Raw genomic sequence first — 56779 nt, forward strand, 5'->3', positions numbered from 1 at the left:
AGTCGGCGGTCAGTTCGGCGGGCGTGGTCTGCGGCTCGGAGTCGGGGAAGGACAGGAAGACCAGCAGCGCGTCCAAGGCACGGGTGGGGCGCGTGTAGGCGGCGTTCCAGGTGTCGACGCCCTCCGAGTGGTGTGCCTCGGTTCGCTTGAGGGCGCACGGGTCCGCGCGGGGTTCGGCGAGCGCGGGACCGGGCAGCAACGAGGTCGCGGCCAGTGCCGACATGGAGGTGAACACTGCCGCGCTGCTGCGCCAACGCGGCGCCCCGTCACGGGTGAAGACCCGCAGGGCCTCACGGGTGAGCTCCTTCAGGGGGAGCGGACGCGGCACATCGACCTCCGGATGCGGATTTCGGGACACCGCACCCAGCCTGGGTCAGTTCGTAATACTTTGCCCTGTTTGTCTACACCGGAAGGGTGATGGGCCATGGGGAGACGACACCCCGAACACTCACGGAACGTCACAGGCGATCGGAGGGGGAAGGATCCCGTCCAGATGCAGGCAGAAACGATCTGTCAGAACGGGTGGTTGTTCCGGGACACTGGACAGTGGCTGCGACTCCCCGGGGCCAGCCTCTATGATCGGCACACTTTCCTGCACGGACCCGGCTTGTGCGGCCACCCATCACCGGCCGACCACCCGAGAGACCCATACGAAGATCGAGTGCACTGCGGGAGTGAGCGGTGAGCGGAACGTCCGAAGGGCCGGCGCCCGCGGCGGATCTCGTCCGGCCGGCTGTCACAGAGCGTCACATCGACCCATCTCCCCGTATGCCGGCCGGGTTGCCTGCCGGCACCTCCGTGTCCCCCGGGTCACCTCCCGGCACTTCCGTCTCACCGGAGTCACCTCCAGGCACTTCAGCCCCCGGCGTGACATCCCCCGACGGAGCGTCACCCCGCGCCCTCCAGGCCGCGTTCACCACCGCGCCCCTCGCGATGGCCGTGGTCGACCGCGACGGTCTGGTCGTCACCGCGAACGAGTCGCTGGGCGCACTGCTCGGCAGCGACTCCGCCGTCCTCGCCGGGCAGATCGCCTCCGACCTGGTGGACCTGACGTCCGACGCCCGCGTCTGGCACGCGTACCGCGAGGTGCTGCGCGGCCGGCAGGCCAAACTGCGCTGCACACGCCGGCTCAAGCACCCCGAGGGCCACTCCCTCTGGGTCCAGGTGACGGTCGCGCCGCTGCCCGCCCAGGAGCGGACGGTGCTGCTCTCCGTCTCCGACATCAGTGCCCGGCACGAACTCCAGGCGCGGCTGCGGCACTTGCAGATGCACGACGCGGTGACCCGGCTGCCCAACCGCACGCTGTTCTTCGAGCGCCTGACGGCCGCGCTGGAGGCGGAGGCGTACGAGGAGGGCGGCACCGGCCGGATCGGGCTCTGCTATCTGGACCTGGACGGGTTCAAGGCGGTCAACGACACTCTCGGACACCGGGTCGGCGACCGGCTCCTCGCGGCCGTCGCGGAACGCCTCACCCGGTGCGCCGAAGAGGCGGGCTACGCGCGGGCGAGCACCCCGCTGGTGGCGAGACTGGGCGGTGACGAGTTCGCGCTGCTGGTCGAGGACTCCACGGGCACCGAGCAGTTGGCCGACCTCGCCGAGTCCGTCCTCACGTCACTTCAGGCGCCCTTCGACCTCTCCAGCCAGCGGGTCTCCGTCTCGGCGTCCATCGGCGTCGTCGAACGCCGGGCCGCCGGGACCTCCGCGACCATGCTGATGCAGGCCGCGGACACGACGCTGTACTGGGCGAAGGCGGACGGCAAGGGCCGCTGGACCCTCTTCGACCCGGAGCGCAACGCCCACCGGATGACCCGCCAGGCCCTCTCCTCCACCCTGCGCGCGGCCGTCGAGCGCGGTGAATTCACCCTGGAGTACCAGCCGTTGGTGGGTATGGAGGACGGCGGCGTACGCGGAGTCGAGGCGCTCGTGCGCTGGAACCACCCCCAGTTCGGAATGCTCACGCCGAATCGGTTCATCGGACTGGCCGAGGAGGACGGCTCGATCGTGCAGCTCGGCCGCTGGGTTCTGGCCACCGCGTGCCACCAGGCCCGCCGCTGGCAGTTGGCCCACCCCGACGCCGTACCGATCTTCGTCAGTGTGAATGTGGCGGTCCGTCAGGTATGGGACTCCGACCTGGTCGCGGACGTGGCGGAGATCCTGGCGGAGACCGGACTCCCGCCGCACCTGCTCCAGTTGGAGCTCACCGAGTCCGCGGTGATGGGCTCGGCTGGCCGTCCCCTCCAGGCTCTGCAGGCCCTCAGCGACATGGGCGTACGCATCGCCATCGACGACTTCGGCACCGGGTACTCCAACCTGGCGTACCTCAGCAGGCTCCCGGTGTCGGTGCTCAAGCTGGACGGCGCCTTCGTGCGGGGCTTCCAGTACGAGAACCGCGACGGCACCGACGTCCACCCCAACCCCGCCGACGAGGTCATCGTCGAGGCGCTCATCCAACTCGCCCACCGGCTGGGCCTGACGGTCACCGCCGAGTGCGTGGAGACCGCCTCGCAGGCCTCCCGCCTGCGCGGCATCGGCTGCGACACCGGGCAGGGGTGGCTGTACTCACGGCCGGTGGCCGCGGACCGCATCTCCATGCTGCTGGAGGCGGCCACCTGCGGGCAGGTCTGAGCGCGCCCGGTCACCGGCGGGGTTTTCAGGCCCGCGGCAACCCGTAGGCGTCCGCGATCAGTTCGTAGGAGCGCAGGCGCAACTCGCCGCTGTGGGCGTGCGACGTGAGCATCAACTCGTCGGCGCCCGTGCGCTTCTGGAGGTCGTCGAGGCCGGAGCGGACCTCGTCCGCGGTGCCGTGGATGACGTTGGAGTTCCAGGAGTCGATGAACTCGCGCTCCATGGGGCTGAATTCGTACGCCTCCGCCTCTTCCGGTGTCGGGACCAGGCCGGGGCGGCCGGTGCGCAGGCGGACCATGTTCAGGGCGGCGGCCAGCACCTGGCGGCGGGCCTCCCGCTCGTCGTCGGTGGCGAGGGCGGAGACACCGATCAGGGCGTACGGGGCGTCCAGGACGGCGCTCGGCCGGAAGAACTGCCGGTAGAGGTCCAGGGCCGGGATCGTGTTCTGCGCCGAGAAGTGGTGCGCGAAGGCGAAGGGGAGGCCGAGGGAGCCGGCCAGGCGGGCGCTGAAGCCGGAGGAGCCGAGGAGCCAGACCGGCGGGCGGTGCGGGGACTGCACTCCGCCGGGGGAGGTCGACTGGATCGGGCCCGGGACGGCGTGGATGCGGGCGTAGCGGTGGCCGGAGGGGAAGTCGTCGTCCAGGAAGCGGGTCAGCTCCGCGAGCTGTTCGGGGAAGTCGTCGGCGCCTTCGTTGAGACGGTCGGTGCGGCGGAGGGCCGCGGCGGTGGCGCCGTCGGTGCCGGGGGCCCGGCCGAGGCCCAGGTCCACTCGGCCCGGGGCCATCGCCTCCAGGGTGCCGAACTGTTCCGCGATGACCAGGGGGGCGTGGTTGGGGAGCATGACGCCGCCCGAGCCGAGGCGGATGCGGGTCGTGTGGGCTGCCAGGTGGGCGAGGATCACCGCGGGGGACGACGAGGCGACGCCCGGCATGGAGTGGTGTTCGGCCACCCAGTAGCGGTGGTAGCCGCGGGATTCCGCGAGGCGGGAGATCTCGACGCTGGTGCGTAGGGCCTCGGTCGCTGTGCGGCCCGCGCCGACTGTGACCAGGTCCAGTACGGAGAGGGGGACCGGGGCGGTGCCCTGTGCCGTGCCGCGGATCTCGTCCGTCTCGTTCACCGGGGGTGCCTCCTGTGTTGGTGCGTCACGCTGTACGCAGCGTGCCAACAGGAGGGTGTCTCCGTTTATTCCCCGGCGGGGGCGGACACGGCTGTTCTCGCCCCCTCCGCCCCTGCCCGTCCCTTGTTCCCGGGGCTCCGCCCCAGACCCCGCTCCTCAAACGCCGGAGGGGCTGTTTTTATCGAAGCGGGGGTCCGGGGGCGGCGGGGGCGGCGGGGGCGGACAAGCCCCTACGCCTGGACCAGCGGCTCCCTGGTGAAGAGTGCCCCCAGTTCTGGGGCGTTCACGCGGCGGTCCGTGAGGCGTAGCGCTTCCCAGACGGTGACCTGGTTGGCGGTGAGGACCGGCTTGCCGAGTTCCTTTTCCAGGGCCGGGATGAAGGACGCGGTGTGGAGGGCCGTGTCGGGGAGGAGGACCGCCTCGGCGTCCGGGTGATCGCCGGCCCGGGCGAGCTCGAGGACCTCGGCCTCACCCCACGTACCGGCCTCCGCGGCGGTGACGACCCCGGAGGCCCGCACCGCGACGACGTCCACCCCGGCGTCCTTGAGGAACGCGGCGAAGAGCGCGCTCACGTCATCCGGGTACGTCGCCGCGATGGCGACCCGCCCGACCCCCAGCTCCCGCACCGCGTGCGCGAAGGCGAAGGACGTGGAGGAGGCCGGCAGCCCCGCCGCCACGGCAAGGGCGCGGACCTGCTCGTGGGCGCCCTCCCAGCCGTACACGAAACTGCCGCTGGTGCAGGCCCACAGCACCGCCTCGGCACCCGAGAGCCGCAGCTCCTCGACGCCCGCCGCGAGCCGCCCCGCGGAGCCCATCTCCAGGAGCGCGTCCACACGGTGGGCGTCCTCACCGATGTCCGTGTGGACCAGGGACAGGCGGATGTCGCTGCCGAGCAGCTGTTCCATGCGCGGGTAGTCGTCCTCGGCCGAGTGGCCCGGGTAGAGGAATCCCAGTGCGGTCATGCCCAACCTTCCTGCTGCGTCCGTTCCGGCAGTACCGGGCCCCGACGAGCCGACTCCGCGAGGAGCGCCTGACAGGGGCCCACCGCACGGGTACCCAGATGCCGCAGGGCTGCCCACATCGTCACTTGGTTGGCCGAGATCACCGGAATGCGCAGTTCGGCCTCGAGCTGGGGGATGACGTCGTACGTCGGAAGATTGGTGCAGCTGATGAAGAGCGCGTCGGCGCCGCCCCGGACGCTGTCGCGGGCCATGTCCACCACCGCGCGGTAGGGGACCTTCCAGATGTGGCTGGTCAGGCCCATGTGGGCGCGCCCGGTGACGGTGATGCCCGCTTCCGCGAGGTACTCCTCCAGGGACCGGGTGACCGAGACCGTGTAGGGGGTGACGAGCGCGATACGGCCGGCGCCCAGCTCCGCGAGCGCTTCGAGCAGGGCGCCCGAGGTCGTGAGGGAGGGGACCTCGCCCGCCCGGGTCATCACCTCGCACATCGCCCGCTCGCCCGCCACTCCCCCGACGAAACTGCCCGAGGTGCAGGCGTACGAGATGATCTCGGGCGCGACCGCGTTCAGGGCGCGTACCGCCTCGCCGAGCGTCTCGTGCTCGGAGACCAGCCTGGCCAGGTCGAGGCTGACCTCGACGGGCACGAACGGGGTGCGGGTGAGGTGCAGGGAGACGTCGTCCGGGACCCAGCGCCACAGCTCCCGGTCGAGGGCGAAGTCGAAGGGGGCGACCACCCCGATGCCGCGTTGCGGACGAGGTCCGCCGAGAAGGGAGGCGTCCATGGCAGGCACCGGCCTCACGAAGGGGAACGGGTGAGCAACGGACCGTATCCGGGTCCGTGTTGACGAAGGTGGGTTCGGGTGCGAGCGTGGGCAATCCGCGCATCTCAGACGGCTACGGACCACACTTCACCTCTTCAGAGAAGCGGACCCGTATTGCGAAACGGTTTCCTGGCGATGCCCGGTACGACTCTGCTTGTCCTCGACGCCGAACCGCTCCCCCGTCTGGGCAGCCTCACCGGGCGGGTGCGGATCGAACACGCCGACGCGTCCACGCTGGCCGAGCGGCTGCCGCGCGCCGATGTGCTGCTCGTCTGGGACTTCACCTCGCACGCCGTGCGCGACGCCTGGCCCGGCGCGGGTCCGCGGCCGCGCTGGGTGCACACGGCGAGTGCGGGCGTGGACCATCTGATGTGCCCCGAACTCGCCCAGTCCGACGCGGTGGTGACGAACGCGCGCGGCGTCTTCGACCAGCCGATCGCGGAGTACGTCGCCGCGCTGGTCCTCGCGATGGCCAAGGACCTGCCGAGGACCTGGGACCTGCAACGGCGGCGGGAGTGGCGGCACCGGGAGTCGCAGCGGGTGGCGGGCACCCGCGCCTGCGTGGTCGGTTCGGGGCCGATCGGGCGGGCGATCGTCAAGTCCCTCAAGGGACTTGGCATCACGACGGCCCTGGTGGGACGCACCCCGCGCACCGGTGTCCACGGCCCCGAGGAACTGGACCGGCTGATGGCGCGCGCCGACTGGGTGGTGTCCGCGGCGCCGCTCACCGAGGCCACGCACGGCATGTTCGACGCGCGGCGCTTCGGGATGATGCAGCCGTCGGCGCGCTTCATCAACATCGGACGCGGGCAGCTCGTCGTCGAGGACGCGCTCGTCGAGGCGCTGTCCAAGCGGTGGATCGCCGGGGCCGCGCTGGATGTCTTCCAGCACGAACCGCTCGGCTCCGAAAGCCCGTTGTGGGAGGTCCCCGGGCTGATCGTGTCGCCGCACATGAGCGGGGACACCATCGGCTGGCGCGACGAACTCGGCAGGCAGTTCGTGGAGTTGTACGAGCGCTGGGAGGCGGGGAAGCCGCTGCCGAACGTCGTCGACAAACAGCGCGGGTACGTGCCCGGTCACTGAACTCCCGTCACCCACCATGTTGAACTCCCTTTGGAGGGCCGATGCCGGAACTCACCGAGCTGACCGCAGTGCAACTCCTGGACGGCTACCGCAAGGGCGGGTTCAGCCCCGTGGACGCGACCCGCGCGGCCCTCGACCGGGCCGAACGCGTCCAGCCCGCGGTGAACGCGTTCGTACGGCTCGACACGGACGAAGCCCTGGCACAGGCAGGTGAGTCGGCGGAGCGCTGGCGGCGCGGTGAGCCCGCGGGCCTGCTCGACGGTGTGCCGGTCACCGTCAAGGACATCATCCTGCTGCGCGGCGGCCCGACTCTGCGCGGCTCCAGGAACATTGATCCGCAGGGGAGTTGGGACGAGGACGCGCCGTCCGTCGCCCGGCTCCGCGAGCACGGCGCCGTGTTCCTCGGCAAGACGACGACACCCGAGTTCGGCTGGAAGGGCGTCACGGACTCCCCGCTCTCGGGTGTGACCCGCAATCCGTACGACGTCTCGCGCACCGCGGGCGGCTCAAGCGGCGGCAGCGCGGCAGCCGTGGCGCTCGGCGCGGGCCCGCTGTCCCTGGGCACCGACGGGGGCGGCAGTGTCCGTATCCCGGCCGCCTTCTGCGGGATCTTCGCGCTGAAGCCGACGTACGGGAGGGTGCCGCTGTATCCGGCGAGCGCCTTCGGGACGCTGGCGCATGTGGGGCCGATGACCCGGGACGCCGCCGACGCCGCGCTGATGATGGACGTGATCTGCGGGCCCGACGCGCGTGACTGGTCGGCGCTCGGGCCGGTGAACGGCTCCTTCACGGACACGCTGGAGGACGGGGTGCGCGGCCTGCGGGTCGCGTACTCGCCCACGCTCGGCGGGCAGGTCGCGGTCGGGCCGGCCGTCGCGGCGGCGGTCCGGCAGGCGGTGGAGAGGCTGGCGGGGCTCGGCGCCTACGTGTCCGAGGCCGACCCCGACTTCACCGATCCGGTGGACGCCTTCCACACGCTGTGGTTCTCCGGCGCGGCCCGCGTGACCCAGCACTTCGGGCCCCACCAGCGGGAGTTGCTCGACCCCGGACTCCGTGAGATCCGCGATCTCGGCGCCCGCCACAACGCGCTGGAGTACCTCGCCGCGGTGGACGCCCGCATGGAGCTGGGCCGGCGGATGGGCCTCTTCCACGAGTCGTACGACGTCCTGGTCACGCCGACGCTTCCGCTGACCGCGTTCGAGGCGGGCGCGGAGGTACCGAAGGGCTCGGGCCACCGTCGCTGGACGGGCTGGACCCCCTTCACCTACCCCTTCAACCTGACCCAGCAGCCCGCGGCGACGGTCCCGGTCGGCGTGGACGGCGACGGGCTCCCGGTGGGCCTCCAGATCGTGGCCGCCCGCCACCGGGACGACCTCGTCCTGCGGACGGCCCACGCGCTGTTCACGGCGGGCGCGGCCGGAGTGCCCGCGCCCCGGCTGCCCTAGAGCCTGCGGAAGCTGAGCGTCTCCCCCAGCGCGCCCGAGCGCCACAGGTCGTTGCAGGCCTCGGCCATCGCGTCGAGGCCCTCGGTCACCTGGCCCCACACAATGCCCGGCACCCAGCCGACGTCTCCGTTGAGGAGCAGGTTGTTGCGCTCGTAGAAGAGGGCGAGGTCGACGACGGTGGTGCCGGGGCGTACGTCGGCTTCGTAGCCGTACGACTTGGTGCCCAACTCCGTGCCCGCGAAGGCGAAATAGCAAAGGTCGCCGGGTATGGGAGTGACTGTCGGGTTCTCCAGGGGTGGTTCCGTGCGCGCGAAGGGCGGGAACAGGGCGTAGATCTCGTTGCGCGCGTACTTGGCGTGGTAGACGTCACCGCTCAGCGGGAGAGCGTCCCAGACCGCCGCGCAGGTGATCGGCGCACGGTCGTCGAGCAGTTTCGCGGTGCAGTGCACTCCCCGCTTGACCAGGGAGATCTCGATGTGACGGGCGGTATCACGGTCGGTGTCGCGGTCGGTCATGCGTTCCATGGTCCCGCCGCGGTCAAGGGGGCGTCGGGGGCGCAAGGGCCGTACGGGGCTCAAATCGATCCGCATGGCTCGCATCGCCTCGGGTAGCAGCGCCGCCATGGCTCCACCACTTGCGAATGACACGAAGGACGCGAAGGACGACGAGAAACGATGGCCGAGCCGGCGGACGCTGCTCGTCGGCGCATCGGCGCTCGGTACCGCCGGAGCACTGGGCGCTACGGGCTGCAGCAGGGTCGCCACGGCCTCCGGCACGGACGGCGGTGACCTGCTGGACCGGCTCAGGGCGCAGGGCGTCGTACGGCTGGGTATCGCCGGTGAGATCCCGTTCGGCTACATCGACACGGACGGTGAGCTGACCGGTGAGGCTCCGGAGCTCGCGAAGGTCATCTTCAAGCGGCTGGGAGTGGATCGCGTCCAGCCGGTTCCGATCGAGTTCGGCTCGCTCATCCCCGGGCTCCAGTCGCAGACCTTCGACGTGGTGTCCGCCGGGATGTACATCAACCCCGAGCGCTGTGCGCAGGTGATCTTCTCCGACCCGGACTACCAGATGCTCGACGCGTTCATCGTGCGCAAGGGCAATCCGAAGAACCTGCACAACTACAGGGACGTCGTCGAGGCCAGGGCCAAGTTCGCGACCGGGACCGGCTACGCCGAGATCCAGTACGCGGTGGAGGCCGGGTACGAGGAGAGCGACATCCTGATCGTGCAGGACCAGGTGGCCGGGCTGAACGCGGTCGAGGCCGGGCGCGCCGACGTCTTCGCGGGGACCGCGCTGACCACGCGTGAAGTGGTGAAGAAGTCCTCCAAGGCCGAGAGCACCGAGGCGTTCGCCCCGCTGGTGGGCGGCAAGCCGCACGTCGACGGCGGCGGCTTCGCGTTCCGGCCGGCCGAGACGAACCTGCGGGACGCCTTCAACGTGGAGCTGCGGAAGCTGAAGGACACCGGCGAGCTGTTCCGCATCCTTCGGCCCTTCGGTTTCACCAAGGCCGAGATGACCGGCATGACCGCGAAGGAGCTCTGCGGCGGATGACCTCAGGACTCTGGGAACTGGTACTCGAGGGAATCTGGGTCACCGTCCAACTGCTGTTCTTCAGCGCCCTGCTGGCCGGTGCCGTCTCCTTCGTCGTGGGCATCGCGCGCGCCCACCGGCTGTGGGTCGTCCGCTTCCTCGCGGGCTTCTACACCGAGGTGTTCCGCGGCACCTCCGCGCTGATCATGATCTTCTGGGTGTACTTCGTGCTGCCGCTCGCCTTCGGCTGGCAGCTGGTGCCGATGTGGGCGGGCACGCTCGCGCTGGGACTGACGTACGGCGCGTACGGCAGCGAGATCGTGCGCGGCGCCCTGAACGCGGTCGACCCGGCGCAGCGCGAGGGCGGTATCGCGCTCAGTTTCACGCCCTGGCAGCGGCTGCGGCTGATCCTGCTGCCGCAGGCGATACCCGAGATGATCCCCTCCTTCTGCAACCTGCTGATCGAGCTGCTCAAGGGCACCGCCCTGGTCTCGGTCATGGGGATGGGCGACCTGGCGTTCAGCGGCAACCTGGTGCGGCTGGCGTTGCAGGAGAGCGCGGAGATCTACACGTACGTCCTGCTGATCTATTTCGTGATCGCCTTCCTCCTCACGCGGCTCATGCGCGGTCTGGAGAAACGGCTGAAGGCCGGGGTCGGAAAGGCACCGGAGCGTGGTGTGTCCCGGCGTGAGCCGCGCCGGGCGGAGACCACCGGAGTCGGCGGAGGTGCCGTATGACCTGGGACTGGAGCGCTGTCGGCGACTTCATGCCGCACTTCTGGGACGGGCTGCTGGTCACCCTCCAGGCGACGGCCCTCGGCTCGGTGATCTCCTTCGCGCTCGGGCTCGTGTGGGCGCTGCTGATGCGGACGCCGAGCATGGAGGTCCCCCCGCGCGAGCGAAGCCGGGCGTGGGGGATGGTGCGCCGGCCGGTCGGTGTCGTCACGGAGTTCATCCGGAACACCCCGCTGCTGGTGCAGTTGTTCTTCCTCTTCTACGTACTGCCCGAGTGGGGCATCACGTTCTCCGCGCTGACCACCGGTGTGGTCGCGATCGGGCTGCACTACTCGACGTACACGATGCAGGTCTACCGGGCCGGTATCGAGGCGGTGCCGGCCGGCCAGTGGGAGGCGGCCACGGCGCTCAGCCTGCCCCGGACGCGCACCTGGACCGCGGTGATCCTGCCGCAGGCCATCCGGCGGGTGGTGCCGGCGCTGGGCAACTACGTCATCTCGATGCTCAAGGACACCCCGCTGCTGATGGCGATCACCGTGCTGGACATGCTCGGTGAGGCGCGGCTCTTCTCGCAGCAGCACTTCCAGTTCACCGAGCCCCTGACGGTCATCGGGGTGGCCTTCATCCTCATCTCCTATCCGGCCTCCCTCCTCCTGCGAGCATTGGAGCGACGTCTTGTCCGCTGACGCTGTGGCAATTCCCGAAAATCCCGAGATCCCCGCGAACCCCACGATCCTCGAGATCCCCACGACGACGGAGAACCCCGAGAGGCTCGACGACCGCGTGGTGCCCGAGAAGCCCGAGAACCTCACGGAGTCGCTTCCCACGGAGCTGATCCGCTTCGAGAAGGTGACCAAGCGTTTCGGGGACAACACCGTCCTCGACGGGCTCGACTTCTCCGTCCGGACGGGCAGGCACGTCACCCTGATCGGGCCCTCGGGATCCGGCAAGACGACGATCCTGCGGATGCTGATGACGCTGGCCCAGCCCGACGAGGGCACGATCACGGTGGCCGGGGAGCGGCTCTTCCCGGCCGGGGAGAAGGAGATCCGCGAGGTCCGCAAGAAGATCGGGATGGTCTTCCAGCAGTTCAACCTGTTCCCGAACATGAAGGTGCTCAGGAACATCATGGAGGCGCCCGTCACCGTCCTCGGCATGTCCAGGGACGAGGCCGAGGCGCGTGCCCGCGAACTGCTCGACCTGGTCGGTCTCGCCGACAAGTGCGACGCCTATCCGAGCCAGTTGTCCGGCGGCCAGCAGCAGCGGGTCGCGATCGCCCGGGCGCTGGCGATGCGGCCGCAGGTGCTGCTCCTGGACGAGGTGACCTCCGCGCTCGACCCCGAACTGGTCGCGGGCGTCCTCGACGTCCTCAGCGACATCGCCCACACCACGGACATCACGATGCTCTGTGTGACCCACGAGATGAATTTCGCCCGGGACATCTCGGACCAGGTGCTGATGTTCGATTCCGGCCGCGTGATCGAGTCCGGCTCACCGGAGAAGATCTTCACCGATCCCAGCCAGGAAAGGACCCGGGAATTCCTCAGCGCGGTCCTGTGATTGCGGGGAGTGAGCACGGCGCACTCGGGAAGGCCTGAGGTCCGGATCGTGGGGCATGCCTTGCGCGCCATGAGCTTGGCATATGCCGGTGTGGCGCGTTCTTGCCGAGGGGCACGGGACGCGCCACCGATCTCATCAACGGAACCGCACAGCAGGCACGTTGACGGCTATCGTGGTGAAAGCTCAGCTGTCCGAAAAACGGCCCAGAAGCCAGGGGGAGACCGTGGCGCTGAAGCACGAGCCGACCGCGCCGTACCACTCGCCCCAGGACGCACTCCGCGTGCTGGAGACGGTGTCACAGCACTCCTCCGGCGTCCTCGACGCCGAGATCGGCCGCCGTACCGGACTCGACACGGACCGCCTGGCCACGCTGCTGCGGATGCTGCGCCGCGAGGGGTACGTGGAGCAGGGCGCCGACGGTGCGTACGTCAGCGGCGCCGCCCTGCGCCGTCTCACCTCCGCCGGTGAGCGCGACCAGGCGCTGCGGGAGAAGGTCCAGCAGACCATCGACCGGCTGCGCGACACGGTCGGCGCCGCGATCTACCTCAGCCGGTACGTCGACGGTGAGATCCACATCTCCCAGTACGCCGACGGCCCGGCGACCCCCGCGGTCAACGAATGGGTCGACTTCCGTTCCTCCGCGCACGCCACCGCGATCGGCAAGAGCCTGCTCGGCCAGCTCGACCACGACGGCCGCCGCGACCATCTCTCCCGCCACAGGATGGCCCGCCTCACCTCGCGCACCATCACGAACGAACGGCTGCTGCTGTCCCGGCTCGGCGCCCAGCCGCCGACGGTCCCGGTCCTGGACCTCCAGGAGTACGCGATCGGCACGGTCTGCGCGGCGGTCCCGATCACGGCCGGCTCCCTGGTCGGCTGCCTCGCCCTGTCCCTCCCCGTCGAGCACGCGCACCGGCTGCGCCGAGCGGCGGACTCGCTGAACCGCGGGGCGGCTCCCGTGCTCCTTTCCATGGCCCTGTAGGGCGGCGTACAGCGGTCGGAGCGTGGTCGGGAGCACCCGCGCGGACCAGGTAGTATTTCTTTTGTCGCAGCCCGCCGAGTGCGGGAGGCGAGAGTCATGCGCCGCTAGCTCAGTTGGTTAGAGCAGCTGACTCTTAATCAGCGGGTCCGGGGTTCGAGTCCCTGGCGGCGCACAACTGATGAAGGCCCTCCACGATGTGGGGGGCCTTTCACGCATGTACGGCACCCGCCGGGTTCACACGGGTGGCGGGCTCAGCCCGCCGTGACGAACTCCGTGAGCGCCCGGGTGAGCAGCCCCGGGTCCCGCGCCCCGCACAGTTCGCGCGCCGAGTGCATCGACAGTCCCGGTACGCCCACGTCGACGGTGGCGACGCCGAGGCGGGCCGCGGTGATCGGGCCGATCGAGGTCCCGCACGGAATGGCGTTGTTGGAGACGAAGGGCTGCCACGGCACTCCGGCCCGTTCACAGGCGGCGGCGAACGCGGCGACTCCGGTGCCGTCGGTGGCGTACCGCTGGTTGACGTTGACCTTGATGACGGGGCCGCCGTTGGGAAGGGGCCGGTGGTCGGGGTCGTGGCGCTCGGCGTAGTTGGGGTGGACGGCGTGCGACATGTCGGAGGAGACGCAGAAGGCGCCCGCGAGGGCCCGGTTCCCGTCCTCGGCGCTGCCGCCGCGGGCCGCTACACCACGGCTCAGCACCCGTTCCAGGAGCGGCCCCTGGGCGCCGGACTCCGAGCCGCTGCCGACCTCCTCGTGGTCGAAGGCGGCGAGTACGGGAATGTGCGCGGGCGGCCGGGAGGTGGCGGCGGTGACCAGGGCGGTGACACCCGCGTGCACGGAGATCAGGTTGTCCAGGCGCGGGGAGACGACGAACTCCTCGTCCGCGCCGAGGTATCCGGGCGGCTGAATGTCGTGCAGCATCAGGTCCCAGCCGAGGACCTCGGAGCCGTCGGCGTCGGCCTCCGCGGCCACCCGGCCGAGCAGGGCGCCCGGTTCGCCTGCGCCGAGTCCCCACAGGGGGGTCATGTGGCGCTGCGGGTCCAGGGCGACGCCCTCGTTGACGGTCCGGTCCAGGTGGATGGCGAGCTGTGCCACCCGCAGCAGCGGCTTGTCGACGCGGACCAGCCGGGTCGACCCGTCGCGCAGCGCCAGCCGCCCCGAGACGCCGAGGTCGCGGTCGAGCCAGGTGTTGAGCGGTACCCCGCCGTAGATCTCGACGGCGACCTGCCGCCAGCCCGCCGAGCCGGTGTCGGGCGAGGGCTTGACCCGCAGGTTCGGCGAGTCGGTGTGCGCGCCGATGATCCGGAACGGCGTGTGGGCGGGGGCGCCGCGCGGGACGTACCAGGCGATCAGCGCGCCACCCCGTACGACATAGCGGCCGCCCTCGGCACCGGTCCAGTCGTCCGTCTCGCGCAGCTCCTCGAAGCCCGCCTTCTCCAGCCGCTGGGCGGCACTCGCCACCGCGTGGTACGGCGAGGGACTGGCCCTGACGAAGGTGAGCAGGTCGTCGCTGTGACGGCGGTCGTACTCGGGCTCGTGCGCGGGGTCATGCGTGGGGGACATGGGTGCCTTTCGGGTGGTGTTGAGGGTGATCACTACAGGCAGGCACATGACAACCGCCTATGCGGAAGCGCCCGGCGCCGACGCGGTTGTCCGGTGCATCCTCCCCCCGTTCGCCCATGGGGATTCCTCCGGGTGCGCGGGAGTCGGCCGGCCGCACGGACAGGCCGGTGGGCACTGGTCCGCTGGGGGGTGTCGTTCGGATCGGCCCGGATCAGGCCGCGGCGTCCGGTGCGGTGCGTCGCAAGGCGGAGCGTCATCCGCGTACCGGGCGTACTCAGTGAAGCGACAACGCGGCGAGGTGCCGTGCCAGGCGTCGCGGACCCGGGCCGATCCGGACGACACCCCCTAGCCCCGGAGATAGGCCAGTACCGCCAGTACCCGGCGGTGGGTGTGCTGGGCGGGGGGCAGGTCCAGCTTTCCCAGGATGTTGCCGATGTGCTTGCCCACGGCGGCCTCGGTGACGACCAGTTCGCGGGCGATCGCGCTGTTGGACCTCCCCTCGGCGACCAGGCCGAGGACCTCGCGCTCGCGCGGAGTGAGCGCCTGAAGCGGATCGCGCCGGCGGCGCAGCAACTGCCGTACGACCTCGGGGTCCACGACCGTGCCGCCCTCGGCGACCCGCCGCACCGCCTGGGCGAACTGTTCGACCTGGCCGACGCGGTCCTTGAGGAGATAGCCGACGCCGGTGCCGTCCCCGGTGTCGAGGAGTTCGGCGGCGTACGCGCGCTGGACGTACTGGCTGAGGACGAGCACGGGAAGCCGTGGGTTCGCCTCGCGCAGCGCGAGGGCCGCGCGCAGGCCCTCGTCCTGGAAGCCGGGTGGCATGCGTACGTCGGTGATGACGAGGTCGGGGTGGTGCGCGGAGGCGGCGTCGCGCAGGGCGTCCGCGTCACCGACCGCCGCGAGGACCTCGTGCCCGAACCGGTTCAGCAGTCCCACGAGCCCCTCGCGCAGCAGCACACTGTCCTCGGCGAGCACGACTCTCAGCAAGGGATCTCCATGGTCAGGACGGTCGGCCCACCGGGCGGGCTGTCGAGGGCCAGTGTTCCATCGAGCACGGCGAGGCGGTCGGCGAGTCCGGTGAGCCCGGAGCCGGATCCGGGCTCGGCTCCCCCGCGTCCGTCGTCCCGCACCTCGATCCTCAACCGGCCTTCCCGGTAACGCCCTTGTATCCGGGCCCGCCCCGCCCCGCTGTGCCTGCCCACGTTGGTGAGCGCCTCCCGCACGGCGAAGTACGCGGCGGACTCCACGGGTTCGGCGAACCTCGGCAGCTCCACGTCCACCTCCACGGGCACGGCGGAACGGTCGGCGGCGTCGGCGATCGCGTCCCCGAGGCCGTAGTCGGCGAGCACCTGCGGATGGATACCGTTGATCAACTCCCTCAGCTCGACCAGGACTTGGTCCGCCTCGGCGTGGGCCTCCGCGAGTTGTTCCGCCAACGCGGGCGGCGCGTCGAGCCGGGCAAGACCCAGCCTCATGCCCAGCGCCACCAGCCGCTGCTGCGCCCCGTCATGCAGATCCCGCTCGATCCGCCGCCGCTCGGCATCGAACGCCGCCACCAGGCGGGCCCGCGACCTCGTCACGTCGGCGAGCCGCTGCTCGGCCGGGCGCGGCGCGAGGAGCAGCCGGGTGAGGGCGGCGCGGGCACGGGCGTACCGCACGAGCGGCCGGCGGAGCAGGAGGACGAGGACGATCCCGCCGGCCGCGCACAGGAACGCCTGCCCGTACGTGTCGACCACCCACAGCTTGGCGGTCCGGGTCTCGCCGCCGGTGAGCGCGAGTTGCAGCGGCGTCCCGATCAGGGCGCCTGGGATCCCGAGGGCGCAGGTCAGCACCACCGCGTCCAGCGGCCACAGCACGACGGCGAGCAGGACGGCGTACGCCAGTTCGCGCCAGGTCGCCTGCTCGGTGAACCGGAGCCTGGCCCAGGCGGCGAGGCCGGGTTCCTCCGGCGTGCGGTGCGGCGCGGGTACCGGCGCCGGGTCGAGGAGCCGCAGCCGCCACCGCTCCAGCATCCCGACGGGTACGCCGGTCAGCGCGAGCAGGGCCAGCAGCGGCAGCCCGACGAGTACGGGGGTCAGCACGGCCCCGGCGATGCCGAGCAGCAGCATCCCGACGAGCAGCGGGGCGCCGGCCAGGACGCCGCCGACGAGGTACCGCACCGAACGGATCATGGGCTCACGGTAGGCGGCGCCGGACGCCCGGGACCATACGCGCAGCGGGTGCACCGGGGGTGGGGCGGGCCCTACCTCGTCAGCAACTCCTCGCGCCCGCGCGCCCGGTACTCGGCGACCAGCTCCTCGATCTCCGGCTCCGCCAGCGGCCGGTACGCGGACTCCCCCGGCGGCCGCCACCACACCGGGTCAGCACATCTGAAGCCCTCGCGCCGCAGCCCCACCCGGTGGACCTTGTTCGTCGCCGTGACGGGCATCCGCTCCACGATCCGGACGAAGCGGGGGGCCATCTTGGTCCCCAGGTCGGGCTGGGACAGCAGGAACTCACCGAAGGCGAGCGGATCGAACCCGGCTCCCTCACGGAGTGCGACGGCCGCCATGACCTGGTCGCCCGCGACCGCGTCCGGCACGGCGTAGACGGCCACGGCGGCGGCGCCCTCGTAGCGGGCGAGGATGTTCTCGATGACGGCGGCGGCGAGGTTCTCGCTGTCGACGCGCAGCCGGTCGTCGGTGCGGCCCGCGAAGTACAGGTATCCGTCGGCGTCGCGGTAGAAGAGGTCGCCTGTCCAGTACCAGCCGTCGCGCTGCCGGGCGGCATCCGCGTCCGGGTTGCGCCAGTACCCCTCGAAGGGGTTGGCGCCCCGGTTCACCAACTCCCCTATCGCGTCGGCTCCGTTGAGGAGTCGTCCGTCCCCGGCGAAGACGGCGGCCGGGCACTCGTGCCGTGTCACCGGGTCGACCACGGCCAGGTCGTCGCCGGGCGCCGCCCGTCCGATCGCCCCGGCCGGGGTCCCGGACGTGCGCTGGATCGCCGCGCCGCCCTCCGAGGAACCGTACCCCTCCACGAGCCGCACCCCGAAGCGCCGTTCGAAGGCGGCCGCGTCGACGGCGCCCGCCTCGGTCCCGAAGCCCGTCCGCAGCGGATTGTCGCGGTCGTCGGGGCGGGCCGGGGTCGCCAGGATGTACTGCACGGCGCGTCCCACGTAGGTGAAGTACGTCGCCCGGCAGGCCCGTACGTCCGCGAGGAATCCGGAGGCCGAGAAGCGCCGCCGCAGCGCCACCCCCGCGCCCGCCGCCAGCGCGGGCGCCCAGTCGGCGACCACCGCGTTGCCGTGGAACATCGGCATGCAGATGTAGTGCGTGTCCTCCCGGCGCACCCCGAAGTGGTCCACCAGCGACTGGCCCGCGGCGGCCAGCCTGCCCTGGGTGCAGATCGCGGCCTTGGGGGCGCCGGTCGAGCCGGAGGTGAAGTAGAGGAGCAGCCGGTGCTCCGGGGTCGCCGTCGAGGCGTCGGGCTTCGTGCCCCCGTAGGGCGTGAGGAGGTCGGCGTAGGCGTCCGTGTCGGTCACCAGCACGCGTACGCCCGGGAGCCGGAGGCCGTCGAGCAGGGGCAGGTGGGCCCGCTCGGTGATCAGGACGCGGCACTCGGTGTGCAGGATGTCGCGGGCCAGTTCGGGGCCGCGCCGGGTCGGGTTGATGCCGGCGACGGCGGCACCGGCGAGTGCGGCGGCGCTCAGCCACATGGGGTACTCGGGGGTGTTGTCGAGCAGCACGCCGAGGTGCGGCGGGTCGGTCTTCGGCGGCAGCAGGTCGGCGAGCAGTGCCGCCCGGGCCGCGGCGCCCGCCGCCACCCGGTGATGGCTCAGGACCTGACCCTCGAACCACAGCCCCGGCCGGTGGTCGTTCCACCGTTCCTGTACGAGCTCCGCGACGGTACGCCTAGTGGATCCCATGAGGGCGCACCATAATTGACGTACCGTCAGATGGGGAGACTCGCGGGTGCGGAGTCTCGCGGCGGCCGGACAGGTCTCAGGGCATGCCCGCGAAGGGATCCTCGGAGACGGCCGTGTGGAAGGTGACCATGAAGCCGACGCAGACGGCGGCGACCACTCCGAGGAGGACCAGGACGCCGACCGTGCCCGCGGCGGCCTTGACCGGGCTCGGCGCGTGGGCGGTGGCCTTCTCGGGGCGCTCGGCCGCGTAGTGCACGGTGACGAGATCGCCCTCCACGACCGTCGAGGGGCCGTTGCTCTCGTCGAAGCGGACCGCCCGTCCCCCGCTCGTCCGGAACTCGTAGACGTGGTGCAGGGTGGTGGACACGGAAGTGTCGCCACCGCCGCCGCTGGTCGTGGTGTACGAGCGCAGACAGCGCGCCTCGGCGGTCAGTCCGCTGTTCCAGGCGCGCCGCAGCTCCGCCGAGCGGCGGACGATCCTGACCGCCATGAGGGCGGCCATGGCGATGATCAGCCCTGGTACGGCGTAGAAGAACACGTCCATCGCGATCCCCGGCTCTCGTGCGTTCCTCGCACGCCGGCACGGTCATACCGGCGTGCGGGGAACCTACCCGCCGGGGAAGGGTGTGCGGCTCAAGGGAGCCTCAGAGAACGAGGCTCCCTTCAGGACGGTCCCGCCCGGCACGTCTAGAACGTGACGTCCGAGCAGGAGTAGAACGCGTTCGCCGTGTCGGCGATCGTCCATACCGCGACGATCACGTGGTGTCCGGTCCTGCCAGTGGGGATCGTGCCACTGTGCGAGATCGTGGACGGCGGGCGCGCGTTGTTGTAAGGGACGGTGAGGAACGGCGTGGTGTTCAGGTCCGAGCGCGCGAGCGCGTGGTTCTGATTCCAGCCCTGCTTGGTCAGGTAGTACTTGAAGTCGGTCGTGGCGTGCGAGGCGGTGAACTGCCAGCGGAAGTTGTAGCTGGCACCGCCGGTGACCCTGGTCGTCGGCCAGGCGCCGCCCGAGGGAGTCGTCGGGCTGTTGAGCTGCCCGAATTCGGTGTGGTTCGCCGAGCAGATCTGGCCGTCGGCCGCTCCGCCCGCGGGGAAGCCCTTGGGGCCCTCCACGCTCTGGGGCTCCCACTGGATGTTGCCGCAGTTGGTCACCGTGCCGTTCTGGCACATCTTCTGACGGCTGAGGGGCAGGTCGGTGTAGCCGTGACCACTGGCACCGCCGCTGGAGAGCACGAGCGCTCCCGTCGTGGCGAGGCCGACCATGCCCGCGTACATCTTCGCTTTCCTGGTCGCACGTATGCGCATCCTGCCGCTCCTGAGGACGTGGGGGAGGTTCACATGAGCTGTGCGCGCGATATTGCAGGTCTAGACCAAGTCCCAGATTATTGCCCGTTGTTGAACATGTCCATACCAATCAGGTGGACGATTCTCTGCGGCCCGTGTAAAACGCCACCGTCAAGTCCTTGACCAGCGCCTTGCGTTCGTAGTCGTCGAGTTCGACGAGCCCCCGCACCGTCAGCCGGGTCACCGTGTCCTCCACCGAGTCGACGACGGAGGTGAGCACGGTGTCGCGGTGCTGGGCGTCGAGCGCGGCGATCCGGCGGCGCTGCATCACGGCGGCGACCTCGGGCGCGTACTCGATCCTCGTCGGCTGCGCCGAGAACACCTCCAGGCCGACCGGCGCCGTGTCCGCGGCCACCAGCCGGGTCAGCGCCTCGCCGACCGCCTCGGTGTTGCGCAGGGTCGCGTCCTTGACGACGGCGGGCGGCAGTTCGGCCGGGAGCCGCGAGAGCACCCGGGAGAGCGCCGCCTCCACGCACTCGCGCAGATACGTCTCGTGGTCCTCCACCCCGAGCGTGGCGCGCGCGGTGTCCCTGATCCGCCAGACGACGAGCACGACCACCCGCAGCGCGACCCCGTTCGCGTCGACCACGGCCATCGGCTCGCTCCGCCAGTGCCGCAGCCGGACGTCGACCCGGCGGCGCAGCACCAGCGGGTTGACCCACATGAGTCCGGTGCGCCGCACCGTGCCGCGGTAGCGCCCGAACAGTCCGAGCACCCAGGCCCGCCCGGTCCGGCCCCGGGCGAGACCGCCGAAGCCGAACAGCCCCAGCGCGCCCGCCCCCGCGTACGCCGCCCACTGCGCCGGTCCGAGCCCGGCGCCGCCGTGCCCGGGAAGCTCGAGCGCCTGTACCACCGGCGACGGCAGGGTGCCCGCCCACCACGAGGTGAGGACACATCCGGCCAGCCCACAGGCCCCGGCCAGCACTCCCGCCGCTCCGGGCAGCACTCGTGCGGGGCGCTCCACCAGTTCGGGGTCGATCTCCGGCACCGGGCGCGGCGCCCTGCCGGGCAGCGGACGCCGGATGCGCGGCTGCTCCCCCGTGCCGCGCCGCCGCCCCACGACGGCGGGCGCGAGCGGGACGGACACCGGCTCGGGATCGTCCCTGAACAGCAGGTGGACGGGAATCTCGGTGGTCGCCTCGTTGCGGATGAGCCGGGTTGCGCGCGTGCCGCCGCCCTCCGGTGGCGACTGCGGCCCGGCCGCCCGGGAGGACGGCCCTTCGGACTCCGGGGTGTGTGACGTCGTCGTACTCATACGAGCCTCCATGCCTCCGCGCGTGGAAGTGTGATCAAGGGGTGCGTGCGCCGGACCGTGCGCCAGTCCGTGTGCCGGCGCCTCCGCGGGCCGCGAGTCGCAGGTCGCAGGTCGCAGGTCGCAGGTCGCGGATCCATGCGTCCGTGCCTGCATGCGCCCATACGTCCGTGCGCCCGTGCGCCCGTGCGCCCGTGCGTCCGTGCGTCCGTGCGTCAGGAGAAGAGCCGCCGCCAGGTCTCCGGTCCCGGGTAGCCGTCGGCCGCCCCGCCTCGCCAGCCCTGCGCCCGCTGGAACGCCTCGACGTTGCGCCGGTCCGCCTCGCCCCAGCTCGGCCCCGGGCCCGACGTGTAGTACTTGCCGAACCCTTTCTTGAGCAAACGCTTTCCCAGCTCGGTGACATGGGCGTTGGCCGCCCCTGGGCGGAACATCCCGCGCCCCGGATAGCCGGGCGCCTGGGGCGCGGGGGAGCCCGGGCCGTGGGCCGGCGGCGGGCCGGGGTTGCCCGCCGGGGGGATGTCCCTGCCGGTCCTGTTCACCAGGTACGACCAAGTCAGCGGCCCCGGCAGTCCGTCCGCGGCCGCCCCCGTCCAGCCCTGCGCCCGCTGGAACGCCTGGGTGGCCCGCTGGTCCGCGGTCGACCAGCGGGGGCCGGGACCCGAGGTGTAGAAGCGGCCCGCGCCGCGCTCCACGAGGAGCCGGCCGAGCTGGGTGACGTACTTGTTGTTCGCGCCGGGCCCGAAGTACGCGGCCCCCGGGTAGCGGTTCACCGGCTGCGGCTCCGCCGGCTCGGCTCCTCCCGCGCTCTCCTCCAGTCCCTTGTAGCGGTACGCCAGATAGCGGTCCGAGTTGCTCCAGTACGCGTACGGAGTGGTCCTTTTCCGGGCGTGCGGGGGCGCCGCCTCGTAAGCGACGTAATAGGTGTGCGTGTAGTCGGTCCAGCCGCCGAAAACAACGACGTGCGAGCCCTTCTCCGGGTTCGCCGGATTGTGGAAGAGCAGAATGTCGCCGGGCTGAAGCTGTTCGCGGGTAATGCGCACGCTGACGGTGTCGAGACTGCCGGTCCATTCGTTGCCCGGAAGGTTCCAGGCCATCGAGACGAAGCCGGAGCAGTCCTGCCGGTAGCCGTCCGACCAGTACGCGCTCATGCTGTACGGCACTTCCGCGTCGACCCAGACCTTGGCCCGGTCGATGATCTCGGCCCGGGTGGTCACGGGCGCCTTGGACACGGTGCCGGGCTTTCCGGCGGTGGACGGCCTGCCCGCCGGGCCGTGCAGCGGGGCCTTGCCGCCCTGGGGGGTGTCGGGTCCGTCGTCAGCCGCGGCGACGCCCGGCCGGGCGGCTCCGTGGGCGGCCGCGACCGCCGTCATCGGCGGACCGGCGCCGAGGACGGTGCCCGCCGCCGCGGCCAGGACGAAGGCCCTGCGGGCCCCCGTACCGCCCAGCGGACCGCGGGCCGGGGAAAGGCAAGAGGGACGGGAAGAGGAAGGAGAGGATGAATAGGGCATGATGCGTCGCCATTGCGCGCATCCGGGGCAGTCGCAGTCACTCACGGCATCGAATTCCTCGAATACCGGAGCCTTCATGCGATTCCCCTCACACTCCAGGTCGAAATCTCCGCGCTTCTGCACAGGCGCCAGTTTCTCAACTGTCGTCCGGTGTCGCATGTTGACGGTCCGAATGATGTACAAGGCCAGGTCCGGGCGCCGCGCGCGGTGCGCGGGCGGTCCGGGGCACCCTGCCCGGCGGGGTAGAGTTCTCGGGTCAGCGCGCGCCGCTAGCTCAGTTGGTTAGAGCAGCTGACTCTTAATCAGCGGGTCCGGGGTTCGAGTCCCTGGCGGCGCACCGACCGGAGGACTCCTCGCCGTGGCGAGGAGTCCTCCGTCATATGCCACAACAAATCCTTGGTCGCACACACGTCCCAAATAGCGCGTATGACCGGTTAACACCGCGTTTCGCATCTTGCGATCATGATGTAAGCCGTAGAACCCTGGGCCTCGAGGGACTGTCGATACCCGACAGTTGGGGGCAAGGTCGGTTGCAGATGTGACGGGGGCGGGGGCCCCGGTTCATGAAGAGATGCCGAGGGGGGCATCATGCAACCGGAAGGTCGTCGTTCCATGTCTCTGTGGTGGAGATGATGTGGTGACGCTGGCCTGCCAGTGATGCGTCCGGGACGGTCGAGGGGGACCCGACCGGACGACTGAACCGACGAACACGCGGACATCCGCGTGCGGGGGGATGACTCATGACGTCGACGCCGACGGGCGCCCGACCGGACTTCGACCCGTCCGAGACAACACAGCTCAGGGTGCCTTCGCACCGGACGGGTGGCTTCCGCAGAATCAAGAAGACTCTGCCGAGATACGACTACGAGCACTACAGCCGGCTCTCGGGGCCCCTCACCCAGCCCGACCCGACGAAGCCGTACAAGGTGCAGTACCGCACCCTCCTGTCCCAGGAGCCGCACCGCATACGCGCGGCCCTGATGCTGGGTGCCGCGCCGCTGCTCTCGGTGGTCCTGCTCGTCTGGCTGCTCCAGCCCGCACACTGGACGGAACGCGACTACCCCGCGTACGACTTCCTGCCGGCGCTCGACATCGTGATGCTGGTCTCGATCGGCCTGATCGAGTTCTTCCGCTGCATGAACGTGCTGTCGAACGCGCACGCGACCCTGGTCGCCCGCGACCCCATCCCGGTGGTGCCCGAGACCGGCACCAAGGTCGCCTTCCTCACCTCCTTCGTGCCCGGCAAGGAACCCCTCGGCATGGTGACGAAGACCCTGGAGGCGGCCGTCAAGCTGCGCCACCGGGGCCTTCTGCACATCTGGCTCCTCGACGAGGGCGACGACCCGGAGGTGAAGGAGGTCTGCGCGCGCCTGGGTGTGCACCACTTCTCCCGCAAGGGCATCGCGAAGTGGAACCAGGCCAAGGGCCCGCACCGCGCCAAGACCAAGCACGGCAACTACAACGCCTGGCTGGACGCGCACGGCGGCGACTACGACTTCTTCGCCTCGGTCGACACCGACCACGTGCCGCTGCCCAACTACCTGGAGCGGATGCTCGGCTTCTTCCGCGACCCGGACGTCGGCTTCGTCATCGGCCCGCAGGTCTACGGCAACTACGACAACGTCATCACCAAGGCCGCCGAGTCCCAGCAGTTCCTCTTCCACGCCCTGATCCAGCGCGCCGGCAACGCCTACGGCTCCCCGATGTTCGTGGGCACCTCCAACGCCGTACGCATCAAGACGCTGAAGCAGATCGGCGGTCTGTACGACTCGATCACCGAGGACATGGCGACCGGCTTCGAGATCCACCGCGCCAAGAACCCGGCCACCGGCAAGAAGTGGCGCTCGGTCTACACGCCGGACGTGCTCGCGGTCGGCGAGGGCCCCAACGCCTGGACGGACTTCTTCACCCAGCAGCTCCGCTGGTCGCGGGGGACGTACGAGACGATCCTCAAGCAGTACTGGAAGGGCTGGTACTCGCTGCCGCCGAGCAAGCTCTTCAACTACACCATGATGATCATCTTCTACCCGATGTCGGCCCTGAACTGGATTCTCGCGGCGCTGAGTTGTGCGCTGTTCCTGGGCCTGGGCGCCTCGGGTGTGAACATCGACCCGACGGTCTGGCTGATGCTGTACGGCAACGCGTCCGCGCTGCAGATCGGGCTCTACATCTGGAACCGCCGTCACAACGTCTCGCCGCACGAGCCCGAGGGCAGCGGCGGCGTGGCGGGCATGATGATGTCGGCCCTCTCGGCGCCGATCTACGCCCGGTCGCTGATGGACGCCGCGCTGCGCCGCAAGAGCAAGTTCGTGGTGACCCCCAAGGGCGACTCGGCGAGCCCCGACACCCTGTTCGGGACCTTCCGGATCCATCTGTTCTTCATGCTGGTCTTCGCCGGCTCGATCACCGCCGGCCTCGTGCTCGGGCACGCCCACCCCGCGATGATCATCTGGGCCACCTTCGCCCTGCTGATAACCGCCTCGCCGATCTTCGCCTGGCGCTGGTCGATGCGGCAGGACAGGAAGAAGCCCAAGGGGGCGCACGCCAGGCCGGCCTCGCTGCCGCCGCAGTCCGCGCTGCCGCCAGAGGCCTCGGTGCCCCAGCAGGAACAGCACGCCCCGCACGCACCGCAGCACAAGCCGCACTGGGCCGCCTCGAACAGCGGGAACGACCAGACCATGCAGATTTCCCTTGGGGGACATAAGAAATGAAAGACGGTGCCAGCCGCCGCCGTGCCCGTCGTCTTGCGATCGGTGCGGCGGTGGTCATCGCGCTGGCCGGGATGAACGGCCCGTGGCTGTATCGCTTCGGGACGGAGCAGTACCACCAGTACAAGATCAACAAGTCGGAGTACAAGGCCGCGAACGGCCACTGGGACGTCGTCGACTTCCCCGAGGAGTTCCGCCAGAACACGATCCACGCCGCCCTGCTGCACACCGGCAAGATCCTGCTGATCGCGGGCTCCGGCAACAACCAGGACAACTTCGACGCGAAGAAGTTCGACACCCGGATCTGGGACCCGGTCAAGGGCACCATCAAGAAGGTCCCGACGCCGGCCGACCTCTTCTGCACCGGCCACACCCAGCTCTCCAACGGCAATCTGCTGATCGCGGGCGGCACCAAGCGCTACGAGAAGATGAAGGGTGACGTCACCAAGGCCGGCGGCCTGATGGTCGTGCACAACGAGAACCCGGACGAGCCGATCACCCTGCCCGCGGGCACCAAGTTCACCGGCAAGGAGAACGGCAGGACGTTCGTCTCGAAGGACCCGGTGCTCGTCCCGCGCGCCAAGAAGGTCTTCGACCCGGACACCGGCGTGTTCCTGCGCAACGACCCCGGTCTCGGCCGTATCTACGTCGAGGCGCAGAAGAGCGGCACCCAGTACGAGACGGGTACCCAGGACAACTACCGCGTCCAGGGCCTGACCGGCACCGACGCCCGCAACACGTACGGCATCGCGGAGAAGCTCGCCCTGGACAAGAAGGACTTCCAGGGGATCAAGGACGCCTACGAGTTCGATCCGGTCGCCGAGAGGTACATCAAGGTCGACCCGATGAACGAGGCCCGCTGGTACCCGACGCTGACCACCCTCTCGGACGGCAAGGTCCTCAGCCTCTCCGGCCTGGACGAGATCGGCCAGCTCGTCCCCGGCAAGAACGAGGTCTTCGACCCGAAGACCAAGAAGTGGACGTACACCGAGGGCATCCGGCAGTTCCCGACCTATCCGGCGATCTCCCTGATGCAGTCGGGCGAGCTCTTCTACTCCGGCTCGAACGCGGGGTACGGCCCCGACGACGTGGGCCGCGACCCCGGCATCTGGGACGTGGACACCAACAAGTTCACCAAGCTGAAGGGCATGAGCGACCCGAAGCTCCTGGAGACCTCGGGGACGGTGCTGCTGCCGCCCGCGCAGGACGAGAAGTACATGGTCATCGGCGGCGGCGGGGTCGGTGAGTCCGACAGGTCCAGCGAGAAGACCCGGATCATCGACCTGCTGGCGGACGACCCGGCGTTCGTGGACGGGCCGTCTCTGGAGAAGGGCACCCGCTATCCGCAGTCCTCGATCCTCCCCGACGACTCGGTACTGATCTCGGGGGGCTCGGAGGACTACCGCGGGCGCGGCGACTCCAACATCCTCCAGGCGCGGATCTACGACGCGAAGTCGGGCGAGCTGAACCGGGTCGCCGACCCGCTGGTGGGCCGCAACTACCACTCGGGCTCGCTGCTGCTGCCCGACGGCCGCGTGATGTTCTTCGGCTCCGACTCGCTGTACGCCGACGAGGGCAACACCAAGCCCGGCGTGTTCGAGCAGCGCATCGAGATCTACACGCCGCCGTACCTGTTCCACGGCTCGCAGCCCACGCTCTCCGGCGGCCCGGAGACGATCGCCCGCGGCGCCTCGGGGACCTTCAAGACCCAGCACGCCTCGTCCATCAAGACGGCCCGGCTGATCCGGCCGAGCGCCTCCACCCATGTCACCGACACCGACCAGCGGTCCATCGCCCTGGACCTGGAGAAGACGGCGGACGGCGTCACGGTGACGGTGCCGAAGAACCGGAACCTGGTGGAGTCCGGCTGGTACATGCTCTTCGTGACGGACGACGAGGGGACACCCAGCAAGGCGCGGTGGGTGAAGGTGCCTTAGCCCGTACGCGACTGGGGGCGCCGTCCGCTTTTCGCGGAGGGCGCCCCCACTCACGTACCGACTAGCTGGAAGCCTTGGCCAGCTTCAGGGCGTAGTCCGCCCACCACTGGCCCGCCTTCGGGCCGCCCTTGCACTCGCCGTCCGACTCACCCGGCCGCTTGACCCACAGATACGCGTCGACGAGCGGATCCGCGGTCTTGGTCGTCGGCGTCTCGCCGAGCGCCCGGCCCGGCGGGTTGCACCAGTTCTCGTCGGCCTCGCCCGCGGTGTACGGGCCGTTGCCGTTGCGGCTGGTGTCGATGACGAAGGGCTTGCCGCCGACCTTCTCCGAGAGCTGCTTGCCGTACGCGATGGAGTCCTTGGTCGAGTAGAAGTTGGAGACGTTGACCGAGAAGCCGTCCGCCGCCTCGATGCCCGCCCACTTGAGGGGCTCGAAGATCTGGTCGGGGTGGCCCCAGCCCGCGTTGCCCGCGTCCACGTACACCTTGGTGTTCTTCAGTGCCTTGAGCGCGCCGATGGCGCCCTTGAGGAGGTCGTAGCGCTCCTCGTGGAACTCCTCCGGGGTGCACTGGTTGACCAGGTGCAGCACCGCGTCCGGCTCCAGGATCACCGTGGCGGGCCGGTCGCCGATGCCCTTGGCGACCCCCTCGATCCAGGTCCGGTAGGCGTTGCCGTCGGCGGCGCCGCCCTGCGAGAACTGGCCGCAGTCGCGGTGCGGGATGTTGTAGAGGACCAGGATCGCGTCCCGGTCGGCCTTCTCGGCGGCCTCGGTGAAGCCGCGCGCCTCCTGCTCGGGGTTCTCCGCGCCGATCCACTCACCCGTCGGCTGCTGGGCGATCTTGCGGATCTGCTCGGCGTCCTCGTCCTTGCCCGCCTTCGCATAGGTGGCGACCTGCGCCGCCGCGTTCCCGTCCGGGTTGACCCAGAACGGGTCCGAGTCCTTGGGCTGTTGTGTGACCTTGGCACCGGAGCCGTCGTTCTCGTCGCCGTCGCCCCCCGAGGAGAAACACCCCGCGAGCAGCAGTGCCGCCCCCGCCATCGCCACGGACGCCCGTGCCCCGGCCTGCCTGCTGCCGTACATCCAACTCCCCCTCGGGTGCACTGTCCGAAGGGTCAATCCTGACATAGGTCCCGCCTCGCCCACGAGATCACCCAACCCTTGGTGGAGAGCTGTTACAGCCCCGGGCCTTCGGGCACCCGTAGGCTCGGACGGGAGGCGCGGGGCAATGGAATCGGGGTAGGTCACATGCACCTCAGTACCCGGGAATCGCTCCTTGCATCAGCTCTGATCGAGGCGTCGGACACACTGTCCGACAGTTTCGACACCGAGCGATATCTCCAGGGGATGTCCGACCACTGTGTGGAGCTCCTGGGCGCCCGGACCGCCGGGATCATGCTGATCGAGGGCGGTGAGCCGGTGTCGCTCGCCGTGAGCAGCCGACAGCGGGAGGTGGCGCTCGATCTGCTGGCCGTCCAGCACCTCGGCGGACCCTGTCTGGACAGTTACGGCACGGGACGGCCGGTCGCGCCCGTCTCGATCAGCGTCGCCCATGCCACCGCCCGCTGGCCCGACTTCACCGAGCGGGCGCTGCGCCACGGCATCGCCGCGACCTTCGCGGTCCCGCTGCGCCACCGCGAGACTCCGCTCGGCGCGCTCAACGTCTTGCTGCCCGCCCTGCCCGAGCGCACCTCTCCGCCCGAGGAGCACGGGAGCGTGCGGCTGGCCCAGGTGCTCGCCGACGCGACGGCCGTCGGACTGCGGAACCACCGGATGTACGCGCGGTACCGCACCCTGGCCGGGCAGTTACAGGGGGCCCTGGCCAGCCGCGTACGGATCGAGCAGGCCAAGGGCATGCTCGCCGAGCGCTGGAACACCGGGGCCGATCAGGCGTTCCACACGATGCGCCAGTACGCGCGCCGGCGCCAACTGCCGGTCGACCAGGTCGCGACGGCGGTGATCGACGGCTCGGTCGACGTGGAGGAGCTGCGCGGCGGGCCGGGCGGGCGACCGTCGTAGCACCCTTGGTGGCGGTTCCGGAGCACGTGCCACCTGCGCGGATTGGCCAGAGGCCGCCTTATCGACCTCATGTCAGAAAGCCCCTAGGCCGGAGCGCTGATCCGCTCTAGAGTTGCCTCAAACGGCCCCAGCCCCTGGCCGGTTGGTTGGGTGAACCGCGAAATCTGCGGATTACTCCCCCTACCTCCCGCGCCGGACGCCGGGCTACTCCCGCAGCCCGTGCGCGCGCGGTCGAGGACCAGCCCGGTCGGCGGCTCCCCCCGGGGGGAGCGGGTCGCCGGCCGGGCCGGGTGCCCGGCAGCCGGCCGCCCGCACGGTCAGAGTCCGCTTCCCGTGAGGTACGCCGAGACGATCACGTTCGCCGTGTAGGTGCGGCTCGCCGCGTCGAAGGTGCCTCCGCAGGTGATGAGACGTAGCTCGGCCCGGCCCGACTGCCTTGGGCCGTAGGCCTGTTGGGCGTCGAAGTCGTCGCGGGAGAGAACCCGTACGTCGTCCACGGTGAACTCGGCGACCGTCCCGTCGTCGCGGATCACCCGGACGGTCTCGCCGGGCCGTACCGTGCTGAGCTTGTAGAAGACCGCGGGCCTGGTCTCGGTGTCGACGTGCCCCACGAGCAGTGCGGTACCGGCCGCTCCCGGTTTCGCCCCGGCGCCGTACCAGCCGACCACGCCCGGCTGGTCGAAGGGCGGCGGGTCGATCGCGCCCCGCTGATCGAGTCCGCGAGCCACGACGGGCGCCTGCACCCCCATCGCGGGGATGTCGACGCGCTGCGGCTTCGCGTCCCCCATCGGCCGCCTCGCGGGCGGCAGCCGTATCCCAGGCGGGCGTCCCACCGCGGCCATGTCGCCGGTGGTCGGCGCCGACACCCCTGGCCGTACGTCGGTCACCTCACGGCCCCACAGCCAGAGCCCGAGCAGCAGTACCGCCCAGGCGACGCCCGTCATCAGGCGCCCGGCGGCCGAGGAGTGCTCCTCCGTGGACATGTCAGTCGCGGGCGTCGCCGTGCCGGCTCCGGCGGGCACTGCGTACCGCCACGGCCACGGCCGCCACGCTCGCGAGGACGAGGCCGGTCACCGTGTGCCAGGTGCCGGGGCCGGTCTGCCGGGCGTCCACGAGGGCGAGCTGTGTCGCGGCTCCGCCGCCGCCCGCGTGGACGGGTGCGACCGGCGAGGCGGGGGCGGCGGGACTGGCACTGCCGTCGGGGGCGACGCCGACGGTGACCGTGCCCTTGATCCTGTCGTCGTAGCCGTCGCAGCTGACCTTGATGTCGTAGGTGCCGGGCTTGAGCGAGGTGGGCACCCGGGTCTCGCCGACGAGTGCGCCGTCCTCGCCGGTGAGCCGCGCGTCGGCGACGAACGCGGCCGATTTCGCGGTGCCCGTCCGTCCCGCGCAGCCCGTCGCCCGGAGCTGGATGTCGCCGCCGGGGGCCGGGGAGCCGGGCGTCACCCGGACGCCCGCGTCGGCCGCGTGGGCGACGGGAGCGAACACGGCCGCCACCGCCGCCCCGACACAGAGAGTGATTCGCAGTGAGCGCATCGTGAACCTCCAGATACCTGGAGACTCCTCCTGGGGACGCCGGGGCGCATCTCCAGAGGGGGCGGACTGCTCCGTACGGGTGCCGAATGGTTTAGATCACGGTGCGGGCTGCGGCTCAGACGCGGTCGACGAGATCCGCGATCGAGTTGACGATCTTCGAAGGGCGGTAGGGGTACTGCTCGATCTCGGCGGGCGTGGTCAGCCCCGTGAGCACCAGGAACGTCTCCATGCCCGCCTCGAGCCCGGCCAGTACGTCGGTGTCCATCCGGTCGCCGATCATCGCGCTGCTCTCCGAGTGCGCCCCGATGGCGTTCAGGCCGGTCCGCATCATCAGCGGGTTCGGCTTGCCGGCGAAGTACGGGTGCTTGCCGGTCGCCTTGGTGATCAGCGCGGCGACCGCGCCGGTGGCGGGCAGCGGGCCCTCCGCGGAAGGGCCGGTCTCGTCCGGGTTGGTGGCGATGAAACGGGCGCCGCCCTTGATCAGCCGGACCGCCTTGGTCATGGCCTCGAAGGAGTAGGTACGGGTCTCCCCCAGGACCACGTAGTCGGGGTCGTGGTCGGTGAGCACGTACCCGATGTCGTGCAGCGCCGTGGTCAGGCCCGCCTCGCCGATGACGTACGCGGTGCCGCCCGGCCGCTGGTCCTCCAGGAACCTGGCGGTGGCGAGGGCGGAGGTCCAGATGTTGTCGACGGGCACGTCAAGGCCCATGCGCTGGAGCCTGGCGTGCAGGTCACGGGCGGTGTAGATCGAGTTGTTGGTGAGCACCAGGAAGGGTTTTCCGGACTCCCGCAGCCTCTTGATGAAGGCGTCGGCGCCGGGGATCGGCACACCCTCGTGGATGAGCACACCGTCCATGTCGGTGAGCCACGACTCGATGGGCTTGCGCTCTGACATGTGCTGGGTCTCCTGCCGTCCTGACGTGGGTACGCCATCGGTCCGGGGGCGCCGGAACGGCGCTGTGCCGACGCCCCCCACCCTAGTCAGGCCCGCGTGGTACCGACCTGGTCAGGCCGGTTTCACCGATACTCCGTCGATCACCCAGTACCAGTTGTTCCCGCCGGTGTAGCGGAACCGGACCCGCGCCGTCCTGGCGCCGGGCGGCACCTGGAGGGTCACCTTCTCCACCCGGGAGGACGTGTCGGCGGTGTACGTCTTCACGCCGACCGGCGTCGCGCCGTCGTAGGAGACGAGCACCTCGCCCTTCTGCGGGGACTCCTGGCGGTAGTACGTGGTGTACGTGAGGGTGGCCGCGGCGCCTCCGGTGACCGGGTACGCGGGGCTGACCAGGGTGGAGTCGAAGGTGCCCGAGAAGGCCTTGTCCTGCCACTCGTCACCGTCGGCGACCGCGAAGACGTCGCGGGCCCGGACGTTGCTCTCGCGGTTCTGGTCGGCCTGCGCCTTCGTCCAGAACTCGTCCGTGGTGAAGGACCAGCCCCGCCACTCGGTGACCCCGCCCGTCCCCATCGCGGAGTTGTCGACCGACCAGCCGCTCGGCGGGGTGTGGGTGAAGCCGGCCACCGAGGCGCCGATGCCGGTCTCGTCGACGCGGGTGGCGAGCTGCGGGCGCAGCGCGTCGAAGTCGTCCGGCGCGGGCTGCTGCACGGGCCGTCCGTCGAGGCCCCAGGCGGGGTCGATGGCGACACCGAGGTGCGCGAGGGCGGAGGCGGCGATGTCCGGCATCTTGACGTCGTGGCGCACCGAACCGGCGGCCAGGGTGGGACCGGTCGCGATCATGAAGGTCTGCCGCTCGGGCCAGCTCGAACCGCCGTGGCCGCCCGCGTCGGTGTGCCCGTGATCGGCCGTGATCATGATCAGCCAGTCCTCTGAGGCGTACGTGGCACGGGACTTGACCGCGGCCACCATCTGTCCGACCTGTGCGTCGGCTCCGTGGACGGCGTCCAGGTACTGCCGGCTGGCGGCGCCGTAGCTGTGGCCCGCGTGGTCGACGTTGTCGAGCTGCACGAACACCGCGTCGGGGTCGGCGTCGCGCAACCGGGCGACGGCGCGGGAGGTGGTGCCGGTGTCGTACTCGGCGCTCGGGGTGGACACGCGGGTGTCGACCTTCAAGGAGAAGACGGTGTCCGTCAGGGGCGCCCAGGAGGAGACGGCGTACGTCGACAGGGACGGCTTCGCGGTCTCGATCCGGGTGAGGAAGTCCGGGTACTGGGCGAACTTCTGCCCGGTGAAGTTGTTGTCCTTGACGTTGTGCTTGTCGGGCCAGACGCCGGTGATGATCGTGGACCAGCCGGGGCCGGAGAGGGTGGGCGCGAGCGGGTTGGCGTAGACGCTGCTGGGCGCGGTGAGGCCCGCGGCCATCAGGGCGTCCAGGCTGGGGGCGTCGGCGTCCTTGACGCGGCTCAGCAGCGTGCCGTCGAGGCCGATGACGAGGACCTTGGGGGTCTTGGCGGCGGCTCGGGCGACGGACGCGAGCGGGCCGGCGGCGAGGGCGAGGCCGGCCGCGGAGGCGAGCAGGGAGCGACGGGACATGCGTGACGACACGTGATCCTCCGGAAGGGGGACGAGGGTGCGGGGCACGGATGGAACGGCGAGGGGTGGCGCGGTGGCCGGTCATGTCGACGCCCCCGGTGGTCCAGGGGCGTCGCGGGTGAGGGTTGTCGTGTGGGGCGGGGGTCCGGCTGCCGGTGGTTCAGCTGCCGGTGGCGGACTTCCAGTCCTCGACGTACGAGGTCAGGTTCTTGTCGATGTCCGCCCAGTCGGGCTCGAAGACCTCGACGCCGTCCATGAGCTCGGTGAGGGCGATGGCGTTGGCGTCGGTGGCCTTGATGTCCTTGCGGGCGGAGAAGCCGCCGCCGATCTCGCTGACCTGCTGCTGGGCCTTGGCGGTCAGCAGGTAGTCGAGGAGCTTCTTGCCGTTCTCGGTGTGCGGGGCCCTGGTGACGAGGCCGGCGGCGTACGGGAGCGCGAAGGTGGTCGGCCTGCCGGCGCCGTCGGCGGCCTTGTCGGCGGCCTGCGGGAACCAGATGCCAAGGTTCGGCATGTCCTTGGACTGCGCGTAGTTCATCTGGACGTCGCCGTTGGCGACCAGCAGTTCGCCCTTGTCGACCTTGGGGGCGAGCTTGCCGGTGGAGGCGGAGGGGCCGACGTTGTTCGTCTGGAGCTTCTTCAGGTAATCCAGCGCCGCGTCCTTGCCGCCGAAGTCGTGGATCGCCTTGATGAGTACGGCGGTTCCGTCACCGGCGACGCCGGGCGTCGAGTACTGGAGCTTGTTCTTGTACGTCCCGTCCAACAACTCCTCCCACGTCGTGGGCGCCTGGCTCAGCTCCTTCTTGTTGTAGACGAAGCCGAAGTAGTTGTTGACGACGGAGGTCCAGGTGGCGTCGGCGGCCTTGTCGGCGCCGTCGACCTGGTCGGAGCCCTCGGGCGCGTACTTCTGGAGCAGTCCCTTGCCGTCGGCCTGCTGGATGAACGGCGGGAGGGTGACGAGGACGTCGGCCTGCGGGTTGGTCTTCTCGCGGACGGCCCGCTGGACCATCTCGCCCGAGCCGCCCTCGACGTACTTGACCTCGATCCCGGTCTCCTTCTCGAAGTCCTTGAAGACCTGGTCGTACCAGCCGTCGCCGTTCTCGCCCTTGAGGCCGTCAGCGCTGTAGACGGTGACGACCTTGGCGTCGGAGGCGGCGGACTCGCCGCCGCAGGCGGTGAGGGTGGAGGCGAGGGCAAGGGCGCCGACGACGGCGGTGACCGGCCTGAGGTGCGTGTTTCTGGGCATGGCGAGGTGAACTCCTTGCGTGGTCTGTGCTTTTGAGGGTTTCGGAAGGTGGGACGGATCAGCGGGTCAGCGGTAGGAGGCCTTGGTGCGGATCCGGGAGACGAGGAACAGCACGAGCACCGTCGCCGTCATGAGGACCACGGCGAGCGCGGAGCCGGTGAACAGGGCGCCACGGTCGGTGGCCGCGTAGATCTGGACGGGCAGCGGGGTCCAGTCCGGCGGGTAGAGCATCATCGTGGCGCTCAACTCGCCCATGGACAGGGCGAAGCAGAGTCCCGCGGCGGCGGTCAGGGAGGGCAGCAGCAGCGGCAGCCGCACCCGCCACAGCACGTACGAGGGCCGGGCGCCGAGGGAGGCGGCGGCCTGTTCGTACGCCGGGTCGAGACGCACGATCGCGGCCGACACCGACTGATGGGCGAACGCCGTGACAAGAACGGCGTGCGCGAGGATGACGATCCACCGGGTGCCGTTGAGCAGCACCGGCGGCTTGGAGAAGGCGACCAGGATCGCGAGCCCGACGACGACGGAGGGCACCGCGACCGGCAACATGAACAGCGCGTCCAGCAGGCGCTTGCCGCGCTTCTTCAGGGCGTGCCCGGCGAGCGCCGCCCAGGTGCCCACGACCAGCGCGAGCACGCTCGCGGTGAGGGCGGTGACCAGGCTGGTGGTGAGGGCCTGGAGCGACTCGCCGCGAGTGGCGGCGGTGTAGTGCCCGGTGGTGAAACCGGACGGCAGCACGCTCGACCAGTTCGTGGCGAACGACGCGGCGAGGACGACGAGCAGGGGCAGGGCGAACAGGGGCAGGAAGAGGACGAAGAAGACTGCCCAGGTGGCCCACTTCCCCTTGCGGCTATGCACCAGCACGGCGGCTCACCACCCGGTAGAGGCCGTAGAGACCCACGGAGATCAGGACGTTGACGACGGCGACGACACACGCTCCCGGATAGTCCGACTCCAGGATCGCCTTGCCGTACACGAGCATCGGCAGGGTGGTGACCCCCTTCGCGCCGGTGAACAGCACGATGCCGAACTCGTTCAGGCACAGCACCAGGACCAGGCTGCCGCCGGCGGCGAGCGCGGGCAGCGCCTCGGGCAGGATGACCTGCCGCACGATCCGCGCCGGCCGCGCGCCCAGCGAGGACGCCACCTCCAGCTGACCGGTGTCGATGCCGGAGAAGGCGGCGAGCAGCGGCCGCATCACGAACGGGGTGAAGTACGTGATCTCCGCGAGGAGCACACCCCAGGGCGTGGTGAGGAACTGGAAGGGCCCCTCGGCCGCCCCGGTGGCGCCCGTCCACAGCCCGTTGGCCATGCCGACGGTGCCGTAGACGAACAACAGCGCGAGCGTGATCAGGAAGGACGGGAAGGACAGGAAGACGTCGATGAACCTGGCGACCGCCTTCCCGCCGGGGAACGGCACGAAGGCGATGACCAGGGCGAGGACGAACCCGAGCACCAGGCATCCGACGGTCGCGGCGACGGCCAGCCAGACGGTGGTCCAGAGCGCCTCACGGAACGCGGTGGAGGCGAACACATCCGCGTAGGCCTGCGCCGAGGTCCCCCCGCTGTCCGGCCGGAACGACTGCTGGACCACCAGGGCGAGCGGATAGAGAAACACGAGGCCGAGCACGGCGACGGGGGGCAGAGCCCAGAGCGGGGCGGCCGACCAGCGCCGGGGGCCTTGTTCCGACGCCGACGACTCGGGCCGGCCCGGCTGACCCGGCTGACCCGGCTGTGGGCAATCGTTCCGCAGGGCGATGGGGGTCCCCCCGCTCGAGCGAAGCCGAGAGTGGGGGAGGGCGGGCACAGCCACCGGCGCCGGGCCGCTTGTCATCTGAGGTTCACCGGACCTACCCATCGGTCACCCCGCCGGCGAGCAGTACCGCGTCCTCCGAGGCGAAGTGCAGGTCCACCGGGTCCCCCGGAGCCGGCGGCGTCCGCAGCTCTCGGAGGTCGGCCATCACCCGGTGGCCCGCCACGTCGACGTACAGCCGATGGGTGGCCCCCCGCCACTGCACTTCGGCGACGGTCCCGCCGAGGGAGTTGGGGCCCTCCCCGAGCCCGACGAGGTGAGGGCGTATGCACAGCGTGGCGGACGCACCCCGGGCGGCACCCCCGGTCGGGACCTTGAGCTCGGTCCCGGCGAGGGACACCGTGCCGGAACCCACCGTCACCGGCAGCAGGTTCGCGTTGCCCACGAAGGACGCCGTGAACTCGGTGCGCGGCGCCCGGTACAACTCCTGGGGCGTCCCGACGTCCCGCAGCCGGGCCCTGTCCATGACGGCGATCCGGTCCGCCAGGGTCAGCGCCTCGACCTGGTCATGGGTGACGTAAAGGATCGACACATCGGGCAACTCCCGGTGCAGCCGCGCGAGTTCGGCGAGCATTCCGGAGCGCAGCCGGGCGTCGAGCGCGGACAGCGGCTCGTCGAGCAGCAGGACGCCGGGCCGGATGGCGAGCGCCCGCGCGATGGCGACGCGCTGCTGTTGCCCGCCGGACAGCTCGCGCGGATAGCGCCGCGCGTACGCCGCCATCCCGGTCATCTCCAGCGCCTCGGCCACCCGCCCGCGGATCTCGCCCTTGGGAGCCTTCCGCGCCCTGAGCCCGAAGGCGACGTTGTCCGCGACCCGCATGTGCGGGAAGAGCGCGTACTGCTGGACGACCATGCCGATCCCGCGCCGGTGCGGCGGCAGGCCGGTCACGTCGCGGTCGCCGATGAACACCCGCCCGGAGAAGGGCCGTACGAACCCGGCGACAGCGCGCAGCGCGGTCGTCTTGCCGGAGCCGGAGGGCCCGAGCAGCGCCATGACCTCGCCGGTCCCGACGGTGAGGTCGAGCGAGTCGAGGACCGTGGTCCCGTCGTACGCGACCGACACGTTCTCGAAGCGGATGCCGCCGGTCATGGCCCGACTCCTCTGAGCAGGGAGGGCAGTTCGGCGACGGACCCGAGGACGGCGGTGGCGCCCGCCGCGCGCAGCGCCGTGTCGCCGTGCGCTCCGGTGAGGACTCCGGCGACGACTCCGGCCCCGGCGCGTACGCCGCTGAGCATGTCGTACGAGGTGTCGCCGACCACGGCGACCTGCCGCAGGGCGTCGGCGGCCCGGGTCCGCAGGAACGCCTCCAGCACCATGTCGGGGTACGGGCGTCCGCGGCCCCCCGCGTCGGCGGGGCACAGCGTGAGCGGCACCAGGTCCTGCCAGCCGAGGGCGGCGAGGATCGCGTCCTGGGTGACCCGGGCGAACCCGGTGGTCAGTACGACCGTCCGCCCGGCGTCGGTGAGTTCCCCGATCGCCTCGCGCGCGCCGTCGATCGGTGCGATGAGCCCGCCCTCGACGAGTTCCCCGTACGCCTTCTCGAAGGCGGAGTTGGCCCGCTGGGCGAGCGTCTCCTCCCCGAACAGGTGCCGGAAGACGGAGATCTTGGACTCGCCCATGGTGGCCCGGACGTAGTCGAGCTTCTCCGCGTGGTCGGCGGAGCCGGGCTCGACGCCCAGTTCCCCGGCGGCCGTCGCGAAGGCCCGCTCGACGAGTCCGCCGTCGGCGACGGTGGTGCCGGCCATGTCGAGCACGACGAGCCGTATGTCTGTGGCCGTATCCGGGTTCTCCGGGCTCTCCGGGTTCTCCGAGGTCAATTTCCTCACCATCCCAGTTCGTTGGCGGTCTTCTCGGCTATGGCGGGCGAGCAGGTCATGCCGCGCCCGCCGGGCCCGGTGACCAAACAGACCCCGTCCCGCACCCGCTGCCGGTGCACCACCCGGCTCGGGTCGGTGCACTGCGCGTACACCCCGGCCCAGCGCCGCCGGATCTTCGGCAGCGGCCGTCCGAGGAAGGACTCGACCACGCCGGCCAGGTGGTCGTACGGCTCCTCGACGGTGTCGAAGGCGAAGGGGTGCTCGTACTCGTGGGTGTCGCCGATGGTCAGCCCGCCGTCCGCGCGCTGCACCATGAGGAGCTGCATACGGTGGGCGGCCGCGGTCTCGGCCTGCGGCTGACCGGAGTTGAGCCGGTCCAGTGCCTCGCCGCGGTAGGCCGGGTAGTAACGGAAGCTGTCCGCGTCGGCGACCGAGGTGGTGAGCGGCTCGCCCAGCGGCTCGGTCTGCATCATCTGCAGCCGCACGCGCCGCACGGGCAGCTCGGGCCCGGCCAACTCCCGTACGAGACCACCCAGCCAGGCCCCCGTGCACAGCACCACCACGTCGCCACGGTGCACATCGCCGTGGTCGTCACGGACCGCGTGCTCGCCGACGACGTCGCGGACCTCGCGGCCCGGCAGGAAGGTGTAGCGCGGGGACTCCAACAGCGCTTCACGAAGGGCGAGTTGGGCGACACGCGGTTCGACGGCCGCGTCGCGCTCGCAGTACAGGGCGGCGTCGTACGTGCCCCGCAGAGCCGGGTTCACGGCGCGCGCCTCCCCCGCGGTCAGCAGCTTGTAGCCGCGGGCGGCGGCGTCCGGGCGGGCCAACGCCTCCTCGGCGACGGCGAGTTCACGCTCGCCGCGTACCGGGGTCAGCGACCCGTTCGCCCGGAAACCGATCCTCGGGACGCGGGCCCCGATCGATTCCCACAACTCCCTTGCCCGCAGGGCGGTTTCGAGCTCCTCTCCTCCGGCGCGACCACTCACCCAGATCTGTCCGAAGTTGCGCAGCGAGGCCCCACGGGCCTCCGCCTCACGCTCGATCTGCACGACCTCGTGGCCGCGCTCAATTGCGTGCCAGGCATGCAGGGTGCCCACCACGCCGGCTCCGACGACTATCACTCTCACGACGGCAACGCTCCTTGGAACGGGGGAATCGAAAGGGACCGCACAGCATCCAGATGGTGAACTGCCCATCACGTTTGGGCTAGACCCGTTATGTGTCTGTTATAAAAACGGGCGGGCCGCAGCCCGCCCGAACCGTGAGGGATCAGCCGCCGAGGTGAGCGGTGAACGAGAACCGGTCCCCCCGGTACAGCGTCCGCACCCGCTCCAGCGGCTTCCCCGCCGTGTCCCGCGAGACCCGGTGGATCAGCAGCATCGGCAGCGCGGGCGAGGTACCGATGAGCAGCGCCTCGCGGGGGGTTGCCAGCACCGTCTCGATGCGCTCGTCGGCGTCGCCGAACGCGATACCGAGCCGCTCGTGGAGGTAGGCGTAGAAGGAGGAGTCGGGGGTGAAGTCGCGGTCGAGGTGCGGCACGCGCGCCACGGCGACGTAGGTGCTCTCCAATCCCACCCGCTCGTCGTCGGCGAGCAGCACCCGCTCCATGTGCCAGACGGGTTCGCCGCGCGTCAGCCCGGCCTCGGCGGCGAGGCTCTCGGGGCAGGGGAAGCGGTCGAGGCTGATCAGCGTACGACCGGGGGTGCGCCCCTGCCGCCGTACGCCCTCGGTGTAGCTGGCGAGCGAGAGCGGCTGCTCCAGCTTCGGGCCGGCGACCACCGTGCCGCGCCCCTGCCGGCGCACCTTCCCCTCGAGCAGCAGCTCCCGCAGCGCCTGCCGCACGGTCTCCCGCGCGACCTCGTACTTCTCCGCGAGATCCCGCTCGGGCGGCAGCGGGCCTCCCTCGCCCAACTCCTCGATGAGCAGGGCGATATGCGCCTTCACCGCGTAGTACTTCGGGATGCGGCCGTGCTCCGGAATGCCGGAGCGCACGGGGGCGCCGGGGGCCTGGTCGTTCGGGTAGTCCACGGGAACGATCGTCGCAGACGGGGGCTTCGCGACGACTTCCAGGTATCACCGGCGGGGACACGCACCGGGGCCGGGCCCTCACCGGGGCGCGCGCGGACCCGGGACATCAGCGACGCGGCCCCGCCACACGGGCGGCAACACGAACCCCGGACTCCACGGCCCGGCCGCGCCCGCCGGAACACGGCGAGGACTCCCGGCATCAACGACCTGATCTCACCCGCCGGGACACGACCAGGGCTCCCGGCATCACCCCTTGGCTACGGCCGCCGGGGCGCGCGGCAGGCTCCGGGCGCGTAAGCAGCCCGGTCCCACCCGGCGGGACACGGCAGGCTCCGGGCGTCAGCGACCTGATCCCACCCGCCGGCACACGACCAGGGCCCCGGGATCACCGCCGCAGCCTCGCCCGCCGGGACACCACCAGGAGGACGACTCCGGTGGCGGACAGCACGATGCCCGCCGCCAGGCCGAGCCCGTGCGATGCCCTCGGGCCGGTGCTGGCCAGTTCGTCGGCTGCCGGGGCGGCCCCCTCTTCCCGTACGACACCGCCGTCGGCGCCTTCACCGCCGGTCCCGGCATCGGTCCCGGCCTCGGCCTCGGTGCCGGCCACGGTCCCGGTCCCGGTCCCGGTCCCGCCGGTGCTGTCACCGCTCGTGCCCCCGCCCGTGTCCTCTCGATCCCGCGGGTCCCGCTCCTCCTCTCCTCCGTCTCCGCCCTCGTCCTCGATGCGGAACCGGTAGTCGTTCGACTCCCCCACCCAGTCGCCGTCGTCGTCGTGCCGCTGCACGACGGCCGCGTTGGCGACGACGTCGTTCGGGGCGGCAGCGTCGGAGGTGACGGAGAGGCGCACCTTCACGGTGAGCGTGCGCCCGGGTCCCACGGTGAACCCCGGGAAACCGTCGTCGAACGCCCCCACGTTCTCGTCCTCGTCGGTCTTCTCGAACTCGACGGGATGCGGCAGGTCTCGCACACCGTCGCCCTCGCCCTCACCGTCGCGATCGCCCTCCCTCCCCCTCTTGCCCTCGCCCTCGCCCTCGCCCTCGTAGAACTCCAGCCGCGCCTGCTCGGGCCGCAACGCCCGCTTCCCGTCCACGAGGACGACGATCGGGTGGATGCCCTCGCAGGTGTGCGCGGTGGTGTTGGTGAGGTCGATGTACCAGGTCCCGAAGTCGCCCCCGACGTCGTAGCGGGCGGGACCGCCGTGGATCCGGGTCTGCACAGGGAAGGCGCGGCTCTCGGTGGCCGCGCAGGTGGGGCGTGGGTCCGCCAGCGCCGTACCGGGTGTGGCGAGCGTGAGTGGGAGGGCGGCGGCCGCAGCAGTAACGGAGAGGGGCAGGGACGTGCGCAGTCTCAATCGCGTTCGCGTTCGCATGAAGAGCCTTTGCCGATCGGGAGCGTAAGCGGTACCGGGCAGCGGCCCGCGACCCTGCCACGCGCACCCGCCCGCACCCCACCGCCACGCCCACCGGAACCCCGATCGGCGGCACGACTCCCCCCGACCGGCGGAAACGATCTAGCCCGTACGGTGCCGCCGAACGCCCCGGTCGGTCGGTGTCGGTGGCCACCGATGCCCGCAGGACGCGAGAGGAGGAAGCCTGCGAGGCGAAGCGCAGGATCCCACCGGTCCCGAACCCTCGCTGCCCGGTGAGTTCGACGACAACTTCCTCTGGGACGGCGACGACCTCGCCCTCGGCCGACGGCTCCGGGAGGGCATCCTCGGAACGCCCGCCCCGACCAACCCACGGGCACGGGCACGGGCACGGGCCGGACGGCAACATCCACACGGCGTATCCGATCTGAACCGTCCCGGGGAGGCGTGCCCCTGCCCACCTGTGGGAGCTTCTCCCTGGGGCTTCCCCGTCGGCCCTCACCCGTCCCCCCGCCCGAACAGCGGCCCCAGCAGCAACTGCGCGGCTCCCTCCGCCACGCCTCGCGCCCCGCCGGGAGCGACCCGTACGGGAACCGCCGTCTCCGCGCCCTCTCGCCGGGCCCGCTCGTCGAGTACGGCGCCGACACCTCGTACGAAGGTCTCCTGATGGGCCGCGATCGTACGGCCGCCCAGCAGCACCAGGTCGATGTCCAGCAGCCCCGCCAGGTTCGCCGCCCCGACGCCCAGCACCCGCGCCGCCTCCGCCACCGCGCCCCGGGCCACCGCGCCCAGGCACAGCACCTCGACGCAGCCCCGGTCGCCGCAGCCGCACAGGGGCCCGTCGAGCTGGATGACCTGGTGTCCGAACTCGCCCGCGCCGGTGCGGGCGCCGCGGTGGACGGTGCCGCCGATGACGAGGCCGGCCCCGAGGCCCGTACCCAGATGCAGATAGGCGAAGGAGCCGTTGCCCGCGGCGGCGCCGGGGCCGCCGCCCGCCGCCAGGCCCAGCGCGGCGGCGTTCGTGTCCTTGTCCACCACCACGGGCAGCGCGAGCCGCCCCGCCAGGGCGTCCCGGAGCGGAAACCCGTCCCACTCCGGGAACCCGGTGACCCGGTGCAGCACCCCTCGTACGTGATCGAGCGGGCCGGGGACAGCGACCCCGACCCCGAGCACGGAGTCCACCCCCCTGAGCAGCGCCGCGACCTCCGTGGCCGCGCCCTCGACCACCGCGTCCGCGCCGCCGCCCAGATCGAGGGGAGCCCGGCGCTCGCCCACGACCGCCCCGGTCAGATCGCAGAGCACGGCTGTCAGCTCGTCGCGGTCGAGGTGGAGGCCGACCGCGTGGCCGGCCTCCGGGACGAGCCGCAGCACCGTGCGGGGCTTGCCGCCCGTGGAGGCGCGGCGGCCCGCCTCCGTCAGCAGACCGTCCGCCCGCAGCCGGGCCGTGATCTTGCTGACGGCCTGCGGGGTGAGCCCGGTCCGCTCGGCGAGTTCGAGGCGGCTGATGCCGGCCGGTCCCGCGGTGCGCAGCAGGTCGAGCACGAGCGCCGCGTTGTGGCTACGCGGGGCGAGCAGGTTCACTCCCGCCCCACCGCCGGTCACCGAGCCGCCCGCAACCGAACTCCCGATCACCGAACCCCCCGCAACCGGACCCCCGGTCACCGAACCCCCCGCTCCCGCACCGCCAGTCACCGAGCCGCCCGCCGCCGCGCCGCCGCTTGCCAAGCCACCGCTCACCAAGCCACCGCTCACCGCGCCGCCCTCCCCGGCGGGCTCCGCCCCCCGCCCGGCGTGCACACCCGGCGAACCCACCCCCGTCTCGGCATCCGGCCCCGGCTCCGACCCCGCATCGCTCCTGTTCACGTACGCCATTGTCCTCCGCGCTTGCACTTTGGCAACAGCGTTGCGAAAGTGGACGTATGACTGGCACAGGTTCTGAACCCGGCGCGCCCGCCGCCCCCGCAGCCCCCGGCACCCCGGGCGGCCCCCTCCGCGTGGCCCTCGTCGGCTACGGCCTGGCGGGCTCCGTCTTCCACGCCCCCCTGATCGCGGCGACCGAGGGCCTGGCCCTCGACACGGTCGTCACCTCGAACCCGGAGCGGCAGGAGCAGGCGCGCGCCGAGTTCGGCGACGGGCTCCGCTTCGCCGCCACCCCCGACGACCTCTGGGCCCGCGCCGACGAGCTGGACCTGGTCGTCATCGCGTCGCCGAACAAGACGCATGTCTCGATCGCGACCGCCGCGCTCAAGGCGGGCCTCCCGGTCGTCGTCGACAAGCCCCTCGCCGGTACGGCGGCGGAGGCCCGCGAGCTGGCCGCCCTGGCCGACGAACGCGGCCTGCTGCTCTCCGTCTTCCAGAACCGCCGCTGGGACAACGACTTCCTGACGCTCCGCAAGCTCATCGCCGAGGGCGAGTTGGGCGACGTATGGCGCTTCGAGTCCCGCTTCGAGCGCTGGCGCCCGCAGCCCAAGGGCGGCTGGCGCGAGTCCGGCGACCCGGCAGAGATCGGAGGTCTCCTCTTCGACCTCGGCAGCCACGTCGTCGACCAGGCGCTGGTCCTCTTCGGCCCCGCGACCTCGGTGTACGCGGAGTCGGTCATCCGCCGCGCGGGCGCCGAGACGGACGACGACACGTTCTTCGCGATCACCCACGAGAGCGGCGTCCGCTCCCACCTCTACGTGTCGGCGACCACCGCCCAACTCGGCCCGCGCTTCAGGGTGCTGGGCTCGCAGGCCGGTTACGTGAAGTACGGCCTCGACCCCCAGGAGGCGGCCCTGCGTGATGGCAGACGCCCCACGGACACCGACGAGGAGTGGGGCGTCGAGCCCGAGTCCCTGTGGGGCCGGCTGGGCGCCGGGGAGTCACCGCTCACGGGCGGCGGCCGGCCCGAGCCCACGGTTCCGGGCGCCTACCCCGCGTACTACGCGGCCATCGCGGCCGCTCTGCGCGACGGCGGCATCAACCCGGTCACCGCGCACGAGGCCGCGGCCGCCCTCGACGTCCTGGAGGCGGCCCGCCGCTCCGCCCGCGACGGAGTGGTGGTGTCGCTGTGAGCGCCCCCACGATTCCCGAACTGGAGGAGCAGGAGCGCCGGTTGACGCTGACGCACTTCACCCACGCCGACGCGTGGGCGCTCGGCACCCTGCTCGTGGACATGGCCCGCGAGCAGGCCGCGCCCGTCGCCATCGACATCCGCCGCGGCGGCCAGCAGCTCTTCCACGCGGCGCTGCCCGGTTCGACCCCGGACAACGACGCCTGGATCGACCGCAAGCGCCGAGTAGTCGAACGCTACGGCTCCTCGTCCTACCTCGTCGGCTCCCGCTTCCGCGCCAAGGGCACGACGTTCGAGGACTCCTCGCGCCTCGACCCCGACCAGTACGCGGCACACGGCGGCGCGTTCCCGATCACGGTCGAGGGAGCGGGAGTTGTCGGCACGGTGGTCGTGTCCGGGCTGCCGCAGGTGGAGGACCACGCGATGGTCGTGACAGCCCTGGAGCGCTTCATCGCCGGGTGAGGGATACGCCCCGTCAGGGGCGCGGGGAACCGCGCGACCAACCACGGACGGCCGTCAGCCGACGACAAACGGCGGACGGCCGACCGTCCGCCGATGGCCGGCGGCGGGTGACGGTGGCCGCGGGCCGGCGGTGACCGGAGGGCGCTGACCAGCGGGTGACCGCTGGCGGCTGGCCGTCCGCCGACTGCCACCGGCAGGTGACGGTGACCGCCAGCCGACGGGTGGCCGAGTGGCGCTGACCAGCGGGTGACCGCGGGCGGCTGGCGGCTGGCCCGGGCCGCGGGGAACCGCGCCCGGCAGCCCACCCACAGCCCCCCGCTCCAGCCGGCGCAGCGCCTACGCGTCCTTGAGTTCCTGCCGCTGCCGGCCCAGCCCCTCGATCTCCAGCTCCACCACGTCCCCGGCCCGCAGGTACGGTTTGGGCTCCGGCGCCCCCATGGCAACCCCCGCCGGCGTACCGGTGTTGATGACATCGCCCGGGTACAGCGTCATGAACTGGCTTACGTACCGCACCACTTCGGCGACCGGGAAGATCTGCTCGGCCGTCGTCCCGTTCTGCTTGAGCTCGGCGTTGACCCAGAGCTTCAGGGTCAGGTTCTGCGGGTCCGGCACCTCGTCCGCGGTCACCAGCCAAGGCCCCAGCGGGTTGAACGTCTCGCAGTTCTTGCCCTTGTCCCACGTCCCGCCACGCTCGATCTGGAACTCGCGCTCGGAGACGTCGTGCGCCACCGCGTACCCGGCGACGTGCGCGAGCGCCTCCTCGTGGGACCCCAGATAGCGTGCCGTGCGGCCGATGACGATCGCGAGCTCGACCTCCCAGTCGGTCTTCACGGACCCGCGCGGCACGAGCACGGTGTCGTTCGGGCCGATCACCGTGTCCGCCGCCTTGAAGAAGACGACCGGCTCACCGGGCGGCTCGACGCCCGTCTCGCGGGCGTGGTCGTGGTAGTTCAGCCCGATGCACACGACCTTGCCGATCCGGGCGAGCGGCGGCCCGACGCGCAGCCCGGCCGCGTCCAGTTCGGGCAGCTCACCCGCCTCGGCGGCGGACCGGATCCGGCCGAGCGCCGCGGGATCGGCGAGCAGCGCCCCGTCGATGTCCGTGACGACACCCGACAGGTCCCGCAGGGTCCCGTCGGCGTCAAGCAGCGCAGGCCGCTCCGACCCCGACGTACCGACTCGCAGCAGCTTCATGATCTGTATCTCCCTCGATCTCGGGCAGTCGTCCGACGGGTGCAGCCATCGGATGACTGGTCGATCGTCCAAGCTCGGCGTCCAGTCCGCAAGACCCTGATCACGGACTGGACCGCCCTCCGATGTCCAGAGGCCACGGTTCACCTGCTCAGGAGGCACGGCTCACGCGTTCAGGACGTACGGCTCGCATGCTCAGGACGTACGGCTCACGCGTTCAAGGGGTACAGCCGCGCCCGCTCCACCGCGCTCCACGTCGTACTGGTCACCATGTAGAGCGCGGCCGCCAGCGGCATCACCGCCACGGAGAAGAGCGTGAGGAAGGACATGAACGGCATGACCTTGGTGATCGCGGCGAGCCCGGGCACCGGCTGGCCCGCGTCGCCCGCCGAGGCGGCGGCCAGTGCGGCGCCGGCCGCCGTCATCCGCTTCGTACGCCAGTAGTTGAAGCTCGCGACGCCCGCCACGAGGGCGAAGAGCGCGAGGTAGACGAGGCCCGCCGCCCCGAGGAGCCCGCCGTCGCCCAGCGCGTCCGCCCAACGGTCGCCGAGGGGCGCCGCGAAGAGCTGGTGCGCCAGCAGGCCGTTGGCCTCGCCGCCGATCGTCGAGCTGGAGAACAGGTGGTAGAGCAGGAAGAAGGCCGGCATCTGGCACAGCCCCGGCAGCAGCCCGGACAGCGGCGACACCTTCTCCTCCTCGTGCAGCTCCAGCACCGCCTTCCGCAGCTTCTCTGGATTCTTCGCGTGCTTCCTGCGCAGCTCCGCGACGCGCGGCTGGAGCCTGGTGCGCGCCCGCTGTCCCCGCGCCGCGGCCCGGGACAGAGGATGCACGAGAAGACGTACGAGCGCGGTGAACAGGACGATCGCGGCAGCCGCCGCGGAGGCGTGGAACAGCGGTTCGAGCAGCTCGGCGAGCTGCTCGACAAGGCCGGCGAAAGCGGACAGGAACGTGGACATGGGTGAGCCCTCCGGGGGTCTCGTCGTGCCGGGAGTACGGGCGTACGCGGGCGTGTGGGCCTTGGGCGTACGGCGTACGGGGTGTCGGCATGACGACCAGGCGCGGGGGCACGGATGTCGCGGTGCACGCACGGACATGGCTGCGCACGGCTGTGGCGGTGCACGGACATGGCGGTGCACCGGTGTGACTCGGGAGATCCCCTACGCGGCGGCCGTCAGGAGGGCACGCCCCGGCGCCCGGGGGCGCGAACGCCCCGCCGCGTCGGGATCACGCTGGGACAGGAACGCCGTACGGTGCTCGCGGTCGCGGATGGCCGTCCGTACGCGCGTACGCGGCACGGCGGGCGCGCAGCGCGAGCCGATGAGCGCGCAGACGGCGAGCGCGGAACCGGCCGCGGCGGTCGCCGTGAACGCGACGGCCAAGGCGGCGGCCAGGCCGCCGGAGTCGAGCAGGGCGACCTCGACGAACAGCAGGAGCAGCAGGGCGGCGGGACGCATGGTGTCCTTACCCCAGGCCTTCGTCATCGGCCGCTCCTCCTCCCTCTCACGGCTTGCAGCTCCCTCGTACGGCTTGGAGCCACACGGCTTGTACGAGTTACACGGCTTGTACGAGTTATACGGGAAGCGACTTGATCGGCTCAAGCAGGTCCCCGCTCGGATCCCGGCCGGTACAGCGCGGCCCGCCCGGTTCCGGCACGGTCCCGCCCGGTTCCGGCGCGGCTCAGCCCGGTTCAGCGCGGTCGCATGGAGGTGAGCTTCCCCCAGACCACCAGCCGGTACGTGGAGGTGTACTCGGGGGTGCAGGTGGTGAGGGTCAGGTAGTACCCGGGCTCGCTGTACCCGTAGGCGGGCCGGGTGGCGCTGCGCGGCACGGGGCCGATGACACCGCCGTCGCGAGCCGAGGTCTGCGGAAGGGTCCTGTCGACGACGTACGTGTAGAGGGCGGCCTCGGTCTCGACGCTGATCTCGTCGCCGGGCTTGAGCCGGTTGATGTACCGGAACGGTTCGCCGTGTGTGTTGCGATGTCCGGCGAGCGCGAAGTTCCCTGCCTCGCCTGGCTGTTGGGTGTCCTTGTAGTGGCCGACGTACCCCTTGTTGAGTACGCCGGGTTTGCTGACGCCTTCGGCGACGGGGACCCGGAGGTTCAGCCGGGGGATGGCGAGGACGGCGTAGGCCTGGGACCAACTGGGCTGCGGGGCAGCACGGTTGACGCCACCCGACGACTCGGTAGCGGACGGCTCCTCGGTGACGCTCTCAGCGGGCGTGGCGGCCACCCGCGGCGTCCGCGCCTCCGAGGGCGCCGCGCTCCGCCACTCCCTCTCCAGGGCCCGCACCTCACGCTCGGCGCCCTGCTGGGCCTGCCGGTTGGTCCACCACAGTTGGTGCGCGACGAGGAGCAGCAGCACCACGCCCACCGTGACGAGGAGTTCGCCGCAGCTCCACAGGGCGCGCCTGAGGACGGCTCGCCGCCGCCGGGTGCTGTGCCGCACAACGGGAACCCGCATGCGTACGCCTCCTTCGCCGTGGCGGCACGCACGATAAGGGGTGCGCCGCCAAGTCACCAGCCCCGCAAAGGTTCATGACTCGGCATGCCCGCCGCTCCTCTCCGCTTTTCCCCGCTTCCCTCCGACGGCTTCATACAGCGGTTTTAGAAAGGGGTGTCACAACCCTCGACAACCTCACGCGACACCCTCGATGCTTCCTGATGGCATCAGCGGGACAGGCCGGAGCAGGCCGCGACAGCCCAACGCCGGTGGGACGACCGGCAGTTGGGCGGGACGGACGGAAAAGCCATGATCCGACGCAGAACACTGCTGGCCGCGGCGGGCGGCGCGGTCGCCGGCGGCGCCCTGGCGACGGGCACCGCGCACGCGGACGCGACCATCGCCGTCACCCCGGCGACGACGTACGGGACTTGGGAGGGCTGGGGTACATCGCTGGCCTGGTGGGCGAACGTGTTCGGCGCCCGGGACGACTTCGCCGACATCTTCTTCACCACCAAGTCGGTGGCGTACAGCGGCAGGACACTGCCCGGCCTGGGCCTGAACATCGCCCGCTACAACCTCGGCGCGTGCAGCTGGAACAGCGTGAACGGCGAGTCCATGGTCGCCTCCGCCAACATCCCCGGCTTCAAGCAGATCGAGGGCTTCTGGCAGGACTGGAACAACGAGGACCCGACGTCCGCCGCCTGGGACTGGACGGCCGACGCGGCACAGCGGGCCGCGCTGGTGAAAGCCACCCAACGGGGCGCCGTGAGCGAGCTGTTCGCCAACTCGCCGATGTGGTGGATGTGTGCGAACCACAACCCGTCGGGAGCGTCCGGCGGCGGCAACAACCTCCAGACCTGGAACTACCGCCAGCACGCCTCCCACCTGGCGGCCGTCGCCCTGTACGCGAAGTCGAACTGGGGCGTGAACTTCGCGACGGTGGACCCCTTCAACGAGCCGTCCTCCAGTTGGTGGACCGCCACCGGCACCCAGGAGGGCTGCCACATGGACGCCGCCGTCCAGTCAGCCGTACTCCCCTACCTGCGAAGCGAGTTGGACAAGCGAGGCCTGACAGCCACGAAGATCTCGGCGTCGGACGAGACGAGCTACGACCTGGCACGCACGACCTGGGGCTCGTTCAGCTCGACGACGAAGGCCCTGGTCAACCGCGTCAACGTACACGGCTACCAGGGTTCGGGCGGCCGTCGTGACCTCCTCTACACGGACGCCGTCACGACGTCCGGCAAGAGCCTGTGGAACTCCGAGTACGGCGACGGCGACGCCACCGGCCTCACCCTGGCGAGCAACCTGCTCCTGGACCTCCGCTGGCTGCACCCGACGGCCTGGGTCTACTGGCAGGTCATGGACCCGTCGTCGGGCTGGGCGACGATCGCGTACGACGCGAGCACCCTCCAGCCGGGCGCCGTGCAGACGAAGTACTACGTGCTGGCGCAGTTCAGCCGACACATCCGCCCCGGCATGAAGATCGTGAACACGGGGGTGGATTACGCGACGGCGGCCTACGACGCGGCGGCGAGACGCCTGGTGATCGTCGCGGCCAACAAGTCCACCTCCGCCCAGACCCTGACCTTCGACCTCTCCCGCTACACGACGGTGACCGGCGGTACGGGCGGCCTGGTCCCCCGCTGGAACACGGCGACCTCGGGCAGCGGCGACCTCTACACGGCCCGCTCGGACACGTACCTGAGCGGGAAGTCCGTGAGCGTGCCGTTCGCGGCGGGGGCGGTGCAGACGCTGCAGATCGACGGGGTGGTGGTGTGAGGCCGTGAGTCCGGGCGGGTCCGCGTGCGACCGCGTGAACCGGCGTGCGCCCGCGCGGATCCGCTCCGCCCGAGCCGTGTGATCCTCTCCCCTCCTCCCGCCTCTGGCCTGCGGATCCCTCTCGTTCGCGGGCCGACGGCAGTACGGTGTCCACCATGCGCCCCGACACGCCTGCCGAGAACGTCGACCACACCGGCGAAGCAGCCCGCCTGGAACGTACCGCCGGCCTCTATCCCGAGGACGCCGAACACCTGCTCGTGCAGGCCGCGGCCCACCTCGAGCTGGCCGGCGAACGCCCCGGAGCCACCGCCCTCTACGACCGCCTGCTGTCCTCCGCGAGCTCCCTGGAAAACCCCCACCTGGTACGAGCCCTGAAGGCCTCCAACCTCTGGGAGTACGGCCACGAGGCGGAGGCCCGCGCGATCATCGACGGAGTCCGCGCCGCGTCCCCCCGCGACCCGGCCCCCTGGGTGATCGTCGCGGAGTCCCTGGAGTCCCACGACGAGCTGGAAGCGGCCCAGGAAACGTTCACGCAGGCGGCCACGCTCCTGCTCACCGACGTGACCGAACCCCCGTACGCCACCCACCCCGTCCTCTTCGGCCGCCACCGGGTCCGCCGCATGCTGGGCGCGTCCCACGACGACTGGGACCTCCTGGCGGACACCCTGCACTCGTCCCCCGTCTCCCTGGACGAGCTGCACGACCCGAAGCGGGTCTGGTCCCTGGGCTCGGACAACCCGGCGGAACTCCAGGCGGAGATCTCCCGCCTACGCGCCGAACTGGACACCCACCGAGCCGCCCTCTCCCGCCCGTTCCCGGTCGCGGTCCTCCACTGGTCCGCCCCCGAACTGACCGAACTCCTGACGGCGTACCCCTCCCTCACCTCGGAGTACCCGTCCCACGAGGACCACCTCGCGACCATAGAGGCGTCCCTCCGAGAACTCGCGGCCTCCGGCACCCCGAACCTCGGCATCGTCACCGGCACCGTCCCCTCCTACGAGGCCTTCGCAGCATCCGAGGCGTCCTCCCCGACGGACGCGACGCTGTTGCCGCAGTACGCGACGACGCTGGCGGCGAGGGGCTTGGCGGTGGCTTGGCCGCCGCAACGGGGGGCGGAGTGCTGGTGCGGGTCGGGACGGACTTACGGGGAGTGTCACGGGGCGACCGACTGACCTGCTCGCCCACCGAGTTGCGGCTGCTCGTCATTACCTGGGCGACGGTAGGAGGGGCAGCCGCAGGAGCCGCAACTGCTGGTTGCTGCTGTGCTCAGGCGCCTGATGACACCGGGTGGCGGGTGTGGCTCCTCGCACTCCTTGAACCCCACGGAGGCCGAAGGGACTTGCACGAAAGTCGACTCATATGATTTTCTGTTCGCCGCGCCACATCCCAAATCCCGGCCTAGCCGAATAATCCCCCTGCCGTGGCGCTGAAGGGCACATCCATGCCTAAAGCCCGGTACACCTTCGAGCTCCCCGAGCATAAAGTGGACTACGGGGTCGAGGTTTCGATCAAGAACCTTAATATCGACCCGCAAGCGCAGCGCACTCTTAATGAGAAACGCGCCCAAAACATCGCCGCGAACTTGGTTCGTGAGGCTATCGGCTCAGTAATCGTGTCGGAGCGCTCAGACGGTGACCTTTACATTGTTGACGGACAGCATCGTTGGCGTGCATGTGCACTGGCCGGTAAACCAACCATCATGGCCGAAGTGCACCACGGCCTCACGCAGGCTCAAGAAGCGATTCTTTTCCTGATAAAGAATCGTGAATCCCACAAGCCGCGCCCCATCGATGAGTACCACGTGGGCCTCACCGGCGGAGTTCCCCTTTTCGTTGACACAGACAGGATCCTGGACAAACACGGGCTAGCCCTCGGGTCAACGTCTACCAACGGCGTGGGCGCCGTATCCGGCGTGCTTCAGATCGTGGACCGCTACGGAACACCTATTTTCGACCGCACGCTCACGGTCGCCGAAGAAGCTTGGGGCCGTTCAGCGGAGACCTGGGACGGCATGCTCCTTGGTGGCATTGGCATGTTCCTTGGCCGATGGGGCGATCTTGTAGACGACACGGAACTCGCCAAAAAGATTCTAGCCATGGGCACGGCGGCCAAGTGGCGGTCAGAGATCCTGAGCCAGTCATCCCGCGGCGGCTTCAACAACAGCGGCACGGGATCTCGAGTGACCACTGCGTATCGCCTCGTCGCGACCGCCTGGAACAAGAGCCGCAAGGCCGAGAATCGCATCGAAGCGTAACTCGACGGTAAGCCGGCGCCTTCCCCTCGCAAGGGGAGGTAACAATCCATCGACTTGACCTGAGCACGCGCTGCTCCAGACGTGTACCCGCAGACCCTTATAGCTGTGACACAGACGAGAACAGCGTTCTAGGCACCTCGGGCATTGCTAGTTCCTGCGCCCCTTTTGACGGCCCGCAGGTCCGGCTCTCACCCGGCGTCGACTACCCCGCATCCCTTGCGAAGGAACCGCCGATGATGTCACTCTCGTCTCGCCGACCGCAGCGAAAAAGGTCAGCAAACCGTGTTCTCCCACCTTTTTGATAGCGCACCTCCGGAAATCGCCTTCCCCTCAGTTGCCGCCTGCGTGATGCTCGCCCTAGCCAGGGTGGTAAAAAACCTCCCCCAGGATTCGATCAACAGATTCTTCCAGCACCGCATGACCAAGTATCAGATCATTGCGAGTGACTCCAAGGGCCGAGTAGCGGTAATGCAGAAGCAGCGACTCATCTTCTTCGGCTTCGTCTTCACATGCGTCGCGGTGATCGCACTCGTCTACATAAGCTCGACGGAGAACGAGGCGGATGCCCCCAAACCCAGTCCTCCTCCGACCACCACGGAAGCTCCGCGGCCCGCCCGCTAGTTGGCCCCGGACTCGAGCCCTCCCGGAAGGTCCTAAACCCACATCCATCCAGGCTTTCTGCGAGTTGGACTCTACAGAGCAGCGATTCCATAGACATCTTGCGCGGTCTCCCATATAGAGCCGCCGCGGACGCCTGTCATCCGATGTAGTCGGGATTAGGGACCAATGTTCGATGCAAGTGCCTAAGGTCGATTCCGCAGTGCCGAGCGATCCGCTCCTGAAGCGTGCGCTCGGCCGCAGACGTATCGAGCCCGTCACGTGTGGTGACTACTATCATCGGCCTCTCCTTATCGTGTACCGCTATATGCAAAGAAGCCCAAACAAGGTCGCTGACTCTATCCGGTCTCCCCCAGCAGACATAACGCTTCGAGTGACCGTTAGTCGCGTAACAGTGATTTGGCTTCTCGTCGACGCTATCCGCAACTACTGTCCAGCCGTTACTCAAGCCGACTCGAACAATCTCTTCGGCTCCCCGGAATCGATGCGATACAAAGCGCACATATCCCCCGATACCTTCCAGGGATCGCGCATATTCCTTCATAGGAACATCCTTGATCCAAACTCGCACATCTTTCTCTGGTGCGAAGTTTAGGAGAACGCCACCCACGCACTCGTCTTCAATCCATTTACGATACTGAGCAGTTTTGTGAGTATTACTCATAAGCTCCCAGTCCATCTCCTCCGCCTGCTTGTAGATTTCGAGGATAAGCTGCTCCCGCAGCGATTCCGGAAGCGCGAGACGAGGCATAGATTCACTCCAGAGAGACGATGTTCGCGGGAAACTGCAATCGATAGTCGTCGTACGCGGTTTCCAGGCTGGCGGCGTCTTTGACCCATTCATCCATAAGCCCAGCAACCCTCTGATCACTGAACGTGATACTCGAGTGTGAGGCGCGGGAGATGGTCTCCATCTCACCACCGCCCTCCAAGGAACGTCGGAGGTTCAGGGCCGCCGCGATTCGTCGAAGGTCACTTACAAAGTCGAGCACTGTCACCCGATCCTTGCCTTCACGCAGGCGAAGTCCTCGCCCGAGCTGCTGGACGAAGATCCGCCTGGAGTGGGTGACCCGCGCGAAGCACAGAATATTGACGTCTGGGACATCGACGCCTTCGTTAAGGATGTCGACGGCCACGAGGACTGGAATATCACCGGAGCGGAAGGCCAGCAGCCTTCGTTGCCGCTCCCGTTTACTCAGGCCAGCGTGGACGGCGAACGCGCCGGACCACAAGGGTGTGCGCCGCAACAAGTCCGCGAGTCGCTCAGCGTGCTCGATAGTACGACAGAAGACAAGGGCCCTGGGTCTTTGGATCTTGGCCCAGGCGGAGGCGAGTTCGTCACGGATGGCCTCGTCGCGCTGAGGCAGGAACAAGCGTCCATTGAGTTCGGAAAGGCCGTAACTGTGGGCACTCGCCTCCCGAACAGTATCCCAGTCGATATCGTCGACGAAGAGCCGGTAGTCGACCTGGGCGAGATAGCCGCGCCTCATGCCTTCCTCGATCCCCAGAGTGAAGCTGGGCGGCCCAAGTTGCTCAGTGATGTCATGCGCATCTCCACGCCACGGTGTAGCCGTGACGCCGAACTGACGGGACTCGACGAGCCGTTCCAATAGCTCGTCATACTGTCCGTCGGCCCCGATGTGGTGTGCCTCGTCGACCATCAGCAGACCTGGGCGGAAACCGAAGCGAACCGCATTTAGTGCGGAGGCGGGGGTCGCGCAGGTTAGACCGATGAGATCGTCGGGCTTCGAGTCCCCCGTCAAAGTGCGAGTACGGACTCGCTTCGGAAGATGTCGCCAAAGGGCTCGCTCCAATTGCTGAACGAGCTCTCTCGAGTGGGCGATGACAAGTACCTGGTCCGTCGGATGAGATCGCAGGTGCTTGGCGATGACCTCGCCGCCAACGACTGTCTTCCCGAGCCCGGTCGCAAGGACGAGCAAAGCCCGACCAGTTGTATCAAGATCTACATCGAGGGCTCGCACCGCGTCTTCCTGGTACGGTCGCAGAACAAGTTCCCCAAAACGATCCGGCACGCGATCAAAGCTCGCGTCGAGATCGCTGCCTCCCCACAGCAGGATGGGAGGGCCAACACGGGTGAGATTCATGACGCGTTGGCGGGCGTCCGGGCTAAAGCGGGCATTGGTGACGACAACCGCATGGTAAGCACGATAGCTGTCACGCGCGCGTGCGACCTCGTCTACGGCTGCGGCGCCGATGGCACCCTGCCGCTTCCACTTGCACTGAAACACCCAATCCTGGCCTTTGAGCTTGGCTAGGATGTCTCCGCCCCCATCGCCAGGGCCGTCAATGTTGACGACGGAGGTGAAACCAAGGTGCCACAGGAGTCGCTCGATCTGGCGGGGAAACTGCAAGGGTCCGGCGTCGAGCAACGGCCCCCGGGAGAGGAAGCCGGCCATGAGGTTCCTTCCGACTAGGCGCTGTCGACCAAGTCGCGGCTAATGAGCCGACAGCTGAAACGGATGCGCGCGAGTTCCTCCGGATCGAGGCGAGGCCGATGTTGTTCCAGGAGCGCGAGATCACTCAGGGGATTGACCAAGCGTTCGACTACGAGCTCTCGTGCCATCGCGTCGGTAAGTGCCGCGTACGTCCGCTTAAAAAGGCGTCCATCTAGGAATGCCTCGGGCGCGACTGAGATCAAGCGTACGACCGCGCTCGCTGGGACGTAGCGTACAAAATTCCCGTTGAAGATGTTCTCCTCCCAGCTGGAACCGGGAACAGACTCGACCGCGAACCGACGCTCGGCGACGGAGCGTTCGGCCGATGTCAGCGTATCCCAGTGGCGACGAGGGCTTTCCGAGACGGGTACCACAAGTCCCGATCGGACCTCGTCGAGAATACGTTCGGCCTCATCCGCCATCGCGGCGGGTGTCAACGGCGCGGTTCCACTCTGACTCTTCAAGCGGGAGACAATAGAGGTCAGTGGCGTCGAAACACTCCTGGCCCGCACTCGCATGAACTCGGCGACTTCAATTAGCGCGAGGTCGCGCGTGTCCGATCCCTGCTCTTTGAAAAGCGGATCATCGACATCGATGAAGACTTCGAGACGGGGCGCTCGCTGCATGATCGCGACGATGGGCGCTTCCACTCGCTCCTTGTTGTGGAGTCGTTGCCCTCGGACGGCCCACACGGAGAGCTCGATGGTGCCTAGCTCCGGAACGGAATAGCCACCTGTCAAGTCAAAGACTGGCTCCGCGTTGGCCCTATATCTCGCAAGACGCTGCTCGAGTGTCTCCTCGGGTGGCTCGGGCGCTCGTTCCTCAGAGGCTGGGTTAACCGCAGAAGAGCCCTCCTCTTCAAACATTGCAGCCTCAAGGCCGGGGAGGATGTTCTCGCTCTCGGGGCGGGGAGTCGGGAGGACGGGATTGTCGTGCTGGTAGGCGGCCTGATACCAGATCTCGTCGGTCTGGTAAGCCAGCTCACCTTTGCGAAAGTAATCGGCCCACTCAACGGCTCTCTCATGCAGAGCCCGAGTGCCGTCTCCCGGAATCAGGTAGTTCAGCCCCGCGTCCTGCCGACGGAAACCAACATAGAGCCGCGCGAGAGGACTGGTATTCTCAGGCAGTC

Annotated in this window: 51 protein-coding genes and 2 tRNA genes (2 of these 53 cut by a window edge); 19 read left to right on the top strand and 34 right to left on the bottom strand. The window is 70.1% G+C overall.

What is annotated here, in order from left to right; all coding sequences use genetic code 11:
* Positions 1–358, bottom strand: partial view of a M6 family metalloprotease domain-containing protein gene (locus tag ACIBLC_RS07280; RefSeq protein WP_399209751.1) — the 5' portion only. 1142 nt of this gene lie to the left of the window's left edge; 358 of the gene's 1500 nt are visible here — the first part of the coding sequence; the start codon lies at positions 356–358; its stop codon lies off the left edge, out of view.
* 323 nt (positions 359–681) lie between these two features.
* Between ACIBLC_RS07280 and ACIBLC_RS07285 the strand changes: the two genes are divergently transcribed.
* Positions 682–2625, top strand: coding sequence for an EAL domain-containing protein (locus ACIBLC_RS07285; protein ID WP_399209752.1), 1944 nt, complete (start codon positions 682–684; stop codon positions 2623–2625).
* Positions 2626–2650: 25 nt separating this feature from the next.
* Here ACIBLC_RS07285 and ACIBLC_RS07290 read toward each other — a convergent pair whose 3' ends face one another.
* From ACIBLC_RS07290 to ACIBLC_RS07300, 3 genes are all read right to left on the bottom strand, one after another.
* Positions 2651–3742 carry an LLM class flavin-dependent oxidoreductase gene (locus tag ACIBLC_RS07290; protein ID WP_399209753.1) on the bottom strand — a complete coding sequence of 364 codons (1092 nt, stop codon included), beginning with the start codon at positions 3740–3742 and terminating at the stop codon, positions 2651–2653.
* A gap of 230 nt (positions 3743–3972) precedes the next feature.
* Entirely contained in the window at positions 3973–4704 is a 732-nt protein-coding gene (locus tag ACIBLC_RS07295; RefSeq protein ID WP_399209754.1) for a decarboxylase, read from the bottom strand.
* Positions 4701–5486 carry an aspartate/glutamate racemase family protein gene (locus ACIBLC_RS07300; RefSeq protein ID WP_399209755.1) on the bottom strand — a complete coding sequence of 262 codons (786 nt, stop codon included), beginning with the start codon at positions 5484–5486 and terminating at the stop codon, positions 4701–4703. The genes ACIBLC_RS07295 and ACIBLC_RS07300 overlap by 4 nt, the downstream gene beginning before the upstream one ends.
* 174 nt (positions 5487–5660) lie before the next feature.
* On the opposite strand from ACIBLC_RS07300, the gene ACIBLC_RS07305 reads away from it, so the two are divergent.
* Entirely contained in the window at positions 5661–6608 is a 948-nt protein-coding gene (locus tag ACIBLC_RS07305) for a D-2-hydroxyacid dehydrogenase (RefSeq protein ID WP_399209756.1), read from the top strand.
* A 41-nt stretch (positions 6609–6649) separates the two neighbouring features.
* Positions 6650–8053: an amidase gene (locus ACIBLC_RS07310; protein ID WP_399209757.1), complete on the top strand. Its 1404-nt coding sequence runs from the start codon at positions 6650–6652 to the stop codon at positions 8051–8053.
* On the opposite strand, the gene ACIBLC_RS07315 is transcribed toward ACIBLC_RS07310, so the two are convergent.
* Complete coding sequence (locus ACIBLC_RS07315; protein ID WP_399209758.1) at positions 8050–8568, bottom strand: DUF3830 family protein; 519 nt, start codon at positions 8566–8568, stop codon at positions 8050–8052. The two genes, ACIBLC_RS07310 and ACIBLC_RS07315, sit on opposite strands and share 4 nt — an antisense overlap.
* A gap of 106 nt (positions 8569–8674) precedes the next feature.
* Between ACIBLC_RS07315 and ehuB the strand changes: the two genes are divergently transcribed.
* The 6 genes from ehuB (at position 8675) to ACIBLC_RS07345 (ending at position 13034) form a co-directional block, all read left to right on the top strand.
* The gene (gene ehuB, locus ACIBLC_RS07320) at positions 8675–9607 is read left to right on the top strand and encodes an ectoine/hydroxyectoine ABC transporter substrate-binding protein EhuB (RefSeq protein ID WP_399209760.1); all 933 of its coding nucleotides are present in this window, start codon (positions 8675–8677) and stop codon (positions 9605–9607) included.
* A complete protein-coding gene (gene ehuC / locus ACIBLC_RS07325; RefSeq protein WP_399209761.1) occupies positions 9604–10323 on the top strand; it encodes an ectoine/hydroxyectoine ABC transporter permease subunit EhuC in 720 nt (239 codons plus the stop codon). Before ehuB ends, ehuC begins: the two co-directional genes overlap by 4 nt.
* The gene (gene ehuD, locus ACIBLC_RS07330; protein ID WP_399209762.1) at positions 10320–11006 is read left to right on the top strand and encodes an ectoine/hydroxyectoine ABC transporter permease subunit EhuD; all 687 of its coding nucleotides are present in this window, start codon (positions 10320–10322) and stop codon (positions 11004–11006) included. Before ehuC ends, ehuD begins: the two co-directional genes overlap by 4 nt.
* A gap of 97 nt (positions 11007–11103) precedes the next feature.
* Positions 11104–11880: an ectoine/hydroxyectoine ABC transporter ATP-binding protein EhuA gene (ehuA, locus tag ACIBLC_RS07335; protein WP_399209899.1), complete on the top strand. Its 777-nt coding sequence runs from the start codon at positions 11104–11106 to the stop codon at positions 11878–11880.
* A 223-nt stretch (positions 11881–12103) separates the two neighbouring features.
* On the top strand, positions 12104–12862 hold the full coding sequence (locus ACIBLC_RS07340; protein WP_399209763.1) for an IclR family transcriptional regulator: 759 nt from the start codon (positions 12104–12106) through the stop codon (positions 12860–12862).
* Positions 12863–12960: 98 nt separating this feature from the next.
* Positions 12961–13034 (top strand) — tRNA-Lys (locus ACIBLC_RS07345).
* A 79-nt stretch (positions 13035–13113) separates the two neighbouring features.
* On the opposite strand, the gene ACIBLC_RS07350 is transcribed toward ACIBLC_RS07345, so the two are convergent.
* From ACIBLC_RS07350 to ACIBLC_RS07385, 8 genes are all read right to left on the bottom strand, one after another.
* Complete coding sequence (locus ACIBLC_RS07350) at positions 13114–14424, bottom strand: M18 family aminopeptidase (RefSeq protein WP_399209764.1); 1311 nt, start codon at positions 14422–14424, stop codon at positions 13114–13116.
* A 345-nt stretch (positions 14425–14769) separates the two neighbouring features.
* Complete coding sequence (locus tag ACIBLC_RS07355; protein WP_399209765.1) at positions 14770–15414, bottom strand: response regulator; 645 nt, start codon at positions 15412–15414, stop codon at positions 14770–14772.
* The gene (locus tag ACIBLC_RS07360) at positions 15408–16598 is read right to left on the bottom strand and encodes a sensor histidine kinase (protein ID WP_399209766.1); all 1191 of its coding nucleotides are present in this window, start codon (positions 16596–16598) and stop codon (positions 15408–15410) included. The genes ACIBLC_RS07355 and ACIBLC_RS07360 overlap by 7 nt, the downstream gene beginning before the upstream one ends.
* Positions 16599–16669: 71 nt before the next feature.
* The gene (locus tag ACIBLC_RS07365; protein ID WP_399209767.1) at positions 16670–18331 is read right to left on the bottom strand and encodes an AMP-binding protein; all 1662 of its coding nucleotides are present in this window, start codon (positions 18329–18331) and stop codon (positions 16670–16672) included.
* Between the two features lie 76 nt (positions 18332–18407).
* Complete coding sequence (locus tag ACIBLC_RS07370) at positions 18408–18875, bottom strand: DUF3592 domain-containing protein (protein ID WP_399209768.1); 468 nt, start codon at positions 18873–18875, stop codon at positions 18408–18410.
* 143 nt (positions 18876–19018) lie between these two features.
* Complete coding sequence (locus tag ACIBLC_RS07375; protein ID WP_399209769.1) at positions 19019–19636, bottom strand: lytic polysaccharide monooxygenase; 618 nt, start codon at positions 19634–19636, stop codon at positions 19019–19021.
* A gap of 109 nt (positions 19637–19745) precedes the next feature.
* On the bottom strand, positions 19746–20930 hold the full coding sequence (locus tag ACIBLC_RS07380; RefSeq protein ID WP_399209770.1) for an SPFH domain-containing protein: 1185 nt from the start codon (positions 20928–20930) through the stop codon (positions 19746–19748).
* A 212-nt stretch (positions 20931–21142) separates the two neighbouring features.
* On the bottom strand, positions 21143–22513 hold the full coding sequence (locus tag ACIBLC_RS07385) for a peptidoglycan-binding protein (protein WP_399209771.1): 1371 nt from the start codon (positions 22511–22513) through the stop codon (positions 21143–21145).
* Positions 22514–22698: 185 nt separating this feature from the next.
* Here ACIBLC_RS07385 and ACIBLC_RS07390 point away from each other — a divergent pair.
* The 3 genes from ACIBLC_RS07390 (at position 22699) to ACIBLC_RS07400 (ending at position 27080) form a co-directional block, all read left to right on the top strand.
* Positions 22699–22772: transfer RNA gene (locus ACIBLC_RS07390), tRNA-Lys, on the top strand.
* 403 nt (positions 22773–23175) lie between these two features.
* Entirely contained in the window at positions 23176–25146 is a 1971-nt protein-coding gene (locus ACIBLC_RS07395; protein WP_399209772.1) for a glycosyltransferase family 2 protein, read from the top strand.
* On the top strand, positions 25143–27080 hold the full coding sequence (locus tag ACIBLC_RS07400) for a galactose oxidase-like domain-containing protein (RefSeq protein WP_399209773.1): 1938 nt from the start codon (positions 25143–25145) through the stop codon (positions 27078–27080). Before ACIBLC_RS07395 ends, ACIBLC_RS07400 begins: the two co-directional genes overlap by 4 nt.
* Positions 27081–27141: 61 nt before the next feature.
* On the opposite strand, the gene ACIBLC_RS07405 is transcribed toward ACIBLC_RS07400, so the two are convergent.
* Positions 27142–28161 carry a glycoside hydrolase family 6 protein gene (locus tag ACIBLC_RS07405; protein WP_399209774.1) on the bottom strand — a complete coding sequence of 340 codons (1020 nt, stop codon included), beginning with the start codon at positions 28159–28161 and terminating at the stop codon, positions 27142–27144.
* Between the two features lie 165 nt (positions 28162–28326).
* On the opposite strand from ACIBLC_RS07405, the gene ACIBLC_RS07410 reads away from it, so the two are divergent.
* Positions 28327–29097, top strand: a complete 771-nt coding sequence (locus ACIBLC_RS07410) for an ANTAR domain-containing response regulator (RefSeq protein WP_399209775.1) — start codon at positions 28327–28329, stop codon at positions 29095–29097.
* 317 nt (positions 29098–29414) lie between these two features.
* Here the strand turns inward: ACIBLC_RS07410 and ACIBLC_RS07415 are convergent, their stop codons facing one another.
* The 13 genes from ACIBLC_RS07415 to ACIBLC_RS07475 form a co-directional block, all read right to left on the bottom strand.
* Complete coding sequence (locus tag ACIBLC_RS07415) at positions 29415–30080, bottom strand: class F sortase (protein WP_399209776.1); 666 nt, start codon at positions 30078–30080, stop codon at positions 29415–29417.
* Between the two features lies 1 nt (position 30081).
* Entirely contained in the window at positions 30082–30633 is a 552-nt protein-coding gene (locus ACIBLC_RS07420) for a hypothetical protein (RefSeq protein ID WP_399209777.1), read from the bottom strand.
* Between the two features lie 115 nt (positions 30634–30748).
* Positions 30749–31528 carry an HAD-IIA family hydrolase gene (locus ACIBLC_RS07425; protein WP_399209778.1) on the bottom strand — a complete coding sequence of 260 codons (780 nt, stop codon included), beginning with the start codon at positions 31526–31528 and terminating at the stop codon, positions 30749–30751.
* A gap of 111 nt (positions 31529–31639) precedes the next feature.
* Positions 31640–33121, bottom strand: a complete 1482-nt coding sequence (locus ACIBLC_RS07430; protein WP_399209779.1) for an alkaline phosphatase family protein — start codon at positions 33119–33121, stop codon at positions 31640–31642.
* Between the two features lie 160 nt (positions 33122–33281).
* Positions 33282–34364, bottom strand: coding sequence for a 2-aminoethylphosphonate ABC transporter substrate-binding protein (locus ACIBLC_RS07435; RefSeq protein ID WP_399209780.1), 1083 nt, complete (start codon positions 34362–34364; stop codon positions 33282–33284).
* Positions 34365–34430: 66 nt separating this feature from the next.
* Positions 34431–35228, bottom strand: a complete 798-nt coding sequence (locus ACIBLC_RS07440) for an ABC transporter permease (protein WP_399209781.1) — start codon at positions 35226–35228, stop codon at positions 34431–34433.
* Positions 35215–36198 carry a 2-aminoethylphosphonate ABC transporter permease subunit gene (locus ACIBLC_RS07445; protein ID WP_399209782.1) on the bottom strand — a complete coding sequence of 328 codons (984 nt, stop codon included), beginning with the start codon at positions 36196–36198 and terminating at the stop codon, positions 35215–35217. Before ACIBLC_RS07445 ends, ACIBLC_RS07440 begins: the two co-directional genes overlap by 14 nt.
* Before the next feature lie 16 nt (positions 36199–36214).
* Entirely contained in the window at positions 36215–37267 is a 1053-nt protein-coding gene (locus tag ACIBLC_RS07450) for an ABC transporter ATP-binding protein (RefSeq protein WP_399209783.1), read from the bottom strand.
* Positions 37264–38007 carry an HAD family hydrolase gene (locus ACIBLC_RS07455; RefSeq protein ID WP_399209784.1) on the bottom strand — a complete coding sequence of 248 codons (744 nt, stop codon included), beginning with the start codon at positions 38005–38007 and terminating at the stop codon, positions 37264–37266. The genes ACIBLC_RS07450 and ACIBLC_RS07455 overlap by 4 nt, the downstream gene beginning before the upstream one ends.
* Positions 38001–39125 carry a TIGR03364 family FAD-dependent oxidoreductase gene (locus tag ACIBLC_RS07460; RefSeq protein WP_399209785.1) on the bottom strand — a complete coding sequence of 375 codons (1125 nt, stop codon included), beginning with the start codon at positions 39123–39125 and terminating at the stop codon, positions 38001–38003. The genes ACIBLC_RS07455 and ACIBLC_RS07460 overlap by 7 nt, the downstream gene beginning before the upstream one ends.
* A gap of 142 nt (positions 39126–39267) precedes the next feature.
* Positions 39268–40026: a GntR family transcriptional regulator gene (locus ACIBLC_RS07465; RefSeq protein ID WP_399209786.1), complete on the bottom strand. Its 759-nt coding sequence runs from the start codon at positions 40024–40026 to the stop codon at positions 39268–39270.
* Positions 40027–40411: 385 nt separating this feature from the next.
* Positions 40412–41377 carry a hypothetical protein gene (locus tag ACIBLC_RS07470; RefSeq protein WP_399209787.1) on the bottom strand — a complete coding sequence of 322 codons (966 nt, stop codon included), beginning with the start codon at positions 41375–41377 and terminating at the stop codon, positions 40412–40414.
* Between the two features lie 513 nt (positions 41378–41890).
* The gene (locus ACIBLC_RS07475) at positions 41891–43024 is read right to left on the bottom strand and encodes an ROK family protein (protein ID WP_399209788.1); all 1134 of its coding nucleotides are present in this window, start codon (positions 43022–43024) and stop codon (positions 41891–41893) included.
* A gap of 287 nt (positions 43025–43311) precedes the next feature.
* Here ACIBLC_RS07475 and ACIBLC_RS07480 point away from each other — a divergent pair, with 287 nt between their 5' ends.
* Both ACIBLC_RS07480 and ACIBLC_RS07485 read left to right on the top strand, forming a co-directional pair.
* Complete coding sequence (locus ACIBLC_RS07480; RefSeq protein ID WP_399209789.1) at positions 43312–44445, top strand: Gfo/Idh/MocA family oxidoreductase; 1134 nt, start codon at positions 43312–43314, stop codon at positions 44443–44445.
* Positions 44442–44906 (top strand): heme-degrading domain-containing protein, encoded by a 465-nt coding sequence (locus ACIBLC_RS07485; protein WP_399209790.1) that lies wholly within the window; start codon positions 44442–44444, stop codon positions 44904–44906. The genes ACIBLC_RS07480 and ACIBLC_RS07485 overlap by 4 nt, the downstream gene beginning before the upstream one ends.
* Positions 44907–45242: 336 nt before the next feature.
* Here ACIBLC_RS07485 and ACIBLC_RS07490 read toward each other — a convergent pair whose 3' ends face one another.
* The 4 genes from ACIBLC_RS07490 to ACIBLC_RS07505 all read right to left on the bottom strand — a co-directional run bounded on the left by ACIBLC_RS07490 (position 45243) and on the right by ACIBLC_RS07505 (position 48558).
* Entirely contained in the window at positions 45243–46100 is an 858-nt protein-coding gene (locus ACIBLC_RS07490; protein WP_399209791.1) for a fumarylacetoacetate hydrolase family protein, read from the bottom strand.
* Positions 46101–46306: 206 nt separating this feature from the next.
* Positions 46307–47041 (bottom strand): YidC/Oxa1 family membrane protein insertase, encoded by a 735-nt coding sequence (locus tag ACIBLC_RS07495; RefSeq protein WP_399209900.1) that lies wholly within the window; start codon positions 47039–47041, stop codon positions 46307–46309.
* 213 nt (positions 47042–47254) lie between these two features.
* The gene (locus ACIBLC_RS07500) at positions 47255–47578 is read right to left on the bottom strand and encodes a DUF6412 domain-containing protein (protein ID WP_399209792.1); all 324 of its coding nucleotides are present in this window, start codon (positions 47576–47578) and stop codon (positions 47255–47257) included.
* A 206-nt stretch (positions 47579–47784) separates the two neighbouring features.
* A complete protein-coding gene (locus ACIBLC_RS07505; RefSeq protein ID WP_399209793.1) occupies positions 47785–48558 on the bottom strand; it encodes a class E sortase in 774 nt (257 codons plus the stop codon).
* 288 nt (positions 48559–48846) lie between these two features.
* Here ACIBLC_RS07505 and ACIBLC_RS07510 point away from each other — a divergent pair, with 288 nt between their 5' ends.
* From ACIBLC_RS07510 to ACIBLC_RS07525, 4 genes are all read left to right on the top strand, one after another.
* Positions 48847–50322: a beta-1,6-galactanase gene (locus tag ACIBLC_RS07510; RefSeq protein ID WP_399209794.1), complete on the top strand. Its 1476-nt coding sequence runs from the start codon at positions 48847–48849 to the stop codon at positions 50320–50322.
* Between the two features lie 155 nt (positions 50323–50477).
* Complete coding sequence (locus ACIBLC_RS07515) at positions 50478–51494, top strand: SEC-C domain-containing protein (RefSeq protein WP_399209795.1); 1017 nt, start codon at positions 50478–50480, stop codon at positions 51492–51494.
* Between the two features lie 248 nt (positions 51495–51742).
* A complete protein-coding gene (locus tag ACIBLC_RS07520; RefSeq protein ID WP_399209796.1) occupies positions 51743–52576 on the top strand; it encodes a DUF6551 family protein in 834 nt (277 codons plus the stop codon).
* 282 nt (positions 52577–52858) lie between these two features.
* Complete coding sequence (locus ACIBLC_RS07525; RefSeq protein WP_399209797.1) at positions 52859–53197, top strand: hypothetical protein; 339 nt, start codon at positions 52859–52861, stop codon at positions 53195–53197.
* A 136-nt stretch (positions 53198–53333) separates the two neighbouring features.
* Here the strand turns inward: ACIBLC_RS07525 and ACIBLC_RS07530 are convergent, their stop codons facing one another.
* The 3 genes in view from ACIBLC_RS07530 to ACIBLC_RS07540 are tightly spaced (at most 14 nt apart) and all read right to left on the bottom strand, a layout consistent with a single transcriptional unit that may run on beyond the window.
* Positions 53334–53945, bottom strand: coding sequence for a hypothetical protein (locus ACIBLC_RS07530; RefSeq protein ID WP_399209798.1), 612 nt, complete (start codon positions 53943–53945; stop codon positions 53334–53336).
* A 4-nt stretch (positions 53946–53949) separates the two neighbouring features.
* Entirely contained in the window at positions 53950–55611 is a 1662-nt protein-coding gene (locus ACIBLC_RS07535; RefSeq protein WP_399209799.1) for a DEAD/DEAH box helicase family protein, read from the bottom strand.
* Positions 55612–55625: 14 nt separating this feature from the next.
* Positions 55626–56779, bottom strand: the 3' end of a protein-coding gene (locus ACIBLC_RS07540; protein WP_399209800.1) for an ATP-binding protein. It continues 1246 nt past the right edge of the window; only the last 1154 of its 2400 coding nucleotides appear in the window; the start codon falls outside the window, past its right edge — the gene reads right to left on this strand; its stop codon occupies positions 55626–55628.

Origin of the sequence: Streptomyces sp. NPDC050535, assembly GCF_044457665.1 — a bacterium.
Taxonomy (GTDB): Bacteria; Actinomycetota; Actinomycetes; order Streptomycetales; family Streptomycetaceae; genus Streptomyces.

Excerpts from the sequence above, each read along its gene's own strand:
- ACIBLC_RS07510 (WP_399209794.1), top strand. The coding sequence starts at position 48,847 with ATGATCCGACGCAGAACACTGCTGGCCGCGGCGGGCGGCGCGGTCGCC.
- ACIBLC_RS07315 (WP_399209758.1), bottom strand. The coding sequence starts at position 8,568 with ATGACCGACCGCGACACCGACCGTGATACCGCCCGTCACATCGAGATC.
- ACIBLC_RS07310 (WP_399209757.1), top strand. The coding sequence starts at position 6,650 with ATGCCGGAACTCACCGAGCTGACCGCAGTGCAACTCCTGGACGGCTAC.
- ehuD (WP_399209762.1), top strand. The coding sequence starts at position 10,320 with ATGACCTGGGACTGGAGCGCTGTCGGCGACTTCATGCCGCACTTCTGG.
- ACIBLC_RS07305 (WP_399209756.1), top strand. The coding sequence starts at position 5,661 with ATGCCCGGTACGACTCTGCTTGTCCTCGACGCCGAACCGCTCCCCCGT.
- ACIBLC_RS07490 (WP_399209791.1), bottom strand. The coding sequence starts at position 46,100 with ATGAAGCTGCTGCGAGTCGGTACGTCGGGGTCGGAGCGGCCTGCGCTG.
- ACIBLC_RS07430 (WP_399209779.1), bottom strand. The coding sequence starts at position 33,121 with ATGTCCCGTCGCTCCCTGCTCGCCTCCGCGGCCGGCCTCGCCCTCGCC.
- ehuC (WP_399209761.1), top strand. The coding sequence starts at position 9,604 with ATGACCTCAGGACTCTGGGAACTGGTACTCGAGGGAATCTGGGTCACC.
- ACIBLC_RS07360 (WP_399209766.1), bottom strand. The coding sequence starts at position 16,598 with ATGATCCGTTCGGTGCGGTACCTCGTCGGCGGCGTCCTGGCCGGCGCC.
- ACIBLC_RS07365 (WP_399209767.1), bottom strand. The coding sequence starts at position 18,331 with ATGGGATCCACTAGGCGTACCGTCGCGGAGCTCGTACAGGAACGGTGG.
- ACIBLC_RS07295 (WP_399209754.1), bottom strand. The coding sequence starts at position 4,704 with ATGACCGCACTGGGATTCCTCTACCCGGGCCACTCGGCCGAGGACGAC.
- ACIBLC_RS07535 (WP_399209799.1), bottom strand. The coding sequence starts at position 55,611 with ATGGCCGGCTTCCTCTCCCGGGGGCCGTTGCTCGACGCCGGACCCTTG.
- ACIBLC_RS07425 (WP_399209778.1), bottom strand. The coding sequence starts at position 31,528 with ATGTCAGAGCGCAAGCCCATCGAGTCGTGGCTCACCGACATGGACGGT.
- ACIBLC_RS07380 (WP_399209770.1), bottom strand. The coding sequence starts at position 20,930 with ATGAGTACGACGACGTCACACACCCCGGAGTCCGAAGGGCCGTCCTCC.
- ehuB (WP_399209760.1), top strand. The coding sequence starts at position 8,675 with ATGGCTCCACCACTTGCGAATGACACGAAGGACGCGAAGGACGACGAG.
- ACIBLC_RS07410 (WP_399209775.1), top strand. The coding sequence starts at position 28,327 with ATGCACCTCAGTACCCGGGAATCGCTCCTTGCATCAGCTCTGATCGAG.
- ACIBLC_RS07515 (WP_399209795.1), top strand. The coding sequence starts at position 50,478 with ATGCGCCCCGACACGCCTGCCGAGAACGTCGACCACACCGGCGAAGCA.
- ACIBLC_RS07420 (WP_399209777.1), bottom strand. The coding sequence starts at position 30,633 with ATGCGCTCACTGCGAATCACTCTCTGTGTCGGGGCGGCGGTGGCGGCC.
- ACIBLC_RS07435 (WP_399209780.1), bottom strand. The coding sequence starts at position 34,364 with ATGCCCAGAAACACGCACCTCAGGCCGGTCACCGCCGTCGTCGGCGCC.
- ACIBLC_RS07450 (WP_399209783.1), bottom strand. The coding sequence starts at position 37,267 with ATGACCGGCGGCATCCGCTTCGAGAACGTGTCGGTCGCGTACGACGGG.
- ACIBLC_RS07370 (WP_399209768.1), bottom strand. The coding sequence starts at position 18,875 with ATGGACGTGTTCTTCTACGCCGTACCAGGGCTGATCATCGCCATGGCC.
- ACIBLC_RS07405 (WP_399209774.1), bottom strand. The coding sequence starts at position 28,161 with ATGTACGGCAGCAGGCAGGCCGGGGCACGGGCGTCCGTGGCGATGGCG.
- ACIBLC_RS07415 (WP_399209776.1), bottom strand. The coding sequence starts at position 30,080 with ATGTCCACGGAGGAGCACTCCTCGGCCGCCGGGCGCCTGATGACGGGC.
- ACIBLC_RS07445 (WP_399209782.1), bottom strand. The coding sequence starts at position 36,198 with ATGACAAGCGGCCCGGCGCCGGTGGCTGTGCCCGCCCTCCCCCACTCT.
- ACIBLC_RS07385 (WP_399209771.1), bottom strand. The coding sequence starts at position 22,513 with ATGAAGGCTCCGGTATTCGAGGAATTCGATGCCGTGAGTGACTGCGAC.
- ACIBLC_RS07395 (WP_399209772.1), top strand. The coding sequence starts at position 23,176 with ATGACGTCGACGCCGACGGGCGCCCGACCGGACTTCGACCCGTCCGAG.
- ACIBLC_RS07300 (WP_399209755.1), bottom strand. The coding sequence starts at position 5,486 with ATGGACGCCTCCCTTCTCGGCGGACCTCGTCCGCAACGCGGCATCGGG.
- ACIBLC_RS07400 (WP_399209773.1), top strand. The coding sequence starts at position 25,143 with ATGAAAGACGGTGCCAGCCGCCGCCGTGCCCGTCGTCTTGCGATCGGT.
- ACIBLC_RS07505 (WP_399209793.1), bottom strand. The coding sequence starts at position 48,558 with ATGCGGGTTCCCGTTGTGCGGCACAGCACCCGGCGGCGGCGAGCCGTC.
- ACIBLC_RS07500 (WP_399209792.1), bottom strand. The coding sequence starts at position 47,578 with ATGACGAAGGCCTGGGGTAAGGACACCATGCGTCCCGCCGCCCTGCTG.
- ACIBLC_RS07375 (WP_399209769.1), bottom strand. The coding sequence starts at position 19,636 with ATGCGCATACGTGCGACCAGGAAAGCGAAGATGTACGCGGGCATGGTC.
- ACIBLC_RS07530 (WP_399209798.1), bottom strand. The coding sequence starts at position 53,945 with ATGCCTCGTCTCGCGCTTCCGGAATCGCTGCGGGAGCAGCTTATCCTC.
- ACIBLC_RS07455 (WP_399209784.1), bottom strand. The coding sequence starts at position 38,007 with ATGGTGAGGAAATTGACCTCGGAGAACCCGGAGAGCCCGGAGAACCCG.
- ACIBLC_RS07350 (WP_399209764.1), bottom strand. The coding sequence starts at position 14,424 with ATGTCCCCCACGCATGACCCCGCGCACGAGCCCGAGTACGACCGCCGT.
- ACIBLC_RS07480 (WP_399209789.1), top strand. The coding sequence starts at position 43,312 with ATGACTGGCACAGGTTCTGAACCCGGCGCGCCCGCCGCCCCCGCAGCC.